Below are 40,982 nucleotides of genomic sequence, written 5' to 3' on the forward strand. Positions count from 1 at the left end.
TCCTTGGCGAGGCGGATCATGTGTTCCAGCGGCGTGTCGAGAGGACGCAGCACGTCGAGCTCCTGCTGAGCGAAGTACCCGATGTTAAGGCCCTTGCCTTCGCTGATTTCGCCCGCAATAGGCGCCAGCTCGTGCGCCACCGTTTTCACCAGCGTGGACTTGCCCTGGCCGTTGGCACCGAGAATGCCGATGCGCTGCCCGGCCAGCACGGACCGGTTGATGCCCCGCACGATGACCGTCGGCGGCGTGCCCGGCGTCGCGTCGCTTGGCGCCGGATAGCCGAAGCTTGCGTCCAGCATCGACAACAGCGGGTTCGGGACGTTGAGCGGCTCCTTGAACTCGAAGGTGAACTCCGCATCGGCAAGCACCGGGGCGATCTTTTCCATGCGTTCGAGCGCCTTGACCCGGCTCTGCGCCTGCTTCGCCTTCGAGGCCGTGGCCTTGAAACGGTCGATGAACTTCTGCAGGTGGGCGATCTTGTCTGCCTGCTTGGCCATCGAGGCCTGCTGCAGCAACATCTGCTCGGCGCGCATCTCTTCGAACTTGCTGTAGTTGCCGCCATAACGCACGAGCTTGGCGTTGTCGACGTGCACCGTCACCTGCGTCACCGCGTCGAGGAATTCGCGATCGTGGCTGATCACGACCATGGTTCCCTGGTAGCGCTTGAGCCACGCTTCCAGCCAGACCAGTGCGTCGAGGTCGAGGTGATTGGTCGGTTCGTCGAGCAACAGCAAGTCGGACGGGCACATGAGCGCGCGCGCCAGTTGCAGTCGCATGCGCCAGCCGCCGGAGAAACTGTTGACCGGCTGGCTAAGCTGCGCAGCGCTGAAGCCCAAGCCCTGGATCAGCGCTTCGGCCCGTGCGGGGGCATCGTGTGCGCCAGCATCGTGCAGCTCCATGTAGGCGTGCGCCATGCGCATGCCATCGTCGCTCGCCTCGGCGGCCGCCACTTCGGCCTGCGCGGCCAGTAGCACAGTGTCACCGTCGACTACGAAGTCCGTCGCACTCTGCTCGGTCTCCGGCATCTCCTGCGCGACCTGGCCCATCTTCCACGTAGCAGGAATCGAGAACTCGCCGCCGTCTTCGTGCAGCGTGCCGTTGAGAAGGCCGAAGAATGACGACTTGCCGGCACCATTGCGGCCGACAAGGCCAATCTTTTCGCCGGGAGTGAAGGTGACGGACGCGCTGTCGAGTACGACATTGACGCCGCGGCGCAGGGTGACATTACGGACGGAAATCATAAGGAGTTACTTCGAAGAGGACACGCATGATAGCCGACCGACGTACAGGGCGGTCTCTTTTCTGGCGGTACGAGTGAAGAGCCGCTTGCGTTTTGCGGCGCCTGCCGGCCACAAAGCAAGGTGGGCACTGGCGCAATGGGCGTTTGGGCTGCGGGCCACGAACGAACGGTCGGCGCGCGCCACAACGGTCATTTACGTGTAAAGAGCAGGGATTAATAAGTGCACGACCATCCGAGCGGTGCTAGCTATCGGGGAGAGGGTTCGATCACTGTTGCGGCTGCGGGTTGTTGAAGGGGCGCAATGTAGTCGGCGGTTCCTTCAATCCTGTGGACGTCGAGGAGGACTCGAAGCGCTGAAGGTGTCGTAGCCGGTGGTGTGTGCACATCGTTCGTGCGACGTGACAGGTCGTGCTTGCCGTACTGCTCACTCCTTGCTCTCAGGAAAGAGGCATCCGCCTTCACGGACCAGCGCTTTTACCTCCTCGCTCACTTCCATGGGGTTTCGATTCAATCGAGCGATGAACTCCTTGCAGCGTCGCACGTACGATTTCGAATCGTGCTTCGCACTCCAAATGACTATGTTGAACACGATGGGAATGAGGTCCAGCCCCTTCTCTGTCAGCTTGTAGAAGTCACGGCGCCTGTCGTCGGGGCTGGGCGCCCGCGAGAGAATTCCTTGCTCCTCAAGAAAGGCAAGGCGGGAAGCAAGGACATTGGCCGCGTTTATATACGATTCTTCCCGTATGCTGCGCACGGACTGCGTGGTCGGAATTAGCTCTACATTCAGCAATCAATCAGTATTAGAAGGCTGTCAGTAAATCCGACAAGCGGAACCCCCTCGTCGAAGTGGGCCGCAATCAGGGTGGAACCGACACCTGATTGGCCGAACAGCGGTGCGGGCGGGTGACGCCTCGTGGCCGAACCGGGCCGATCAGACAACGAAAACCCGGCTCGCGACCAACGTGCAGTAAAGTCCGAATAGGATCGGATCGCACCACGACAACAACCGCTTACGCCGAATTCAAAATGACTGCCTTACAACGCCCGGCCGGTGCCCTCCTCTTGCTGGTGGATCTTCAGAAAGCAATAGACCACCCAAGCTGGGGGCAGAGAAACAATCCGCTTGCGGAAGTTCAGATTGCACGTTTGCTTCAGCACTGGCGGAGTAACGGCTGGCCGGTATGGCACATTCGGCACGACTCCACCGAACCTGGCTCGCATTATCGACCCGGGCAGAGCGGGCATGACTTCAAGCCTGAGGCCACTCCCGTCGCCGGCGAGCCGGTGATCCCGAAATCGACCAACAATGCGTTTCTAGGTACAAATCTGGAAGCGCGGCTTCGCGCTCAAGACCATGACACGCTAGTGGTAGCGGGCGTCATCACCAATAATTCTGTAGAGGCGACGGTTCGCATGGCCGGCAACCTAGGCTTCACAACCTACCTCGTAGCCGATGGCTGCTTTACGTTTGATCGAAGGGACTGGAATGGCACCTTGAGAAGCGCGGACGACGTACACGCGATGTCGCTTGCCAATCTCGACCCGGAATACTGCACCGTGATCACTGCCGGGATGTTGCTGGATACGGACAAGTGAGTTGAATCACTGTCACATTCGTCGCATTCGAAGCGAACGAATCCGTCATCGATTGAAACCGCACACGACACGATGATGCCGTCGTTCGCGCAATCATGGTTGTAATCAAACCAGGAGACATCCGAGAACATCAGTTTCAGCCGGGCGGGAGGTTGTCCGACCTGACTGTCGTTCGCAGGGTCAATGCGGCTTGGTCGCCGAGACCACAACGCATACCTTCGTCCCTTTAGACGAACCGACCGTCACTGAACTCGACTGATGCAACACCGGATCGTGCAGATGATGCGTTTCGCTCAGGAATCCGAGAGTTGCAGACTCGGCGTCGACTTCCTTCACCGTCAGACATATGAGCCGAAACGGTCGGTCGTGAAAGACTGATTGCAGTCAGCCAATCGGCCCCGACTTCATCGCCTTGCAGGTGCGCGACCTCGTTGCGTCCCGCAAGTCCTACGTCGAAACTTTCGGTTTTGAAGCCTCGACGCACTGTCCTCCTGGAGCGATCATTTTCAAGACCGACCCCGTCCGGTTGGCGCTGCGAGCGCCCCTGCGCGCGCTTCCCGAAGCGGGGCCACTTGGTGTTGGCATGGTCCTCTGGATCGCCTGCACCGACGCTGATGCGCTGCACGACCTCGTTGCAGGGCGGGGCGGTGTGATCCCAAGCCCGCTTGCCGACGGCCCCTTCGGCCGCTTCTTTGTCGCCGGCGATCCGGATGGCTACGCGATCACCTTTCATACGGCGCGGAACTGACCGCAGTCCACGCAATTCGATGCGTCAATCCGTTTGCTGGACCGACACCCGTATTTTTTTCTCCTGCCACAAACTTTTCATTTACCAAATATAAGCTTTACGTTTTCCAGCAGCTCGACAAAAAAAGGAGACGGGGCGATGTTCAACAATAAGACGTGTGTGGGCCTGACGTTAATATTGGCGCTCAGCGCCTGCGGCGGCGATGATGCGCCCGCAAGTTCCGCCAGCACTCAGCAAGGTACCCAGCTTTTCAGCCAATCCATTGCTCCGTATACAAGTTGGGGTAACGTGCCCATCGTCGGCACGGGCTACGGCTCGGCATTGACGCCCGCCCCCAACCGGGCCGGCTATTTCTACGGCATGACAGATCGCGGTCCCAACGTCACCGCGCCCGACGGCACCAACAAGATCGAGCCGGATCTGGCATTCCAACCGGCAATCGCCCTGTTTCAACTCGTCAACGGCAAGGCTGACGTTTCCAGGGTCATCGGTCTTTCACTGGCTGACGGCACGCCAATGAATGGCCGCGTCAATCCCGAGGCAACCACTGCCGAGATCATCTACGACTTGAACGGCAACGCGCTGCCCCCAAGCGTGGCCGGGCTCGATCCCGAAGGCCTCGTGGCCATGCCCGACGGCACCTTCTGGGTCTCCGACGAGTATGGACCCTATATTGTTCACTTCGACGCGAACGGCAAGGAGATCTCCCGGCTCAACCCCTACTCCACCGCCTCGTCGGGCAACAACCTGCCGCTGCCCGGCGAACTGAAGAAACGCAAGCCGAACAAGGGCATGGAAGGTCTCACCCTCACGCCTGACGGCAAGTACCTCGTTGGCATCATGCAGTCACCATTGGACAAGAATGGCTCGGCAGCGGTCGCCTCCGGCAAGGGTGCAATCACACGCGTCGTCAAAGTCTCCCTAGCCGACCCGATAACCGACGTGCACGAATATTTGTATTCCCTGCACACCAACGGCGCAGGCAATCCCGAGGGTCAGGCCGTGAGCGAGATCACGGCGCTCACAGACGGCACGTTCATCGTTGACGAGCGGGACGGTAACTTCGAGGGCACCAGCGACGGCACGGCGAGCGGCAAGGCCAAAGCCGACAAGAACCTGTGGAAACTCGACCTGAGCCAGGCCACTGATGTCGGCCCGAAATCCCCTCTCATAGGCACCACCATCGCCGGCGGAGCGGTAATCTACAATTCGACCAATGGCCTCACGGTGGGTGGCAAGACCATCGAAGACCTTGCGGGCACGGTTGACGCGCCTGCCGCTGTGCAAGCGCTGAGCAAGGCCGGCATCACGGTCGGCACCGAGGCAATGTTCCTCAACTATGCCGCGCTCTTCACTGCCATCGATCCGAAGGGCATGTACTTTGGCCACGACAAGGTCGAGGGGGTGGCGATCGATCCGGCGGATCCGACCAAGATCTACCTGTCGAACGACTCGGACTTCGGCATCACGGACGAGCCGAGCACGGTATCAATGGCCACGGCCTCGAACCCCTTCCCGCCCAGCGAGAAGTTCCTGCCAGATGGCAAGACCCAGGACTTCGGCGAGATCGTCAAGATCGACATGACGCAAGTGCCTGCCAAGTTCAAGCAGTAAGCCGGCAAGCATCGTCTTCGCGGCCGGCCAATCAGCAATTCAGGGCTTGCTACAACCAGGAAGTCCTGAATCGAGCGATTCGTGGACTTCAACCGCGTCCCTGATGAAATCCTTGGTCAGCTCAGCATCCTGCAAGCTGCTGAGAGGCGCAGCGAGCCGATGGCAAGCGCTAGCAGGACTGTCTATTTGAAACCCGTCACCGCATGCGGCACATAGCGCTCTTCGAGCAGCTGGATTTCGTCCGTAGTCAATTTAAGCGAGACGGCCGCGACCGCATCGCTCAGATGGTGCAGCTTGGTCGCGCCAACAATTGGCGCCGTGACCGGTTTCTTCTGCAGCACCCACGCAAGCGCGACCTGCGCCCGCGGCACGCCTCGCTTCGTCGCAATCTCGCTCACCCGTTCGACGATCTGACGGTCTGCCTCTTCGGTCGCGGCATACAGGGTGCGGCCGAATTCGTCGGTCTCCGAGCGTGCGCTGCTGCTGTTCCAGTCACGCGTCAGACGGCCCCGTGCGAGCGGACTCCACGGTATCACGCCGATACCTTCGCTTTCACACAGCGGCAACATCTCGCGTTCTTCTTCCCGATACAGCAGGTTCACGTAGTTCTGCATCGTTACAAAGCGGGTCCAGCCATGGCGTTCGGAGACATGCAGCGCGTTGGAAAATTGCCACGCATACATGGTCGAGGCACCGATATAACGCGCTTTGCCAGCTTTGACGACATCGTGCAAAGCCTCCATTGTTTCTTCGATCGGCGTGGTGTCATCCCAGCGGTGGATCTGATACAGATCGACGTAGTCAGTGCCGAGGCGCCTCAGGCTCGCGTCGATTTCCGCCATGATCGCCTTGCGCGACAACCCCGCGCCGTTCGGTCCCGGACGCATCCGGCCGTGGACCTTAGTGGCGAGCACGATCTCGTCGCGGCTTGCGAAATCCTTGAGGGCGCGGCCCACGATCTCTTCGCTGGTGCCGTCCGAATAGACGTTAGCCGTATCGAAGAAGTTGATGCCGAGATCAAGCGCTTGTTTGATGAAAGGGCGTGCAGCGTCGTTGTCAAGCGACCATGGATGCGGGCCGCGGTCAGGCACACCATAGCTCATGCAGCCAAGGCACAAACGTGACACATCGAGACCTGTGCGGCCAAGTTTCACATATTCCATTGTGCAACTCCTGTCGAAAATGCCGAATGGTTCTGGCAAAAAACTCAGGTTAGCCTTTGCATTTGGCGAGGCAAATAGGGGATGCGATATGAAGCATAAACTTATACTTCAGATCTGAAGCGGCAGTTCGCGACTAGCCGATCAGATGAAGGTTTCGTGTGAGCAGCGAACACATTCGCCAGAGACGACCTCGCTCGCGCAAATGCCAGCCGGTTCCAACGCTGGCGTTAATTATCCTCTCACATCAGGGTTGGCGTTTACCGCGGCCACCGGTGGGTTTGCCAGCGGACTCATGGGAACCCGCAACCGGCTGGCTGACGGTTTTGCCGCGTGGCTTTTGCACGTTGAACGGGTTAGCGCTGGAGAGGCTAGTGTTGTCACTCCCGGTCACAGCGCGTTGAACCCGAGGCTTGCGATCGTTTCTGCCACCTTGCGGTCGCGGCTTTTTGCTGAGCACCGGCACGACGGCCGCCACAGCTTGCGGCAATTTCGGCTTTTTGGGTTTTTTGGGTTTCTTGATGATCTGTCCCGTCGCGCTGGTTTGCGGCACGCGGTGTTCGGCTTCGAAACCCGGCTCTTCTTCACGGCGCAGCGTTTGCCGGATCAGCGCTTCAATCGCGGCCAGTTGCGGCGCTTCGTCGGCGCATACAAGGGAGACTGCCATACCGCTTGCGCCCGCGCGACCGGTACGGCCGATACGGTGCACATAGTCTTGAGCCACGATCGGCAGATCGACGTTGATCACCAGCGGCAGGTCGTCGATATCCAGCCCGCGCGCAGCTACGTCGGTGGCTACCAGCATCTGTACTTCGCCCGTCTTGAAGCGTTCGAGCGCACGCAGGCGAGCGGGTTGCGGTTTATCGCCGTGGATGGTGTCGATCGAATAACCCGCTTCGTCCAGCATGGCCGCCAGGTAATCCACGCCATTGCGGGTTTTGACGAACACCAGTGCGTGCTCCCAGTTGTTCTGAGCCACAAGGTGCATGAAGAGCTCAGGCTTGTTCTTTTTATCGACCGGCACCACCCATTGCTTGATCTTGCTGGCCGTGGCATTGGGCGCGCCGACACTGATGTTGACCGGGCTGCGGAGGATGGCGGCGGCCATGGCGCGGATATCATCGGTAAAGGTAGCGGAGAACAGCAGGGTCTGGCGCCGAGCGGGCAAGGCAGCGAAGACGGCGTTGAGTTCGCGCGCAAAGCCCAGATCCAGCATGCGGTCGGCTTCATCCAGCACGAGCGTTTGAATCTGGTCAAACTGCACTGCGTTCTGGCGATTCAGATCCAGCAAACGGCCGGGCGTGGCGACAAGCACATCCACGCCTTTGCGTAACGTCATCATCTGCGGGTTGATACTCACACCGCCGTATGCGGCAAGAAATCGTAAGTCGAGGCCGTGGCCGTAATCGATAAAGCTTTGCAGCACTTGTTCAGCCAGTTCGCGCGTGGGCACCAGCACCAGAACACGCGCGCGGTTGCTGGACACCGCGGGGCCGTGTTGCACCAGTTGTTGCAACAGCGGCAACGCGAACCCCGCCGTTTTGCCAGTGCCGGTCTGTGCCGCAGCCATCACGTCCTTGCCGCTGAGCACGGCAGGAATCGCCTGGGCCTGCACTGGCGTGGGTGTCTGGTAATGGAGGTCCTTCACATTACGCAGCAAGGGATCAATCAGGCCAAGCGAGGCAAAAGACATTGGCAAATTCCGGGGTAAAGCCGCAATTCTAGCGTTATCGCCTGGTGGCGCGGCGCACGATCAAATGGTCATCACCACGGAATCTGCTCCTGATCGAAGTAGAACCGTCCTGAGATGCCCGACGGGTTGCGGGTTGCCAACCAGACAACACCGGCCGCCGCCTGTTCCACGTGGCGATACCCGGAATGCTTGTTGAAGTCGGTGGCGGTGTGGCCCGGATCGATGGCATCGACACGAATCCCAAAAGACGCAAACTCTTTTGCAAAAGCCACGGTAATTGCGTTAAGTGCCGACTTGGAACTGTTGTAACCGAGAATGTTGACCCCATAGAACTGGTTATCCGGATCTGACAGCCAGCCTAGCGAGCCAAGTCCGCTGCTCACCATGACGACGACGCCGTGGCCGGCGGCTTTTAGCAGTGGCAAAAACGTCTGGGTCACACGGACTGGACCAAACACATTGGTCTCGTACACGGCACGAATGTCGCTGATTGGCTGCTGGCTTGGCGTCGTGTGCGCCATTCCTGAAATACCGGCGTTGTTGATCAGCACATCCAGCCTTCCGTCCTCGTCTTGCACATGCGCAGCAGCAGCCAGCACACTGTCGTCATGGGTCACATCGATAGAAAGAAACCGAACGTCATGACCCTGCGCTACCAGCGATTCCGCCGCTGCTGTGCCGCGTGCGATACCGCGGCACCCGAGCCAGATCCGGTGGCCCAGATGACCTAGTTGTCGAGCCGTTTCGTAACCAATGCTCTTGTTAGCACCAGTAATCAGGATTGTTTTGCTTGTCATCTTTTGATCCTCAGGAAAGTCTGGAATCACTTTAGGTCCGTTCGCCGGGTTTTGATAACTCGCCCGGAACCGAATAGACTGATCGCCATGCCGAACAATCATGACGAATCCAGTCTGGATCTACTGTCGATTTTCCTGGCCGTACTGGAGGCCGGCGGCTTCAGGGCCGCGGCTCGCCGGCTCGGCTTGTCCTCGTCGACAGTCAGCGAAAGGATCGTGCAGCTGGAAACCCAGTTGGGTGTACCGCTGCTGATTCGCACCACACGCAGCGTCACGCCGACAGAAACGGGGCGCGCGCTCGCCGCCCGAATTTCGCCACTACTGGCAGAAACGCGCGCAGCGTTGCACGACGCTGCAAGCTCCCAGCGCGAGCTACGGGGCCTTCTCAAGATCAACGTGACGGGCGCGGTGATGGTCGACATCTTGCCGCCCATCATCGACCGGTTCCTGCAAAGACATCCTGAGGTCCGCGTGGAAATCATGGTGGACGACCGGCTCGTCGATATTGTGGCGGCCGGTTGCGATGCCGGGATTCGTTACGGCGAGCATTTGGCGCAGGACACTATCGCTGTGCCGATCGGACCCCGTCAGCAGCGAATCGCATGGGCCGCGGCACCCTCATATCTCGCAGCGCGCGGCGCCCCGCGACATCCGGACGACCTACTGGATCACGAGTGCATACGGCTGCGTTTCTCAAGTGGTGCCCTCGTCGCGTGGCAATTCGAGCGCGGCGACGAAACCGTAAGAGTCGATCCGCCTGGACGGCTCATCGTCGGCGTGGATGGCGTTTCGGCAGCAATCGGTCTCGCTTGTGGCGGACGAGGAATCATCGGCACGTTCGAAAACTGGCTGGCTCCATGCCTGCAAAGCGGCGAGTTGCAACCTGTCTTACATGATTGGTGGACTGAGTTCGAAGGTCCTCAGTTGTATTTTTCGAGCAGATTCACGTCCGCCCCGCTACGAGCGTTAATTGAACTGGTCAAGGAAGAACAGATAGCTTCCGTTAGTTCAACGCGTCGCGGCGAACATCGCAACTGAGTCATGCTGCGCATCGAGATTGCCGAGTGCCGGAACGCCTGACCGCGATTCTGGCGATCTGCCGGATGCTCATTGGCTCGACCTCCTTGGGGCAAATTGTGCAGCGCTGCTAGCGCACATGATGCCCCCGTGCAGCCTTGGAAAGCGCTGCCGTCTGGCGCGATTCATCTGCCAGCGTGTCCGTTCGGCTTCAAAACGGCACGACGAGCTTTGCCCAGATGCTCGTGCCCTCTGTACGATTGCGCGCGGCAAACTCCTTCAGGACCTTGAGGTCGACGCCGACCTTGCTGAACTGATAATGCGCTGCCGGACCTATGGCGGCCACTTGGCCGCGATACCCGTCTCCATCGACAGGCCGGCCGTGCTGGTAGTCGTCTGTTGTTTGGTTCACGTAGTACCCGTTGACGCCGAGACGCAGGTCTTTCGTCACCGCATGACTCACCGAATAATCAAAGTGAAAAATCTGCCCCGACCGGTAGTCAGTATCCGCGTTGCGCACGTTGAACGTGTACGTGATTTTTGCTGACACTTCGATCCCGTTTGCAGGCAGATAGGTGAATGCGACAATCGGGCGGACCGAGTAGTAGTTGCCGCCGATGTTCAGGCCGCGTGCCATGTCATAGCCGCCAACGGGCAGCACAATGTCAACCGCGAGCAGCGGGTGGAACGCGCCAAAGTCCCAGCCTATAGTCGAGCCTAGCGTGATGTCGCCCACGCCGTTGCGATGGTCCTTGCCAGACGCCGAACTGCTCTGTAGCGATGCAACATCGCCAATGGCAAAAGCGCCTGCCCTGCCACCCGCGAATTTCAGGTTCGACATATAGAAGAGTCGTGCCGCTAGCACCTCGGCCGAGAAGTTGAAGCCCGGGATCGAAGAATTACCATGGCTGTCATTGAACCGGCTCGCGTGATAGTAGTTGGTGTAAAGCACGCCATACCAGCCCGGCCCAGGCAACATGCCCGCAAAGAACCCCTCCGAGCCCTGCCCGATGTTGTCGCCGCCGCCTTCGGTCGCGAAAGCAAGCGTCGAGAATGCCGCGGCAAGCGTGACCAGACCGGCGAGAATGCGTTTCTTGAGCGTTGTCATGCGTGTCATTGCCAAACAGCAGTCTTCACTGAAAGATTTTTATATTCATTAGGAATACGATGTTATATAACCCCTCTACACCATGCGAGATCAACCGGGACACGCCCGCACGCTGTGGCTTCAAACCATCTTTACGTCGAGCGGAGGAAAGCGTCCGCCGGAATGCCAAGTGCTTCTTCGAAGATCATGCTGCCCCGCGTGTATCGGGTGCCGCTGTCGGGATGCTGATTGTGTTTCATTGGATACCTCCGTATGGAATTGAGGTGGATGCGCATTTAGCTGTGTTTCGTCAGCGCCTGCACCAGCGAGTTGCCAAAGAGTGTCAGGCTGACTCCTGTCAGCATGACCAGCCCTCCCGCAAGCTTGACAGTTGATACCTGACGGGTCACCACGCCGACCAGTCCGAAGTGGTCGATCGCGAGCGATGAAAGCAATTGCCCGGCAATCACCAGCGCCAGCATGTTCGCGAGACCAATCCGTGGCGCGAGCAGTACCGTGCAGAAGATGGCGGCCGCGCCAAGCAGACCGCCGCTGAAGCGCCAGATCGGTTGCGAAGGCAGGCTTGCGACGGCTGCAAGAAGCCCTCCCTTGCTCACGGCGATCGCCGCGAGTGCCACGGTGCCAATCGAAAACGACACAAGGGCCGCTGCCACCACGTTCCCGCCAAGGCCGCCTGCGAGTTGGCTGTTGACCGCCGCCTGAACCGAAATGGCCGAGCCGGCACAAAATGCAATGAGCAGAAAAATCAGGTTCATGTCATACCCGTTTCATTTGGTCTCAGGCCTGCGCGACTTTCGGTGACGCGTCCGCGAACAGGTCCGGGACGTACCCGACGCCGGCGAACAGATGCGCACGGGAAGCTTCCGTTGCCTGCTTGAGCGCAGGGAAATCCAGTCCGAGCAGTTTGCCGCCCGACTTCCGGACCCGGCCGCCCACGATCACCGTGTCCACATTGCTGCGCTCCGCAGCGTGAACGATGGTGCCAATGGCATTGTTCGACGGATACAGGTTCAGGTCGTCGGCGCGGATCAGCACGATGTCAGCCTTCTTTCCCGGGCGCAGAGATCCCGTTTTTGCGTCCAGGCCCGCCACGCGTGCACCGTTTATGGTTGCTGTCTCGAGGATGCTGCGTACCGACACTGCCGCGGGTGCCGTCTCGTCACCCTTGATACGACGATTCTGTGCATGCGCACGCTGCATGAAGTAAGCGGCGCGCATTTCGGCAAACATGTCTCCGCCGTATGAAGCCTCAACGTCGATACTGATCGCCGGCGCAATACCATGGTCGATCGCGCGCTGGTACACACACAGGCCTTCCTCCAGACCGTACTGCGCATCCGAGCGAGGACAGACGTCGACGTTCACGCCAGCCTCACGCAGGATTTCCCATTGCTCGTCGGAGAGGCCCGTGCAGTGATTGAAAATGTTGTCCGGCCCGAGAAGCCCTTCTTCCTGGAGGCCCGGCAGCAGCTTGCCCATGTCTTCGCCAAGGAACTCGGTGATGATGCGCAGGCCCACCGCCCGCGCCGCTGCCCATGTTTCGCGGTCCCACTGCGACATCATGGCCATCGTGACCAGCCGGTCGTCCGAATCGAAGCGCTCCTGTTTCAGCCGCCCGAGGTCTTGCGGCCAGTGCTGGGCCCATTCGCCTGCGAGCGGCTTGCCCGGCGCGTACACCGCGCGGATGCAGGCGTCTTCGAGTGCATCGACTGAGGCATCCGAGTGCGCCGGGCTTCGGGCGTTGTGCGAATTGTCGACCATGGTGGTGATGCCAGAGTCGATCGCGCCCAGTGCCGTAATGAGGTTGCCGACATACATGTCTTCCGGACGGTAGTGCGTCGCGAACGAGAAGTGCGTCGATCGCAGATAGTCCATCAGGGTCGGCGAGTTCGGGTCGATACGGCGCAACTGACCTTCCCACGCATGGCGATGCGAGTCGACAAAACCAGGCATGACAATCATGTCGGTGGCGTCGATGATTTCAGCCCCGTCGGCGTCGATCGAGGGTGCAATCGCGGCAATTCGGTCGCCTTCGATGAGGAGGTCACCGCGCGTGAGATCGCCCACTTCCTTGTCCATGCTGACGATCGAACCGCCCTTGATAAGGATCCGTTGCCGGGCGTCGACCGGTTCGAGCGGCCTAGTGATAGAGCGAAGGTGTTCCCAGGTGGCCGGTGGGTAATTATCGAGTGACATTGTTCGGTTCCAGCGAATGATTGGGAAAGTTGCCCGTCGCAGGACGGGCGAGGAGATTCAGCTGAGGCCCCGGCGCCACGTTTCAGGCGTTGGTGTTCGCATGCCTCATTTGCAATGGACTCGAATGTAGTTGCGCGCATCGCCCATAACAATCACCTATAATTTTCATACTCTGTGAAGCTGGAGATACATAATGAGAGGAAGCGATTTTGCCGATGTCCGGGCCTTTGTATCGGTCGCCGAACAGGGTTCGTTTGCCCGCGCTGCCGGACAATTGGCGGTGTCACCTTCTGCACTGAGTCAGACCATTCGCGGTTTTGAGGAACGGCTCGGCGTGCGGCTCTTCAATCGCACGACGCGCAGCACCAGCCTGACAGAAGCCGGCGCCCGGCTGCTCGCGCGCATGCAGCCACTTCTCGCCGAATTTGATGCGGCACTCGAAGATGCGGCCGAGAACCAGGAGAAACCGTCGGGTACGCTGCGCGTATGCGCGCCGCAAATGGCGATCATTCACCTGCTGCAGCCCATGCTCGGTGTGTTTCAGCAGCGGTATCCCGACGTCGTGCTTGACCTGACGAGCGACGAGAGCCTTGGGGATATCGTTGCGCGCGGCTTTGACGCGGGTATCCGCCTTGGAGAGCACGTCGACCAGGACATGGTTGCGGTACGCGTGGGTCCCGACTTGCGCCAGATTGCGGTTGCTTCCCCTGAGTATCTGGAAAAGCATGGTGTGCCGCACACGCCTCACGATCTGCACGATCATCGGTGCATCAACTGGCGCCGCGCCGGGCAGACCAGTGTCTACGACTGGGAATTTGCCAAGGACGGACAGTGGTTCGATGTGTCCGTCAAAGGCACTTTGATTGTCAACGACTGTGCGGTTGCGCTTCAGGCAGCAACGGACGGACTGGGCATCACGGTGTGGACGGAAGACTGGATGGGACCTCAATTGAGGTCAGGGCGTCTCGTACCCTTGCTGCAAGAGTGGTCTCCGTTTTTCCCGGGGTTCTACCTCTATCACCCGAGCCGCACTCGCATGCCCGCAGCACTGCGCGCATTCATCGACGTGGTCAAAGGCGTCTCGATGGGTACAGGCGCCACACGCTCGCAACTTCCCGAGATGCTCGCACCCGGACTGCCGTCCGACGGCCAACGAGTCGAAGCGGCCTGATTGCTTGATTCGAAAATCGTCGACTGATTCGATTACGGGACCGCCCGGCTCCATTCGCATTGGGAACCTGTAGACGAAGCGGACGCACTTTTCTGTTTGTTCAGGCGAACGGCAGTCAAGCCGGCAAACAGTCCGTCAGTGAATTCGTTACCCAGATGAAGTGCGTTGGTCTAAGCACCGATCATGCTCAGCAGCTGTTCCAGCAATTCGACTCATCTGCGGACGGAGTCGTGTCCATGGACGAGTGTGCATTTGGGGACGTCATGAAACCGAATGTGAGAGACGCAATTCCTGTCGGATCTCATTCGCCGCGCGGCGCTCGCCGAGGGCTAACGCGCAGCAGCGAAATTCAATCGTTCCAAAAATAGAACAATGCTCGTCGATATTGCCCGCTACCCGAGCCTCGCACACACGGGTAGCATGCGTCGGTTGATCAACGTTCTCGTCCAACGTGTGCTTGATCTGGATCTCGCCACGGACGCTGCAAGGAGCCATCGAATGCCCAGCCGTACGCTGAAAGCGATCCATCGCGCGCATCGCGATGATATCGCCGACCTGACCACCCGCCGTCCTCTGCCGGGGCCGGCACTGCCGCATCTGAATCCCTTCCTCTTCCTGAATCACCACGGCCCGCAGAAGTACGCACCGCACAATGGCGGATTGCCGTTTGGGCCACATCCGCATCGCGGATTCGAGACGGTGACTTTCGTGCTCGACGGTAGCCTTGCGCATTCGGATACCGGTGGACACGAGAGTGTCATCGACGCCGGCGGCGTCCAGTGGATGACCGCTGGCAGTGGCCTTATCCATGCGGAACTCTCGCCGCGTTCGTTCAAGGAGCATGGTGGCCAGCTTGAAATCCTGCAGCTATGGCTGAACCTGCCGGCGCGCCTCAAGATGACGTTGCCTCGCTACGTCGGCTTGCAGGAGAACGATATCCCCGTGGTGAGCACGCCTGACGGTGCAGCGCAGGTCCAGTTGATTTCGGGTGAATGGCAAGGCGTGCAAGGACCTGTCGAATCGCTCACGAGCACCTTCATGGGCGTCATCCGCATGTCGGCTGGCGGCCGGGTCAGATTCGAGAATGTAGGGAGTCGCCAGATCTTTCTTTACGCGGTTCGCGGCAAGGTTGCGATCGGAGGGCAACAGGTTTCGGCGTTCAACCTGGCTGAACTGCACGACGACGGTGACACGCTCGAGATCACTGCCGCGGACGAATCTATCCTGCTTTTTGGTCATGCGGAAGCGATCGATGAACCCATCGCAGCTCGCGGTCCGTTCGTCATGAACACGCAGGAAGAACTGAATCAGGCTGTAGTCGATTTCCACGCGGGCAAGTTCAACGTACCCGCCGCATAGCTGATGACCGATTACGACTGACCCGCCACCCGGTTTCGGCCGGCCGCTTTCGCCGCATAAAGGGACTTGTCGGCGGCGGCGAGCAGGTCGTGCATCGACGCCAACGCGTGCGATAAAGACGCGCAACCAAGACTGACGGTCACCATCTGCTCGCCCACGGCGGTATCGATCCGGCTGGCTTCGATGTTGGCCCGGATGCCTTCCGCGATCAGCGCCGCAGCATCCGCCGGCGTACCGCGCAGCATCAGGCAAAATTCCTCGCCTCCGAGTCGCGCAATCACATCGATAGAGCGAAGCGAACGCCTCGCCTCCGCGACAATCCTTTCGAGGACCTTATCGCCTGCCTGGTGCCCTGCGGTGTCGTTGATTTTCTTGAAGTGATCCGCATCGATCATCACGAACGAAAGCGGTTTGCCCAAGCGCTTCGACCGCGCAACTTCCTTCTCTGCGACCTTGAAAAAATGGGCGCGATTCATCGCTCCGGTCAGATGATCGGTCGTCAAAAGACGCGTGAGTTCGTCGCTGCTTATTTTCCTTTCCGATACGTCGCGCAGGACAACCGAATAACCGGCGAATTCGCCGTCGTCCTCGCGAAGTACCGCAACGAGGATCTGAGCCGCGTAACGCCGGCCATCCTTGCCTTGGCACCAGCATTCCTGCACGTGCCAGCCTTCCTCGCGCGTGAGAGCAATGTGCTCCGGACTACGATAGGCGTCGATGTCGTCAGACGCGTAAAAGCGATCTAGTGAATGGCCGACAACGTCGGTCTCGGCATAGCCCGTCATTTGCTCGATGGACGGGTTCCAGGAGTCCACGTGTCCGTTGGCGTCGAGGGTAAAAAACGCGAAGTCGTTCACGCTCGTAAAGATACCCGCAAGCCACGACTCATTCTGCCTTGCCCGGCGCTCCGCTTCGACCTGACGCGAGATATCGGTCAGCGTCGTCATCAAGGTGCTTTCGTTTATCTTCAGGATGTTGCAGGACAGGACGGTTGATCGCTCGCGATCGGGCGTCACCACGATCCGATGCCCCTCGCACACCGGGCCACGCTCCCCATTGAAGCTCGACACCAGATTACGAAGCTCTGGCGCCACGTGGCTCAGGCTTTCAAATATGTTGGTGACGCCGAGCAGCCCTGCGAGCGGCATCAGCAATTGGACCGATAAGGGGTTGAGCATGTCGACTTCACCAGTCAGCGAGCTGCGAATGATGCCGATTGGCGACAAGTACATGAACGACAGCAACGCTTCGTGTTCTTCCTCGAGCGAGCCGGCCGCTGCAGCCGGCGTCATGTTGCTGCCTTGCGCTCGACCAGCAGGAAGCGAGTCGAGCCGTGAGCGGATTGAAGCAGCCTCAGGCGAACAGGCGTGGGTCTCATGCGCAATGTGAGGACGTAGGGAACGATCACGTCGAGCTCAGGCTCGTCCTGAAACCGCTGGGCGATCATGAAGTTGTTCATACAAGGCGCGACTTCCTCGAAGACATGCTTGCCGATGACCCGCGCCGGGCTCAGGCCCGCGCTTGCGGCTTCCACGGCGTTGTACGAACTGACGACGTAATCCGCGCCAAACCCAATGAGGCCAAAGGAATACCCGTCCAGCTTTTGACTGTCAGCGGTGCTCAAGTCTTCGAATAGAACCGTATCGAATTGCTTGTCTACCTTGTCGTTGTCGCTGATCATTTGTTGCGTTCTCCGTCCATGGCAATCAGAATCTTCAAGGCGTATTTACGGCAGCAACGGCCGTACCTTTAGCGGGGGAATGCCATGGACCAGTGCAATAATCCCTGTCTGCGGTCGCCAGAACGCATGCGCGGTGAATGCTTCACGGTGTCAGGCGCAAAACCAACGTACGAATATGAAAAACCGAGCGGACAGATCAATGCTGCGTGAGGAGACAGCGGGGTCCGGATTCCGGCCCGTCGCCGTGCATGTCGGCGCGCCAGGCATCGAGCAAATCGGTGATGCCTGGTATTTGGAGCCACTCGACCCGCTGCGTCCCTACCCCGAACGACTGACCGACTGCCTGGTCGGCGGCGCGCTGCGGCATCCTGAGCGATGGCTTGCTGCCAGTCGCAACATCACCGGATCGTGGACGGGCATTTCATATGCGTTGATGCTCGAGCGTGCTCGTTCGATCGGTCAAGGTCTGCTGGACCTGAAACTGCCCTCCGGCCGCCCCATTGTGATCCTGTCGGGCAACAGCCTCGAACATTTGCAACTCATGCTCGGTGCAATGTTCGCGGGCATCCCGGTTGCGCCGCTTTCACCCGCCTGGGCGCTGCCGCTCAATGGGTTCGTCAGATTGCAGAACGCGATCGGCTTCCTCGATCCTGCCATGGTGTTTGCGGACGATTACTCACTGTACGCCGAAGCGATCGAGGCGGCCGTGCATCCCGATGTACTTGTTGTCAGCCGCGAACAGACCGGCCGGTCTTTGTCCTTCGACACGTTGTGCGAGGTGGATCCGACCATAATCGATACGGTTCACGGCAGTATCGGCCCGGACACCATTGCGAAGATCCTCTTTACCTCCGGCTCGACGAACTTGCCGAAGCCCGTGCCGACCACGCATCGCATGCTTTGCAGTAACCAGCAGATGCTGCTGCAGACCTTTCCTCAATTCGCAATCGAGCCGCCCGTGCTGGTGGACTGGCTGCCGTGGCACCATACCTATGGCGGAAGTCACAACGTGGGCATCGCGCTGTATAACGGCGGAACGCTGTATATCGACGAAGGAAAGCCGATAGCGGAGCGTTTCGGGCAGACGCTGCGCAACCTTCGCGACATCGCGCCAACTGCCTATTTCAATGTGCCCAAGGGATGGGAAGACCTGGTCGCGGCGCTCGAGGTGGATGCAGGCTTGGGCCATCACTTTTTCTCGCGGCTCAAGCTAATGTTCTTCGCGGGCGCTGGACTATCCAGGACAGTCCGCGATCGCATGGACGAGGTGAGCAAGCGGTACTGCGGCGAACGTGTGCGCGTGGTATCGGGACTCGGGATGACCGAAACCTCGCCGGCATGCCTGTTTACCATTGGCGACGTACAGCAGGAGCGGTATATCGGCCTGCCTGCGCCGGGATGCAAGGTAAAGCTCGCACCTGTCCACGGAAAGCTGGAGCTTCGATATCGCGGCCCGCACGTCATGCATCAGTACATGACGGGCCCCGCGAATTCGCTGGCAGGCGCTTTCGATGAAGAAGGCTTCTTCTGCAGCGGCGACGCGGCCGTTTTTTACGACCCGGTTCGTCCCGAACTCGGACTGCTGTTCGACGGACGCATAGCCGACGATTTCAAGCTGAATACCGGGGTCTTCGTCAATGCAACAGCGCTACGCGAGCGGGCGGTGGCTCTCGGTGCGCCCTATGTCCGTGACGCGATACCCGCCGGCATGGGCCATAGCGAGGTGGGTCTGCTCGTTTTTCCGGACGTCGTCGCCTGCGCAACACTTGGGGAAACTTTCGAATCGGGCATTCATTCGTCGTCGCAGGTGCGCGCCTACTTCGCGGACCTGCTGCAAACGCTGAACAAAGGGTCCACCGGCAGCGCCAGCCGCATCGCTTGGCTTCACTTGCTGGAAACCGCTCCCTGCGCGGAAGCAGGAGAATTGACCGACAAAGGAACCATCAGCATGCGCGCGGTCTTGGCGCATCGTTCTGCTTTGGTGGAGACGCTCTTTGCGGAAGCACTCGACGGCGTGCGCACGCTAAGGGCAGATCAGACGCACATGAAGTGAGCGCACGTGCTAATGCGTGAACGAATTTTCGCTGAGTTCCGGAATCGTTTTGATCGCAGGCTTGGCAAAGAGATATCCCTGCATCAGCGTGACGCCATGCGCTTCGAAAAAATCGCGCTCGCCATGGGACTCAATGCCCTCCGCGATAACCTTGACGCCCAGATCGCGGCAAATGGCCACTACCCCGCGAACAATATGTTGCCGCACAACGTCGACGTCGATGCCGCGAACCAGTTCCATATCCAGCTTGATGAGGTCGGGCTGGAAATCTGCCAGAAGCGTCAGTCCGGAGTATCCGGCGCCAAAGTCATCGATCGCCGTTTGAAAACCGAAGCGCTTGTAGGCTTTGAAGATGTCGACCAGATGAGGCCGGCTGACGATATTCTCGCCTTCCACGGTCTCGAAGATGATCCGGTCTATGGGAAAGCCGTACTTCTCCGCTGCCGCGAGCGTGCTTTGAATACACGCTTCGGGACGGTAGACCGCGTTGGGCATGAAATTTATCGATAAAAACGAGTCGAGGCTTAGCGCGGCAGCCTGGGCGATAGCCGTGGTTCGGCATAATTGATCGAATGCGTACCTGTTGCCTTCGTCAATTTTGGAAAGCACGGAGTGCGCGCCCTCACCGTTGGGACCCCGCACGAGCGCCTCACATGCGTAGGTCGTTTCGGACGCGGTATCGACAATCGGTTGAAACGCAAAAGCCAACTCAATGCCTGCACTCGCGTCGGATCGGCATCCGGTACAACTGACCTTTTCACTGTGGATAGGAAACGAACCAGCACCTAGAGTCGGGGGCATGACATGAACCTTTTACTTCGAAATTTCTGAAATCCGAACGAGTGGAAGAAGCTCGAATCATCTCTAACGGCCGCATCGGTGCGAAACTTTAAGGGGTTCCTGCGAAATACGTGTATCGGTGGCTAGCAGACTCATTCGATGGCATAGCGTTTGCAAGAGATACCGATACCCAGAAATCGTGCTCACCGGCGAGAATCACCATGAATTTGCAATCCTTCAGGCTGTCACCCCGTATTACCACAATGATAAAGCTGGACCACACCCACGTCCTGGCGGCTTTTCACCGATACCGCACCGATGCGCCTCACTGGCGCAAAACAGCGATCGTCAACACCATCTGCGCAGCGCTCGAAATTCACGCGCAACTCGAAGAAGAAATCTTCTACCCCGCGCTTCGCGCTGCAAAACCGACCGCTATTGCAATCGATAAAAGCGTTCCCGAGCACAACGCGATGCGCGAACACATCGCCAAGTTGCGCGCGATGGACCCAATGACGCCCGGGTACGACGACACGGTCATGGAGCTGATGCGGGAAGTGATTCATCACGTAGCCGACGAGGAAACCATCCTGCTTCCCATGGCAGAGGACATTCTTGCCTCCGAGCTTCGCCGTCTCGGCGCGCGAATGAACACGCGCCGGCTGCAACTGGTGGCAGGCCGCCCCGCCGAGATTGCGGTCAACAGCGCGGGCGCTTTCCCAATCCTCGCGCTCTCCCTGGCGAGCCTGACTCTGCTCGCGGTGCTGGCAGGTTCCCGTAATATCGCGCAAGCGCCAGGAGGCGTTCGATGAAAACGGCATTTGTTTTCGATCTCGATGGAACGCTGATTGACAGCGTTTATCAACACGTCATCGCATGGAGCGAAGCGTTGACCAGCGAAGGCTTTAATCTGCCAATCTCGCGGATTCATCGGAAGATTGGCATGAGCAGCGAATTGTTTGCAAAGCAATTATTCAAGGAGCTGGGAGGCGACGTCACGGCCGAAAGTATCGCACGCGTGAAAGAACGCCAAGCCGAGGTATTTGGCAAACAGGAGTCGCAAATCCAACCCTTGCCAGGCGCCCGCGCGCTTTTAGATGCGTTGAGCCAGGCAAACATTCCTTGGGCGATCGCCACCAGTGGCAGCCCCGATGCGGCAGCATCCAGCCTCGAGAAGCTAGGCATCGACCCCGAAAAAGCGACGGTTCTGACCGGCGACGAAGTCAGCCAGGGAAAGCCTGAGCCGGACGTCTTCTTGGCCGCGGCCGAGCGTTTGGGCGTGCCTATCGAGCGCGTCTATGTAGTCGGCGACAGCACATGGGACCTGCTTGGCGCGCGGCGTTGTCACGCACTGGGCCTTGGCTTGAAATCGGGCGGAGTGGGAGAGGAAGAATTGCAACGAGCAGGCGCGATCCGCGTATATGAAGACCCTGCCGATTTGCTGGACCATCTGGACGAGCTGGCGACGCATCCGGAATAACGTCACGCGATCAACCAGAGAGGTCCCGTTTGAATCGCTACACATTTCGCGGCAGATCATATTGGGCTTAGGGCGCTCTCAGGGCGGCCTCTTTTTTCCGTTTGCGAGCTTAACGAGTGCGCTGAACGGGAAAAACTTGCCGATCGCGAGATGCGGACCTTCGTGGCACGCCGAATGCAAGGCGGCAGTTGCAGTTATATAAAACGGAAATTTCTCGCCACGATGGCGGCAATGGCCTCGCGACTGTCGGCGAGGATAAGGCCGACGTCGCGGTCTTCCTGGCGCTGATTTCGGCTTGGGACAAGCAGCAATTTAACAACGCAACCAGGTATCAAGCGGTTCGATATGCGGTTTGCAATTGACCATCGGAGATGGAAATGGACAGAGATAAGGTCGAGGGTGTAAAGGAGCAGCTCAAAGGAGTTGCTGATTTCACGGTAGGCAAGCTCACTGGCAACGAAGATCTCGAACTCAAAGGACAAGTCGAGATCACGAACGGCTCAAATAAAAAAGATCTGGCGGACTTCAAAGACAACGTAAGCAAAGGCGCTGTCGATCCGGACAATCCGTCAAATGACTAAAACAAAACGCGTTGCGACCTGCAGCGACTTTTTGCCATCAAGCCGGAATGCCCCCGTCAAGCTTGAAGCATGACGGGCATTTCATCACATCAACAACGCTGCACCTTTCAGTTCGATCGCCGGAGGAATCCCATGCGACAAGCTGGAATAAAACCCAAGTTATTGTTTTCCCGCAACGACGCCGTCAGTACCGCACGTCAAGCCAGGAGCCATGACGACTTTGCAATCTATGCCACTTATCGATTGATGCATGGCCGCTTCGTGGGTTCGCTCAAGGTTGTCAGGAAGAACGATAGCCGCCTCCTTTTTCCTTTTGAAGGCGCCCCCACAATTGGTCCCTTCGACGACAAGGAGCAAGCGCTTCGCGCAGCGACGGCGCTCGGCATGCAGATCGTTGAAGCTGACATCGCAAATCCGGAGACGTAAGTTCCGCTGCACCGCGATCTGACTGCCATCTGCCATGTCTCGCCCGATCACGAAACCTCTGCGCTTGCACGACGGCTGTTCGACGGCGTTGCCTCGTCGTACTTGCGCCAGATACGTCGCATGTGCCGTGCAGACCCGAAACCAGCACGCTCGGCCACCGCCTCCATGTCGAGCGAAGATTGGGCGATCAATTCGCGTGCGAGCGCTACACGCAGGCCGTGAATGTAGTCTACAGGGCTCATTCCGGCATATTCATGGAATAGACGCGCCAAGTGCCGCGTGCTACTGCAAGCAATGCTCGCCATCTGCGCTACATTCCAGTCGCGCGCCGGGTCGCCCGCAATTGCATCTTGTACCCGATGCAGCGCAGGATGCAGATGGTTGCGGCCGGTGATCCATGGCGACAACTGAGGATCGGTGCCGGTACGGCGCATGTAGACCACCATGTCACGCGCGACTGCGCACGCTGCGCGCGGGCCTGCGAGTTCAGCGAGCATTTGGAGCATCAGGTCGATCCCGGCCGTGATGCCGGCACTGGTGCTGATCAAACCGTCCGATACATAAAGCCGGTTCTCCAGAACTTTCGCAGTGGGTGCAATGGCTTGCAACGCGTCACACAACGCATGATGAGTGGTGCACTGCCGCCCATTCAGCAGTCCCGCACGCGCGGCAATCAAAGCCCCCGAACACACGCACATCACGCGGTTCTTGATGGGCGCGACGACGTGGGTCAGCCAGTCCGTGACCGCGTCGGACGCCGCGTCGAATTTTCGCCGCCTGATGGTATCGATGGACGAACTCACTCCGACGATCACAACGATCGCGTCTGCGGGAAGCGATTCGGGCAACGGCTTGATACCCTCAAGCGTCAAGCCGATCGAAGTTTGCACGCAAGCAACCGGGCCGACGTAGCTCAGTTGGAAGCGGCGGAAGGGGCCACCCGCTTCCTCTGCATTGAGTTGCGATGCGAGCCTCAACACTTCCGCAGGACCCGCGAGATCGAGCATCAGCACATTGGGCAGCAGCACGAACAACACCGGAATTGTGCGGTCCTCCGCGTGACCGGTACGAGTTCTCAGCTTCATTGGACCGCTTTCCTTTCGTTGCGACAACTTCTGCATCGGTCGTACCGGTTTCAGTGATTCACATCGTGTATGCAATGAGCGCTCGCGTCTTCGAAACTACGCGACCAAGGGTCGAGGCAACGCCTCGAGTGCTTCTCCAACAGTCGCAATACGAGCGAAGCGTCCCTCGAGCACGAGTTCAGTGCGCTCGCGGATGTCTTGTGGAGTGTACGTCCGCCCGCTACGAGGATGGGTCATTGCAAAGGTCAGCGTCGCTTCGCTAACGAAGTCGACTTTAAAGCCGCTGTCGGATGCGTGGCGCGAGGTCGTTTCGCAGCATTGCTCCGTTCTGATCCCGCTGACGATCAATCGTCCGATTCCCTGTGCGATCAGCCAGGACGCGAGCGCAGTGCCCGCAAGCGCGCTGTGGCGATGCTTGTGGAATGTCGCGGCGGGTGAGATCGACAGCTCCTCCAGCGTCCTGACATGGCCGGACGCAAGTGAAAACGCCCCCTGCTCCTCGACATGGAATATACGGACCACCGGTACGCCGTGCGCAACGCAGCCGTCAATCAACGCCTGCTGCCGGTCGATGTATGAAGACAGGTCCGTTTCGGACCAATAGAGAGTATGTCGGAATGATTCCTGTGCATCGATGACGATGAGTGCAGTGGTGATCATGGGCTTTCGTTCTACCTCTTGGTTCGTTGCAGGATGACTCTCATGCTAAAACGAAGGAGGCGTTCACGCGAGGCCTGAAGCAGACGAGTACAGGACGTTTTCGGACAGTCCCGATGCTGTCAGCCGAACTTCGGGTCTGTAAATGCGGAGCCTCTCGCGAGCGGTTCGAAGCGTGCCGTGGACGGTAGCGAATCTTCCGCCGGACGATACTCCGATCTGGACCTTCTAAAGGGGAACGTCCTGAATGAGTGCGGAACGCACTGCACGGATCCGGCGATCGACAAAATAACCGCCGCCTTCCGTGTATCGAAGATAAAGCCGGCTGCATTGCGTGCACTGCCATACGGTGCAGCGGTTGTAGGGAAAATATCGCGGTGCGATAGGTGCTTCTGATGACCAGTAATCGACGCCTTGGGGCAGGTATTCCTGATAGCTCGGCTCAGGGTCGCCGGCTACGCAAAGCGTGCCCGCTTCCTGAAGCCGATCCTCGTCGAGGGAAACCGGCTGCGAGTTCCAGCCGTCAAGCGGCGTTCGCGTGCAATTGCATGGCGCTGCGGCTTGCGACTCCGCGGCCAATGCGATCGTTAGAAGAGCTGGAGCGTCGAGATAGTCTGACATGTGCGTTTGGCATGCGTGCGTGAAGAAGGTCGCACGATGATACAAGAACGCCTGTGCGCATCACTTGTGGAACGCTTCAAAACAAAATCTTTACTGACAGGCGTCCGCTGCCGTTAACATCATCAGGCACTCCCGCAACCGCAAAGCCACAAAATCAAAAACCGCCGCCAAATGACCGACCAAGACAGTCCCGACAGCAAGCAAGACAATCCAGGCAACCTGAAGGCCGCCTTCCTGTCGCACGGCGCGTCCCCGGCTGCGCCCAGCCGCGTTTTCGGAGACGACGACAGCGCCGTCTACCGGACCTTGCTCGAATCCACCAAAGCGATCCCGTGGAAAATCCACTGGGCCACCATGGAATTTGCCTACATCGGCCCGCAGATCGAAGGACTGTTAGGCTGGCCGCCGTCGAGCTGGAAAAACGTCAACGACTGGGCGGAACGCATGCATCCAGACGATCGCGAATCGGTCGTGGACTTCTGCGTCGCGCAATCGAAGGCCGGCTCCGATCATGAAGCCGATTACCGGGCGCTTACACGCGACGGCGGTTATGTCTGGCTGCGCGACGTCGTGCACGTGGTGCGCAATGTGAATGGCGAAGTCGATTCCCTCGTCGGCTTCATGTTTGATATCAGCGAACGCAAACGCAACGAAGAAAAGCTCGCGCAATTGCAAAAAGAACTGGAAAGACTGTCATTCCACGACAGCCTCACCGACACGGGCAATCGCCGCATGTTCGACGGCGTCATGGAGCGCGAATGGGCTGCGGCGAAGGCTTCGGGCACGCCGCTTTCGCTGATCATGGCCGATATCGATTTCTTCAAGTCATACAACGACTACTACGGGCATCTGCAAGGCGACGAATGCCTCAAGCTCGTCGCACGCGTACTGGGCGAAGCGGCCGGCCCGGACGCTTTCCTTGCGCGATTCGGCGGCGAGGAATTCATCCTGGTCCTAGCCAATATGCCCGCCGAAAACGCCGTGAGGATCGCCGAACGCTGCCGCGCGCTGATCTCGGACGAGGCGATTGCGCACGTGCGCTCACCCCATAACCAGCGTGTGACAGCGAGCTTTGGTGTGGGCACGATCGTCCCGACTGACCGAATGGATGCAACGGCGTTCATCAATCTTGTCGATGCCCAGTTGTACCAGGCGAAAGACAATGGCCGCAACCGGATTGCCGCGGTGGATCACGCGGGTATCGGCGGCGAAGCGTTCAAGTCGCACTCGCGATAACGCTCGATAACCCGCGACAACGCCAGTCTCTGCTTCACTCAGGCGTCGCGTTGCACGGAACCGGCACCGCCGACGCCGTCTCCTTGCGCGCGCCAATGCTCAACAGCGCCACGAGCCCCAGCAGCGAAAGCGAGCCGCCGAGCAAGAAGTCGGCGGGAATGCCGGCGCGATCGACCACCGTTCCGCCGACCAGCGACCCCGCCGCAATCGCGAGCTGAATGATGCTGACAAAGAGCGCCGAACCTGCTTCCGGTTGATCTGGCGTCGCGCGCTGGATCCAGACGCTGAAGCAAAGCGGAAGCGCGCCGAACGCGATACCCCATGCCAGAACGATCGCGCTTACGCCCAGTTGCCAATGCTGAAATACGGGCATCAGCAACAACGCGGCCGCCAGGATGAAGATCATGGTCGCCGTCGTCATCTTGAGGTTCCTGACCACGGTCGCCGATGCCGCAAAGTTCGACACGAATCCGATCACACCGAAGCCGAGCAATAACCAGGTGATCGTCGATATGTCGAGATGCGCATCGCCAAGCAAAAATGGTGTGACGTATGTAAAGGACGCAAAGTGGCCGGCGAAAACAAGGGCCACCATCAGCAGGCTCTTCCTCGAATGCGATTGCTTAAGCAATTTCGTGAGATCGCTGAAGCGCAGTGCTGTCGATGACGGCAGCGACGGCACCATCAGCAACTGCGCAATGAGGGCCACGGCGACGAGGCCACCGGTTGCCATGAACGATACCCGCCACGACGCAAGCCCCGCAATGAACGTCCCCAGCGGCACGCCAATGACGGTCGCGCAGGTGACGCCGGTGAGTATCGTTGCCATTGCCCTGGCTGCATCGCGGGGTTCGACGAGCCGCCTTGCAGCGGATGTCGCCAGCGTCCAGAAACCGCCCAGCGCGGCGCCGAGCAACGCGCGCCCCAACAGCATCACGCCAAAGTTGGAAGCGAATGCGGATAACAGGTTCGATGCCAGCAACATCGCCGTCAGCAGTAGAAAAACATGCCGTCGATCCATGCGCCCGGCTCCGAGCATCAGCCCGGGCGCCGATATCGCTGCGATGATGCCGGGCGTCGTCACCATCAGGCCCGCGGTACCGGGCAAGACGCCCAGTTCGCGCGATACATAAGGTAGAAGTCCCACCGGCAGGAACTCGGTCGTGACAAATGCAAATGCGCCGAGCGTCACCGCCGCCACCGATAACCACTGGCGCAGCGAGGAAGGAGTGTCGCTTTCGGGCAGGACGTCGCCGATAGAGGATGTGTTTTCCGTCAACATGATTTGGCTTGGAAGAGCGTACAGAAGATGGGTTCGTCAAGCGGTATGCGCATCGCCAACGAAAGCTTGCTGCAACATAACATCGCATTAAACGGCTCGCTGAAACCATCCCCTGCTGACCGTGTGGGTAAGACTTTGCTTGCTTGCGAATGGCCGTGAGACACCTGTTCAATGGCGTACTTCAGAGCGAAAAAAAACCGGAGTCGGCCAGTTTGTCTCCCGAGGATCGAGGACAAGGACGGCACAAGCCTGGATGGCGGCACGAGTTTTGGCTCTACGTTCCGGCAAACACGACCGTGTGACGAGATTCGAGAATGACCGCGCAATGCGCGCATTGAAGGGACGTTGCAGTGCTCTTGCGTCTATACGACCCGGTAGCGCTCAATCGCGCTCATCTGCCCTGATCGCACGATGCAAGGCGGGACGCCAGCCAAACCGGAACAGCGCTTCGACCAGCACGAACAAAGGCCCGATCATCAGGCCGATGACATCGTCCACGAAAGCCGGCTTGCGATGCTCATACGCCATATGTCCCACGAACTGCAGCACCCATCCAGTCAGGAAGAGCCCTGCCCCCGTGACCAGCCAGACAACCGTGGACTGTGCGGCGAGCCATTGCCCGACGGCCAGGCACAGCACGGAAACGATCGCCATGATGATGCCAAGCTGGACATCGAGGACAAGATAGTAGAGCGTCGCCGCGAGGAACAAGGCGCACGCCGGCGAAAGCGCAAACGGCAGCTCGGCGGTCATCCACACGGGCCGGCTGAGAAGCACCGCGAGCGCAAGTACGATCATGGGAATGCCTACGAAATGCGTGGCGACGTTACGACGGTCGCGATGATAGGCCGCGTATTGAGTGAGTTGCTCCGTCAGCGTTTTCAAGGGCGTCTCCCGGTTGAACGGCGTTTCATGGCCACGCGCGCTAAACGATCCGCTGCATATACAAAGGCAGGTCGGGTTCGGGCAGCACCGCTAGCACCTTGAGCCGCTGCAAGGTCCGCTTCTGCGCCGCATGCAGGTGCAGCAGGAGCGCCCGCGCGGCGGTATCGATATCTGCGTCTCGCAGCGCGAATAAAACCGCGCGATGCTCGATCAGCGTAGCAAGTTCCGGATGGAGATTGAACGCGTTGAAAAACGCATGATTCACCGTGAGCGGCATCAGCGCCCGGTCGATAGTGACCAGCAGCTTCTTGTTGGGCGCATGCTGCAAAAAGTCCACGTGCAAGGTGGTTTCGAGTTGCTGAAGGCCATCGGCATCGATCGAATCAGGATCGAGGATCGCCCGTTCAATTTCATCACACGCAGCGTCGATCGTCTCGCGTGAAAGCTTCGCATAGCCGGCGCGCAACGCCGCGGGTTCGAGCAATACACGCAGCTCGTAATCCTGAGACACCGCCCGCGCGGTCAGCGGGCCGGCAAGCCAGTGAGAGTACGCGGATTTCTCCACGAGACCAAAATCGCGCAGCCGGCTCAGTGCTTCGCGTACGGCGCCACGGCTGACGCCGAACACCTCGGCAGCAAGGCTTTCATCGATCCGATAATGCCCGAATGCAACCGCAATCGAAACGGCCGCTTCCAGCGCGTGATAGATCCGCTCGCTGTTGGACGGCAGTTCGAGCGGCGCCTGTGCCTCCTCGAAACCGAGCGCGGCTTCCGAAAGCGGTGCCCGGACGGGATCGGGGATGCGGCCATCGGGATGCGCAACGAGGTAACCGCGCCCTTCAAAGGTATGCAGCAAACCTCCGGCGTGCAGCATCTCGAACGCCTTGCGCACAGGCACGCGGCTCGTGCCGAAAATACGCGCGACAGGTCCTTCGAGGAGCACGAGCCCGGGCGCGATACGGCCAAGCGCAATCGCGCTCTTCAACTGGTCGTGGATCAGCCGGTAGCGCAGCCGCGTGTCGGTGTCGCCCGATGTTTCCTGCGCAGGATCGGACGCAGACCCAGACGCAGACCCTGCCATCGAGTCTGGCGCGCGGATGTCGGATTTTTCAGTGCGGCCCGGCTGCTTGAGCGCGCCGCGTGCGCTTCTTGTCATCGTTGGATCATGGTTGCTGCCGGCGTTGTTCCATCAGGCGCGCATGAAATCGTTCCAGCGTCGCACCAGGTAATTATGCTCGTCCATCACGGAATCCCACACGGCGATACGGCCCATGCGCGCCATGTAATTGCCGCCGTCGCGCTGCTGGCCGGCGGCCACCAGATGCCGGCTGACCGGCCCGGGAAGTTCGGCCGCCGCGGGCTTGCCATCGTACCAGTAAGCCCATTCTGCGTCGTCAAGATGCTCGCGTGAACGTTCGGGGTTCGAGATGTAGAAACCTTGCCGCGCCATGGTCGCGCCGGCCCAGCCGTCGAGCCACCAGTTGAGGTACTCATAAGCGGCGTCCAGCACCCGGCCGCGCGCGAGACGCGAAAGCGCCATGCCGCCGAACCACGCACGATACCCCTCCTGCGGACTCGCCAGCCGGAAGCGCAGCCCCGCGCGCTCGAGTTCCACGGTCGCCGGCGACCAGATACTCTGGATCGCGACCTTGTTCGCAATCATCAGTTGCGCGGCCTCGGCGAAGGTGGACCAGAAGCCCGCGAAATGCCCGCGCTGCTTGAAACCGATCAGCGTATCGATCAACGCGTCGATCTCCTCGATGCTCAGGTTGCCGATATCGGCGAACTTCATCAGCCCTGCAGCTTCAACGGCCAGGGCGGCATCGATGGCGCCGATCGCCGCGTCCGCCTGCAGCGCGACCCGGCCGCTCAGTTCGGGCGCGAGCAGCCACGCCCAGCTTTCCGGCGTGCCTTGCAGCGCGGGCGGCAATGCGTCTTCCAGATAAACGAAACTGTCGGCGTTATGCGTGAGCGGCAACATGCTGATGCGCTCCGTGGGCGTGCGCGCGAGCGAGTTATCGGGCTGCACGTAAAGGCGGTCGACGGGCACGCTGCCCGCGTTGGTACACGCGTGATTGGCGAGCTGGCCAGTTCGCGGCAGGGAATTGATCTCGTCCCAGCGGCGGATACGCGAGACATCGATGGGCTGCAGCGCACGCGCCGGCCACAGGCAGTCGATGCTGTGAAACCACTGGTCGTAGACCTCGTAGCGATCGGGATGCATGACGCCCGCGCGCTGGACCGCAAAACCATCGTCGACGATAAACCGCAACTTGATGCCAAGCTCCTGCTCGGCCTGCTTGCGGATATGTTCCTGCAACGTGACGGTAGTGCCGAGCACGCGCAATTCGACTTTCCCCGGATGAATCGCGGCCGAGGCGGGAGAACTGGACTTGGGCGACGCTGGCTTCGCTTTCAATGAACGGCTTCTTCCAGATGGTGTTGGAACCGCGCATACGACGCTTCTATTGCGTCGCGGCCGAGACCTTCGGTGATGAACACGAGCCGGGAACAGCGCCGCGGACCCTCGCCCGCCGGCGGCCATGCATCCAGGTGCAGCACGGGATGAACGAGATGCTGCACCGCATGCAGCACGGCCGGACGGTCCGAGTCTGCAATGCAGAGCAGCCCCTTCACACGCAAAATCTTATCACCGTGACGGTTGAGAAGCATCGTGAACCAGAGGGTGAAGACCTGCCAGTCGAGAGGTATATCGACCTGCATGCAGAAGGATTGAATGGTCGATGCCTGCTCGCCGCGATGCGCAAGCGCTCCGCCTTTCGCAGCAGCGCGACGCTGGACGCCGCCAATCCGCCTGATCAGATCAATGGAACTCGCCGATGCAAACAGCATGTCAAGGAGCGCCCGCCCGTCATGGCCATCCACGCCTTGTGCGGTCGCTGCATCGCCGCGGATCAGCACGTCCGCGGCCGGATTGAGCGCCGTGAGCATGCGGGCCAGTTCCGTGAGCCGGAGTTCATCGACGAGATCCGGTTTGCTGATGAGCAAACGGTCGGCCGCCGTCACTTGCGCGAGCCATTCAGGATACCGTGCGTGCTGCTCGTGCGCGTTCACTGCATCGACCACGGTGATCGTCGCGTTGAGCGCATAGTGGCTGCGGATCACCGGATCGGCGAGCAAGGTTGCGATGATCGGCGCAGGCGTCGCCAGTCCCGTTGTCTCCAGCACCACGCGAGAGAACGGCGGCACGTCGCCACGCGCGCGCTGTGAAAAAAGCGTGGCGAGCGCGTCTTTCAACTCGCCGCGAATGGAGCAGCAGACGCAACCGTTATCGAGCAGGACGGTGCGTGCATCGACTTCACCTATCAGCAGATGGTCCAGGCCGACATCGCCGAACTCGTTGACGAGGACCGCCGTGTCACGCGCGGCGTCGCCTTGCAGGACATCGGCGAGCAAGGTCGATTTTCCGCTGCCGAGAAAGCCCGTCACGAGCGTGAGCGGCAGGATGTCGTAAGCGAGGCTCATGGGGCGGCCTTATCGTTACCGATGTCGGTGAAGAGCGTCAGTGGATCGAGCGGCTGCCCGAGCATGCGCTCGGCGACTCGCCACACTTGCGAGAAATCACTGACCAGTTCGCTCGCGCCCGTGGGCGACGACAACAGGAACGACTGCCCGTGAAAGTCATCGAGTTTCAGCCGCAACGGCACCAGCACGCGATTGGCGAGCGCGGCCTGGATAAGGCGCTGGCGCCGCGGGTTCGCGCCTGCCGCCGGCGCGGTCGTGTTCGACCAATGGTTACCGCCGCCAAGCAGTCCGCACATGCCGCACATGCTTTTTCCTCCTGAAGATCAGGGATGCATCACGGCATGACATCGCCGGAATTCGGTCCAAGCGTCTGGCCCGCGAAAATATTGCCGCCGGGATCGGACGCCAGCAGCAAAGCCGTCGGCGCAACCTCATCAGCAAGACCGAAACGGCGCAACGGCAATTCCGCGGACTTGGCTTTTTTCCACGCTTCGCTAATGCCATCCACGAGCGGCGTCTCGATCGGTCCCGGCGCGATTGCGTTGACGAGCACGTTGTCGGGCGCCACTTCCAGCGCGAGCGATATCGTAAAGCCGATCACGCCCGCCTTCGCCGCCGAGTAATGGCACAGCTCCGCGCCGCCCTTGATGCCGAGCTGCGACGCAATGTTGATCACGCGGCCCCAGCGTTGCGCGGTCATGAACGGCAGCGCGCGCCGCGTACACAAGAATACGCTGCGCAAGTCGACGCGCATCATGTCGTCCCACATCTCGGTCGTGAGGTCCGTGCAGCGCGCCTGGGTGAGCATGCCGGCGTTGTTCACGAGGATATCGATGCCGCCGAACGCTTCAATACATGTATCGATAATGCGGTTCGCCTCCGCTTCAACGCCCACGTCGGCCTGCACCGTTTCCACGGTTGCACCGGCCGCGCGACATAGATCGGCCTGAATGGCAAGGCGTGCCGCGTCGCGATCGGCAAGCAGCAAACGCGCCCCCGCCGATGCATACAGCTTTGCAATCGCCGCGCCAATGCCGCTCGCCGCGCCCGTGACGACCGCGCGGCGGCCATCGAGTGAAAACAAAGTGGTCATTCGAATTCTCCCTAGCCCGGCCAGCGCACGGTGAGGCCGCCGTCGGCGATGATCGACTGGCCCGTGATATAGGACGCGTCATCGCTTGTCAGGAAGCGGATCAGCGCCGCGATCTCGGAGGGCCGCCCGACACGTTTTAACGGAATCGTGCGCGCCGCCTCGCGCAGGCCATCGGGACCGAGCGAGTTGACGGCATCGAGCGATTGGGGCGTTTCGACCAGCCCGGGAATCACGGCGTTGCAGCGCACACCGCGCGGAGCCAGCTCCATTGCGACCGCCCGGCACAGACCCGGCACGCCTGCTTTCGCAGCAGAATAATGCGCATGTTGTTCCCAACCGTACACACCCCCGGCAATGGATGAAACCGCGACCATCGAACCATGATCCTCGATATGACGCGCCGCCGCGCGGAAGGTCCGCATCACGCCGCTCAGGTCGACGTCGAGCATCTCGAACCACTGGTTGTCGCTCATCTCGGTGAGCGCCGCCTGGCGCAGCAAGCCCGCGTTGGCGACCGCCTAGTCAAGCCTGCCGAAACGCTCTACGGCGAGCGTGGCGAAGGCCTCGACTTCGTCAGCCGACGTCACGTTGACCGGCTGCATCACGCACTCGCCGCCCGCCTCGCGCACCGCTTGTTCCGTCTGCGAAGGATCGTGCGGATCGCCGGGAAAATAACCGCCGACAACTGCCACGCCAGCCTTTGCGTAAGCGACGGCAAGCGCGTGGCCAATCCCGCTTGCCGCACCGGTCACGATCGCGACCCGCCGCACTCCTTTGTTCTGTACCCCTTGTTCCGCGCTCATTTGACTTCCTCGGGATTGACGTGTTTTGCAAAGAAGATCAGCACGCCGGACAGGAAGCACGGCACGGCGCCGAACCAGATCGCAGCGTGCATCCAGTCGCCGCCGTGGTTGAGCATCGCGGTGACGCCGACGCCCGCGAGAATCGCGCCGATTGGACCCATGGCGTGGACGATCGAGCTGCCCGTGCCGCGAATGGACGTCGGATAACTTTCTCCGATAAAAAACAGCGCCGCCGAATACGGCCCGATCAGGAAGAAGAGCCCGAGGCTATACAACGCGACCACCACGCCTGTGCTGCTTGGCCCGAGCAGCATGCCGGCGAATGCGAGCCCGCCGAGCATCCAGCCGATTGCGAGCGTATTGCGGCGGCCGATCTTGTCGCCGATCCAGCCGTGGCTCAGATACCCGCAGTAGCCGATCACGTTCGACAGCACGAGGATCAAGAGCGAGTTCTCGAACGACACGTTGTGCACGCGCGTGAGCACGGTGGTGCCGAGCACGCTGAAGACCTGGATGGCGGACCAGTTCAGCAGGATCCCGCCGCCCAGCACGAGCGTCGCGCGCAGCGACGTACCGCGAAACGCTTCACGCAGCCCGGCGCGGCTGTGCTGCTCGTAGTCCACGCTATGTTCGCCGGCGAGCGCCCGTGCGCCGTGGTCATCGCCTGATTCGCGCAAAGTCTTGATGCGCTTGTGCAGCAGGAACTGCGGGCTCTCCTTGAGGCGGCGCGTCATGAAGAAGATCACGATGGCAGGAAACGTCGCGAAGATGAAGCAGCCCTGCCAGCCGATGCGCGGCAACAGCACGGCCGTCAGTCCCGACGCAATCAGTGCGCCGATCGGCCAGCCGCCTTGCACGAGGCTATAAATAAAGCCCTTGTTGCGGTTCAGGCGCGGATCGTTGGCGGCCGAATACAGCTCGTTGAGGTAAGTCGCGTTCACGGTTTCCTCGGCGTAGCCCAGGCCCGATAGCGAGCGGATCAGCACGAGCGGCCATTGTCCGAGCGCTCCGCCGACAACCGTCAGGCCAGAACACAGGGCCGCGCCCGCCACCGTCCAGAGCAGTCCCGCCTTACGCCCGGCACGGTCGAGCACCGGTCCGATCGCAAACGCGATCACTGCCGTGCCGATGGCAACCAGCGTCGCGATCTCAGCTTGCATCGCGGCATCCCAGCCATAGTGCTTGCCGATCTCCGGCAACAGCGTGCCAAACAAGATGAAGTCGTAGACAGCGAACACCCAGGCGAAAAACGCGACGATGGTGGCGCGTTTGACATCGACCGGCAGGATCTTTTCCAGCTTGAATCCGGACGCAGCGAGCGGATTTTCTTTCATCATGGCTCTCTTCGAAGAGTGGGTGCAGCGGATTATTTGCCGCGCGGGAAGCGGGCCAGGAAGTCGTCGGCGATTTCGTCGCAGGTGCAGAACCGCACCCCTTCGTGACCACGGAAGTATTCGATCAGCCGCTCGAGCATCAGGAGCACTTGCGGGCGGCCGGAAACGTCGGGGTGAATGGTGATCGGGAACACGGCATAGTCGTCATGCTCGCGATACACCCAGTCGAACTGATCACGCCACATCTGCTCGATGTCACGCGGGTTCACGAAGCCGTGGCTGTTGGGCGACTTCTTGATGAACATCATTGGCGGCAGGTCATCGAGATACCAGTTCGCCGGAATCTCGACCAGATCGGTTTCCTGACCGCGTACGAGCGGCTTCATCCACGCGCTCGGATGCTTGCTGTAGTCGATCTTGGTCCACGTATCGCCCACGCGCACGTAGTACGGGTGGAAGTCGTTGTGCATCAGGCTGTGGTCGTACTTGATGCCCTTCTTGACCAGCAACTCGTTCGATACCGGGCTGAACTCCCACCACGGCGCCACGTATCCGGTCGGGCGACGGCCGGACAACTGCGTCACCAGTTCAATGCTGCGATCGAGCACGGCCTCTTCCTGTTCCGGTGTCATCGCGATCGGGTTCTCGTGGCTGTAGCCGTGAATGCCGATCTCGTGTCCGGCGTCCGCGACGGCTTTCATCTGCTCCGGGAATGTTTCGATGGAATGACCTGGAATGAACCACGTTGTCCTGATCTTTTCGCGCTCGAAGAGCTTGAGCAGGCGCATCGATCCGACTTCGCCCGCGAACAGGCCCCGGGAAATATCGTCGGGTGAATCCTCGCCGCTGTATGAACCGAGCCATCCGGCAACAGCGTCCACGTCAATACCAAATGCCACCAGGATTTCCTTGGCCATCGTCTTGCTCCTTCGTTTGAATGGGGTGCGGTGTAACGCAAGTGCTATGGCGGTAACGACGGGCGACAGCGCATCGCCCGGGACTAAATGTACGTCGTCAACAACATTCATTTTTATTAGATGAGCACAAAAACACGCCGGATAGAGGGAGTTTACCCTTGTCTGCTTTTGATTTCGCCAACGTTCCGCGCTCAACGAAAGCTGCGCGGTCTGCACAAACGCTGTAAGAAACGGATAATGCGTCTCGTAATGGCTTATTCAGATTCGTTCACATGGTATTCATCACTTCCCTTCGTGCAGGCATGACTTCGGAGTTCAAATTTGAATCCTTATCTTTTCCATTTCTCGACAGACGCCTATTCCGAGGACCAGCGGTTCGACGTATGGCGGGACGAAGTCAATGCGATATTCGACGTAGGCATCGAAAAACCGGCTTCCCAGCGTTTTAACTACAATTTGTCGACCGGTTACGTCGGTTCGCTGTTAATGGGATGCGGCACGTGGGCAGGTGAGGATGATCCGGTTGCGTATAGCGTCAAACGTCCATCGCAAATGATTCGACGGGATGGACTGGATCACTTCTACCTTTGTCTCGGCATTACACATTCATTGTCGGGATATGCCGCCCGGGCGACGATCAATGCAGAGCCGTCGAAGATTTATATCCTCGATCTCGCGCGGGAACTCGATTCGGAGATCATTGCCGGCGACACGATCATATTGACGATCGCACGCGATCTTCTTGATCCGCGCATCAAGTCGGCGAACCTGCACGGAACCGTACTGGAAGGCGCGCTCAGCACGCTGCTCGGCGATCACATGCATGCGCTGCGCAGGCAGTTGCCCAACCTGGCGCCAGCGGAAATGCCTTATGTGGAACAAGCGACGCTCGCCATGGTTTCGGCCGCCCTTGCGCCATGTATCGCAACATTGGCCGACGCGGAAAACGAGATCAATCAAACTGTCTTTAACCGGGTGCGCCGGTTTATCGATGCAAACCTAAAATCGGCCGATCTCACACCCTCATTGATTTGCCGCGATGTCGGCATTTCCCGCGCACAGCTTTATCGGTTGTTTAGTCGTGAATCGGGCGTTGTTTCGTACATTCAACAACGTCGGCTCGACAAAATCCGCCAGATACTCGAAAGCCCGGCTGGTGCGGGTTATCGGATTTCCACCCTTGCTTTCGGATACGGCTTTAAAAGTGAATCGCACTTCAGCCGGACATTTCGCCAGGCATTCGGCTATTCGCCCCGTGAGGCGCGCGACCGGGGATCTTCGTTTGAGAAATCAGCTTCTAGTCCCACCGATACAGCCCAATACGCTGGCTCTTTAAAAGAGGTACTCGGAAAGCTTGATTGATTCGCCGCTTTTGAGACGCTCAGGCAGGTTTTGGAGACTGTGAGGCAAATTGGATCGCCGCCTCGCTGTTACCATTTTCTCGCCTTATTCGTCAGGCTTTATTCGTCAGGCTAAAGTGTTTCAATAAACAAAGCGCATCGGGGATCAAGATGAAGTCTCGCTGGCTGGCGCTGTGCGCCGCCCTGGCGCTGGCAGCCTGCGCCCAAAATCCGTCACACAGCAATCAAGTCCGGATTTGCGACGACCAGGGTTGCAGCAACCGCTCAAAAAGTCAGGTGTCGTTCGAGGCATCAGGAAACGGCAATGACGCGGACACCGATGGCCGCATCACCGCGCTTGAGTCGGCGGCGCAAAAAGAGCCTCGCGCGGCCTACGACCTGGGGCTTCGGTATTTCCGCGGCGACGGTGTGCGTCAGGATAGTTATCAAGCGCTCGTGTGGATGCGAAAGGCCGCTGAAAGCGGCGATCTCGAAGCGCAAAAAGCGCTGGGAAATTTCTATTTGTTCGCCCTCGAAGAGATGGGATCAGATCCCCGCGAGGCCGAGAAATGGCTGCTGATTGCATCGGGGCGAGGCGATGCTGAGTCGCGCAAACTTCTTGAGCAAGCGAGAGCTGCAAAGAAGTCAGAGGAGACCTACTACAAATGGCAAACCGAATGGCGAGCAGTCTATTACGGCTATTGGTCTTCGGGCTATCCGTACTACGGTCGCTGGCAGCAGCGTAGCTGGTACGGATACTAAGCATTCCTTTTTAGACGGCTGGTTGCGGCTTCTCGCGAAGCCGGGCGAGTCGCATGCCGATCACTCACAACGCAGCTAATAAAATGACTCTCAGTTCAGAATTTCCCGGCGTGAAGAAAGTACTTGCGGTCCTCCTGACGGTATCGCTAAGCGCTTGCGGCGGCATGGTATCCACGGGCGGTCAGAGCGCGGGTGTCTCGGGCGCAGCGGGTGGCGCGACGAGCGCCGGCGCCGATGAAACGCTCGAACGTTGCACTGCGCCCCTCGGCACGATCGCGGTCGATGACGGCCGCAACGCCGACTGGTTCGGCGCGTTCGGCAGCGCCACGCAAGTGACGTCGATCGACCCGTTGCTGCGGCTCGCGGTACAGCAGTCGAACTGCTTTGTGATCACGTCCATCGGCAACCAGAAATCCGATGCGCGCATTTCGCGCATCACGTCGCTGCAGCGCAACTCGGGGGAATATCGGGCCGGGTCGAAACAGCAGAAAGGACAGCGCGTTGCAGCGGACTACTACATGGAACCGCAGATCGTCATCAACGACTCGGCCATTGGCGGCGTCACCGGCGTGCTCGGTGGCCTGGTCGGGAACGCTGCGATTGCCAGGCTGGCCGGCGGCATGCAGAGCCGCGCGTCCGTCGTGACCCTGACGCTGTTCGACGTACGCTCGGCGGTCCAGATTTCGGCCGCCGAAGGTAACGCGACGGCGACCAACTATGGCGCGGCGTTGTCGGGACTGGGCGGCGCTGCGGGCGGTCTGGGCGGCTTTTCGAAGACGCCGGAAGGCAAGGCGACGGTGGCGGCGTTTATCGATGCCTACAACAAGATGGTCGTCGCCCTGCGCAGCTACAAGGCGCAGGACGTTCAAGGTGGACTGGGCCGCGGTGGTCAATTGAAGGTCAACTGAAGATCAACTGAATTGCCGGAGACGGCCATGCCGGCATGCCTGAGAGGAGCGTTGTGATGAAAAGCCGTATCAAACGGTGGTTGAAGCTTGCGAGCGTCATTGTGTTCCCTGCAGTGGCGCTCGCAACCTCCCTTCCCGCCCGCGCACTCACGCCCGCGGATCAGAAAGAGGTTCAAAACTTCACGCTCACTGACGACTTCCTCAAGCGCTTCGAAGCAGCCGCCGCTGAAGGCGGCGCGCGGGCCGAAGAAAATGATCCGAAAAAGGCCGCGGCAATGCTGTCGTCGATCGATGCAATGAGCGCGTCGATTGCAAAGACGCCCGCGAGCAAGGCCGCGCTCGAGAGACACGGCCTGACGCCGCGTCAGGCCGCTGTCGGCGCGATCGTCCTGATGCGCGTGCAGATGACAGACGAAATGCTCGCCGATCCAAAGCAGGCGAAATACGTCGATAAAGCCAAGATCCCCAGCGCCGCGAACATGGCGTTCTACCACGAGCACAAGGCCGAAATCGTAAAGGCATTTCAGCGTGGTAAGGATGACTGATCATATTTTCCGATACTGCGCTCCCTTGCGCAGCATGGTCTGAACCTGCGCAACGCCCTTAGACCATTTCCTCCACCAGCAGGTGTTCCAGGATGGCCTTCATGAGGCCAGGGAACCGGCTTTCCAGTTCATCGAGCCGCAACGTATTCTGGTGAACCGTGCCAGCCACGCGCGTCTGCACGAGACCCGCGTCGCGCAAGATCCTGAAGTGATGCGACATGCTCGACTTCGGGCGGCCGCCGTCCAGTTCGCCGCACGTGGCCTCGGTGACGCGCGCCAGATGCCGCACGATGTCCAGACGCACCGGGTCACTGAGAGCATTGAAAATCCGCTCGAGGGCGAAGTCCTTGGGGGCGGGATGGTTATAGTTGCGCATAAAGCAAATGGTAAAGGATTCTGCGATACTCCGGTTATTCGATTTTTATCGAACTATCGAAACAGCGCATTTTTTGGAGCCTCGCAGATGCCGACATTGTTTGAGCCGTTCAAGCTGAAAGACGTTTCCCTTCGCAACCGAATCGCCGTTCCGCCAATGTGCCAGTACATGGCCGACGACGGGCTGATCAACGACTGGCATCGCGTGCATCTGGCTGCGCTTGCGCGTGGGGGCGCCGGGCTCGTGATCGTGGAAGCGACGGCGGTGTCGCCGGAAGGCCGCATTACGCCGGGCTGCACGGGACTTTGGAACGACGAACAGGCGCAAGCTTTCGTGCCGGTGGTGGCGTCCATTAAGGCGGCAGGCGCCGTGCCCGGCATCCAGATCGGTCACGCGGGCCGCAAGGCGAGCGCCAACCGTCCGTGGGAAGGCGACGACCATATCGCGGAAAGCGATCCACGCGGCTGGGCGACCATCGCGCCGTCGGCGGTTGCGTTTGGCGGCGGCTTGTCCAAGGTGCCGACAGCCATGACGCTCGACGATATTGCGCGCGTGCGCCAGGATTTCGTGGCCGCTGCAAAGCGCGCTCGTGATGCAGGCTTTGAGTGGCTGGAACTGCACTTCGCGCACGGCTATCTGGGCCAGAGTTTCTTCTCGACGCATTCGAACCAGCGCGATGACACTTACGGCGGCAGCCTTGAAAACCGCAGCCGCTTCCTGCTGGAAACGCTTGCCGCGGTGCGCGAAGTGTGGCCCGAGCATCTGCCGCTGACGGCGCGTTTCGGCGTGATCGAATACGACGGACGTGATGAAAAGACGCTTGCAGAGTCCATCGAACTGGCCCGCAATTTCAAGCGTGGTGGTCTGGATTTGCTCAGCGTCAGCGTCGGGTTCTCGACGCCGACCGCGAACATTCCGTGGGCGCCGGCGTTCCTTGCGCCTGTCGCCGAGC

At 59.9% G+C, this 40,982-nt stretch carries 41 protein-coding genes and 1 pseudogene; 17 read left to right on the forward strand and 25 right to left on the reverse strand.

What is annotated here, in order from left to right; all coding sequences use genetic code 11:
- On the reverse strand, positions 1-1,241 hold a 1,241-nt coding region (locus ACFFAR_RS00005), incomplete at its 3' end, for an ATP-binding cassette domain-containing protein (protein WP_174362416.1).
- Between the two features lie 423 nt (positions 1,242-1,664).
- Positions 1,665-2,012, reverse strand: a complete 348-nt coding sequence (locus ACFFAR_RS00010) for a winged helix-turn-helix transcriptional regulator (RefSeq protein WP_375507371.1) — start codon at positions 2,010-2,012, stop codon at positions 1,665-1,667.
- A 254-nt stretch (positions 2,013-2,266) separates the two neighbouring features.
- Between ACFFAR_RS00010 and ACFFAR_RS00015 the strand changes: the two genes are divergently transcribed.
- From ACFFAR_RS00015 to ACFFAR_RS00025, 3 genes are all read left to right on the forward strand, one after another.
- The gene (locus tag ACFFAR_RS00015) at positions 2,267-2,836 is read left to right on the forward strand and encodes a cysteine hydrolase family protein (protein WP_062001931.1); all 570 of its coding nucleotides are present in this window, start codon (positions 2,267-2,269) and stop codon (positions 2,834-2,836) included.
- Positions 2,837-3,248: 412 nt separating this feature from the next.
- On the forward strand, positions 3,249-3,584 hold the full coding sequence (locus ACFFAR_RS00020) for a VOC family protein (protein ID WP_375507360.1): 336 nt from the start codon (positions 3,249-3,251) through the stop codon (positions 3,582-3,584).
- A 138-nt stretch (positions 3,585-3,722) separates the two neighbouring features.
- Positions 3,723-5,198: an esterase-like activity of phytase family protein gene (locus ACFFAR_RS00025; protein ID WP_174362414.1), complete on the forward strand. Its 1,476-nt coding sequence runs from the start codon at positions 3,723-3,725 to the stop codon at positions 5,196-5,198.
- Positions 5,199-5,380: 182 nt separating this feature from the next.
- On the opposite strand, the gene ACFFAR_RS00030 is transcribed toward ACFFAR_RS00025, so the two are convergent.
- From ACFFAR_RS00030 to ACFFAR_RS00040, 3 genes are all read right to left on the reverse strand, one after another.
- On the reverse strand, positions 5,381-6,361 hold the full coding sequence (locus tag ACFFAR_RS00030) for an aldo/keto reductase (RefSeq protein ID WP_174362413.1): 981 nt from the start codon (positions 6,359-6,361) through the stop codon (positions 5,381-5,383).
- A 244-nt stretch (positions 6,362-6,605) separates the two neighbouring features.
- Complete coding sequence (locus tag ACFFAR_RS00035) at positions 6,606-8,051, reverse strand: DEAD/DEAH box helicase (RefSeq protein ID WP_375507361.1); 1,446 nt, start codon at positions 8,049-8,051, stop codon at positions 6,606-6,608.
- Positions 8,052-8,122: 71 nt separating this feature from the next.
- Positions 8,123-8,848 (reverse strand): SDR family NAD(P)-dependent oxidoreductase, encoded by a 726-nt coding sequence (locus tag ACFFAR_RS00040; RefSeq protein ID WP_174362411.1) that lies wholly within the window; start codon positions 8,846-8,848, stop codon positions 8,123-8,125.
- A gap of 3 nt (positions 8,849-8,851) precedes the next feature.
- On the opposite strand from ACFFAR_RS00040, the gene ACFFAR_RS00045 reads away from it, so the two are divergent.
- Complete coding sequence (locus ACFFAR_RS00045; protein WP_375507362.1) at positions 8,852-9,886, forward strand: LysR family transcriptional regulator; 1,035 nt, start codon at positions 8,852-8,854, stop codon at positions 9,884-9,886.
- Between the two features lie 190 nt (positions 9,887-10,076).
- On the opposite strand, the gene ACFFAR_RS00050 is transcribed toward ACFFAR_RS00045, so the two are convergent.
- The 3 genes from ACFFAR_RS00050 to ACFFAR_RS00060 all read right to left on the reverse strand — a co-directional run bounded on the left by ACFFAR_RS00050 (position 10,077) and on the right by ACFFAR_RS00060 (position 13,169).
- Positions 10,077-10,982 carry a transporter gene (locus ACFFAR_RS00050; RefSeq protein ID WP_375507363.1) on the reverse strand — a complete coding sequence of 302 codons (906 nt, stop codon included), beginning with the start codon at positions 10,980-10,982 and terminating at the stop codon, positions 10,077-10,079.
- A gap of 266 nt (positions 10,983-11,248) precedes the next feature.
- A complete protein-coding gene (locus tag ACFFAR_RS00055; protein ID WP_086382642.1) occupies positions 11,249-11,728 on the reverse strand; it encodes a DMT family transporter in 480 nt (159 codons plus the stop codon).
- Positions 11,729-11,750: 22 nt separating this feature from the next.
- Positions 11,751-13,169 carry an amidohydrolase family protein gene (locus ACFFAR_RS00060; protein WP_174362410.1) on the reverse strand — a complete coding sequence of 473 codons (1,419 nt, stop codon included), beginning with the start codon at positions 13,167-13,169 and terminating at the stop codon, positions 11,751-11,753.
- Positions 13,170-13,362: 193 nt separating this feature from the next.
- Between ACFFAR_RS00060 and ACFFAR_RS00065 the strand changes: the two genes are divergently transcribed.
- Complete coding sequence (locus tag ACFFAR_RS00065) at positions 13,363-14,340, forward strand: LysR substrate-binding domain-containing protein (protein ID WP_174362409.1); 978 nt, start codon at positions 13,363-13,365, stop codon at positions 14,338-14,340.
- A gap of 498 nt (positions 14,341-14,838) precedes the next feature.
- Positions 14,839-15,699, forward strand: a complete 861-nt coding sequence (locus ACFFAR_RS00070) for a pirin family protein (protein WP_174362408.1) — start codon at positions 14,839-14,841, stop codon at positions 15,697-15,699.
- Between the two features lie 11 nt (positions 15,700-15,710).
- Here the strand turns inward: ACFFAR_RS00070 and ACFFAR_RS00075 are convergent, their stop codons facing one another.
- A complete protein-coding gene (locus ACFFAR_RS00075) occupies positions 15,711-16,991 on the reverse strand; it encodes a diguanylate cyclase (RefSeq protein ID WP_375507364.1) in 1,281 nt (426 codons plus the stop codon).
- On the reverse strand, positions 16,988-17,380 hold the full coding sequence (locus ACFFAR_RS00080) for a hypothetical protein (RefSeq protein WP_062001940.1): 393 nt from the start codon (positions 17,378-17,380) through the stop codon (positions 16,988-16,990). The genes ACFFAR_RS00075 and ACFFAR_RS00080 overlap by 4 nt, the downstream gene beginning before the upstream one ends.
- A gap of 199 nt (positions 17,381-17,579) precedes the next feature.
- Here ACFFAR_RS00080 and ACFFAR_RS00085 point away from each other — a divergent pair, with 199 nt between their 5' ends.
- The gene (locus ACFFAR_RS00085) at positions 17,580-19,433 is read left to right on the forward strand and encodes a feruloyl-CoA synthase (RefSeq protein WP_375507365.1); all 1,854 of its coding nucleotides are present in this window, start codon (positions 17,580-17,582) and stop codon (positions 19,431-19,433) included.
- A gap of 9 nt (positions 19,434-19,442) precedes the next feature.
- Here the strand turns inward: ACFFAR_RS00085 and ACFFAR_RS00090 are convergent, their stop codons facing one another.
- Positions 19,443-20,234 carry an EAL domain-containing protein gene (locus tag ACFFAR_RS00090; protein WP_174362284.1) on the reverse strand — a complete coding sequence of 264 codons (792 nt, stop codon included), beginning with the start codon at positions 20,232-20,234 and terminating at the stop codon, positions 19,443-19,445.
- A gap of 242 nt (positions 20,235-20,476) precedes the next feature.
- Between ACFFAR_RS00090 and ACFFAR_RS00095 the strand changes: the two genes are divergently transcribed.
- From ACFFAR_RS00095 to ACFFAR_RS00110, 4 genes are all read left to right on the forward strand, one after another.
- Entirely contained in the window at positions 20,477-21,025 is a 549-nt protein-coding gene (locus tag ACFFAR_RS00095; protein WP_375507366.1) for a hemerythrin domain-containing protein, read from the forward strand.
- A complete protein-coding gene (locus ACFFAR_RS00100) occupies positions 21,022-21,693 on the forward strand; it encodes an HAD-IA family hydrolase (protein ID WP_174362282.1) in 672 nt (223 codons plus the stop codon). Before ACFFAR_RS00095 ends, ACFFAR_RS00100 begins: the two co-directional genes overlap by 4 nt.
- Positions 21,694-22,070: 377 nt before the next feature.
- Entirely contained in the window at positions 22,071-22,274 is a 204-nt protein-coding gene (locus tag ACFFAR_RS00105; protein WP_075357610.1) for a CsbD family protein, read from the forward strand.
- Positions 22,275-22,406: 132 nt separating this feature from the next.
- The gene (locus tag ACFFAR_RS00110; protein WP_375507367.1) at positions 22,407-22,700 is read left to right on the forward strand and encodes a DUF6723 family protein; all 294 of its coding nucleotides are present in this window, start codon (positions 22,407-22,409) and stop codon (positions 22,698-22,700) included.
- Positions 22,701-22,747: 47 nt separating this feature from the next.
- Here the strand turns inward: ACFFAR_RS00110 and ACFFAR_RS00115 are convergent, their stop codons facing one another.
- From ACFFAR_RS00115 to ACFFAR_RS00125, 3 genes are all read right to left on the reverse strand, one after another.
- Positions 22,748-23,785, reverse strand: coding sequence for a helix-turn-helix domain-containing protein (locus ACFFAR_RS00115; protein WP_174362281.1), 1,038 nt, complete (start codon positions 23,783-23,785; stop codon positions 22,748-22,750).
- 96 nt (positions 23,786-23,881) lie between these two features.
- On the reverse strand, positions 23,882-24,445 hold the full coding sequence (locus ACFFAR_RS00120; RefSeq protein ID WP_174362280.1) for an isochorismatase family protein: 564 nt from the start codon (positions 24,443-24,445) through the stop codon (positions 23,882-23,884).
- 225 nt (positions 24,446-24,670) lie between these two features.
- Positions 24,671-25,063, reverse strand: a complete 393-nt coding sequence (locus tag ACFFAR_RS00125) for a hypothetical protein (RefSeq protein ID WP_174362279.1) — start codon at positions 25,061-25,063, stop codon at positions 24,671-24,673.
- Between the two features lie 171 nt (positions 25,064-25,234).
- On the opposite strand from ACFFAR_RS00125, the gene ACFFAR_RS00130 reads away from it, so the two are divergent.
- On the forward strand, positions 25,235-26,299 hold the full coding sequence (locus tag ACFFAR_RS00130) for a diguanylate cyclase domain-containing protein (RefSeq protein WP_375507368.1): 1,065 nt from the start codon (positions 25,235-25,237) through the stop codon (positions 26,297-26,299).
- Between the two features lie 34 nt (positions 26,300-26,333).
- On the opposite strand, the gene ACFFAR_RS00135 is transcribed toward ACFFAR_RS00130, so the two are convergent.
- The 10 genes and pseudogenes from ACFFAR_RS00135 to ACFFAR_RS00180 all read right to left on the reverse strand — a co-directional run bounded on the left by ACFFAR_RS00135 (position 26,334) and on the right by ACFFAR_RS00180 (position 36,099).
- On the reverse strand, positions 26,334-27,581 hold the full coding sequence (locus ACFFAR_RS00135; RefSeq protein WP_174362277.1) for an MFS transporter: 1,248 nt from the start codon (positions 27,579-27,581) through the stop codon (positions 26,334-26,336).
- 381 nt (positions 27,582-27,962) lie between these two features.
- A complete protein-coding gene (locus ACFFAR_RS00140) occupies positions 27,963-28,466 on the reverse strand; it encodes an Mpo1-like protein (RefSeq protein ID WP_174362276.1) in 504 nt (167 codons plus the stop codon).
- Between the two features lie 40 nt (positions 28,467-28,506).
- On the reverse strand, positions 28,507-29,622 hold the full coding sequence (locus tag ACFFAR_RS00145) for a GntR family transcriptional regulator (protein WP_174362275.1): 1,116 nt from the start codon (positions 29,620-29,622) through the stop codon (positions 28,507-28,509).
- Between the two features lie 33 nt (positions 29,623-29,655).
- Positions 29,656-30,834, reverse strand: coding sequence for a PotD/PotF family extracellular solute-binding protein (locus ACFFAR_RS00150; protein ID WP_375507372.1), 1,179 nt, complete (start codon positions 30,832-30,834; stop codon positions 29,656-29,658).
- A gap of 47 nt (positions 30,835-30,881) precedes the next feature.
- Entirely contained in the window at positions 30,882-31,952 is a 1,071-nt protein-coding gene (locus ACFFAR_RS00155) for a GTP-binding protein (protein ID WP_174362274.1), read from the reverse strand.
- Positions 31,949-32,257: a hypothetical protein gene (locus tag ACFFAR_RS00160; RefSeq protein ID WP_174362273.1), complete on the reverse strand. Its 309-nt coding sequence runs from the start codon at positions 32,255-32,257 to the stop codon at positions 31,949-31,951. The genes ACFFAR_RS00155 and ACFFAR_RS00160 overlap by 4 nt, the downstream gene beginning before the upstream one ends.
- A gap of 29 nt (positions 32,258-32,286) precedes the next feature.
- On the reverse strand, positions 32,287-33,045 hold the full coding sequence (locus tag ACFFAR_RS00165) for an SDR family NAD(P)-dependent oxidoreductase (RefSeq protein WP_174362272.1): 759 nt from the start codon (positions 33,043-33,045) through the stop codon (positions 32,287-32,289).
- An 11-nt stretch (positions 33,046-33,056) separates the two neighbouring features.
- Positions 33,057-33,848: pseudogene (locus tag ACFFAR_RS00170) on the reverse strand (SDR family NAD(P)-dependent oxidoreductase).
- Positions 33,845-35,185 carry an MFS transporter gene (locus ACFFAR_RS00175; protein ID WP_075357617.1) on the reverse strand — a complete coding sequence of 447 codons (1,341 nt, stop codon included), beginning with the start codon at positions 35,183-35,185 and terminating at the stop codon, positions 33,845-33,847. Before ACFFAR_RS00175 ends, ACFFAR_RS00170 begins: the two are co-directional and overlap by 4 nt.
- Positions 35,186-35,214: 29 nt before the next feature.
- A complete protein-coding gene (locus tag ACFFAR_RS00180; protein WP_062001952.1) occupies positions 35,215-36,099 on the reverse strand; it encodes a polysaccharide deacetylase in 885 nt (294 codons plus the stop codon).
- Between the two features lie 321 nt (positions 36,100-36,420).
- On the opposite strand from ACFFAR_RS00180, the gene ACFFAR_RS00185 reads away from it, so the two are divergent.
- The 4 genes from ACFFAR_RS00185 (at position 36,421) to ACFFAR_RS00200 (ending at position 39,654) form a co-directional block, all read left to right on the forward strand.
- The gene (locus ACFFAR_RS00185; protein ID WP_174362271.1) at positions 36,421-37,461 is read left to right on the forward strand and encodes a helix-turn-helix domain-containing protein; all 1,041 of its coding nucleotides are present in this window, start codon (positions 36,421-36,423) and stop codon (positions 37,459-37,461) included.
- A 149-nt stretch (positions 37,462-37,610) separates the two neighbouring features.
- Complete coding sequence (locus tag ACFFAR_RS00190) at positions 37,611-38,201, forward strand: SEL1-like repeat protein (RefSeq protein ID WP_174365489.1); 591 nt, start codon at positions 37,611-37,613, stop codon at positions 38,199-38,201.
- Positions 38,202-38,365: 164 nt separating this feature from the next.
- Positions 38,366-39,109, forward strand: a complete 744-nt coding sequence (locus ACFFAR_RS00195) for a hypothetical protein (RefSeq protein ID WP_375507373.1) — start codon at positions 38,366-38,368, stop codon at positions 39,107-39,109.
- A gap of 56 nt (positions 39,110-39,165) precedes the next feature.
- Positions 39,166-39,654 carry a hypothetical protein gene (locus ACFFAR_RS00200; RefSeq protein WP_174365487.1) on the forward strand — a complete coding sequence of 163 codons (489 nt, stop codon included), beginning with the start codon at positions 39,166-39,168 and terminating at the stop codon, positions 39,652-39,654.
- 58 nt (positions 39,655-39,712) lie between these two features.
- On the opposite strand, the gene ACFFAR_RS00205 is transcribed toward ACFFAR_RS00200, so the two are convergent.
- A complete protein-coding gene (locus ACFFAR_RS00205) occupies positions 39,713-40,030 on the reverse strand; it encodes an ArsR/SmtB family transcription factor (RefSeq protein WP_375507369.1) in 318 nt (105 codons plus the stop codon).
- Positions 40,031-40,117: 87 nt separating this feature from the next.
- On the opposite strand from ACFFAR_RS00205, the gene ACFFAR_RS00210 reads away from it, so the two are divergent.
- The coding region (locus ACFFAR_RS00210) for an NADH:flavin oxidoreductase/NADH oxidase (protein WP_375507370.1) at positions 40,118-40,982 on the forward strand (865 nt) is incomplete at its 3' end.

It is taken from the genome of uncultured Caballeronia sp., assembly GCF_964243625.1.
GTDB lineage: Bacteria > Pseudomonadota > Gammaproteobacteria > Burkholderiales > Burkholderiaceae > Caballeronia.

Excerpts from the sequence above, each read along its gene's own strand:
- ACFFAR_RS00015 (WP_062001931.1), top strand. The coding sequence starts at position 2,267 with ATGACTGCCTTACAACGCCCGGCCGGTGCCCTCCTCTTGCTGGTGGAT.
- ACFFAR_RS00025 (WP_174362414.1), top strand. The coding sequence starts at position 3,723 with ATGTTCAACAATAAGACGTGTGTGGGCCTGACGTTAATATTGGCGCTC.
- ACFFAR_RS00030 (WP_174362413.1), bottom strand. The coding sequence starts at position 6,361 with ATGGAATATGTGAAACTTGGCCGCACAGGTCTCGATGTGTCACGTTTG.
- ACFFAR_RS00035 (WP_375507361.1), bottom strand. The coding sequence starts at position 8,051 with ATGTCTTTTGCCTCGCTTGGCCTGATTGATCCCTTGCTGCGTAATGTG.
- ACFFAR_RS00040 (WP_174362411.1), bottom strand. The coding sequence starts at position 8,848 with ATGACAAGCAAAACAATCCTGATTACTGGTGCTAACAAGAGCATTGGT.
- ACFFAR_RS00050 (WP_375507363.1), bottom strand. The coding sequence starts at position 10,982 with ATGACACGCATGACAACGCTCAAGAAACGCATTCTCGCCGGTCTGGTC.
- ACFFAR_RS00055 (WP_086382642.1), bottom strand. The coding sequence starts at position 11,728 with ATGAACCTGATTTTTCTGCTCATTGCATTTTGTGCCGGCTCGGCCATT.
- ACFFAR_RS00060 (WP_174362410.1), bottom strand. The coding sequence starts at position 13,169 with ATGTCACTCGATAATTACCCACCGGCCACCTGGGAACACCTTCGCTCT.
- ACFFAR_RS00065 (WP_174362409.1), top strand. The coding sequence starts at position 13,363 with ATGAGAGGAAGCGATTTTGCCGATGTCCGGGCCTTTGTATCGGTCGCC.
- ACFFAR_RS00070 (WP_174362408.1), top strand. The coding sequence starts at position 14,839 with ATGCCCAGCCGTACGCTGAAAGCGATCCATCGCGCGCATCGCGATGAT.
- ACFFAR_RS00075 (WP_375507364.1), bottom strand. The coding sequence starts at position 16,991 with ATGACGCCGGCTGCAGCGGCCGGCTCGCTCGAGGAAGAACACGAAGCG.
- ACFFAR_RS00080 (WP_062001940.1), bottom strand. The coding sequence starts at position 17,380 with ATGATCAGCGACAACGACAAGGTAGACAAGCAATTCGATACGGTTCTA.
- ACFFAR_RS00085 (WP_375507365.1), top strand. The coding sequence starts at position 17,580 with ATGCTGCGTGAGGAGACAGCGGGGTCCGGATTCCGGCCCGTCGCCGTG.
- ACFFAR_RS00090 (WP_174362284.1), bottom strand. The coding sequence starts at position 20,234 with ATGCCCCCGACTCTAGGTGCTGGTTCGTTTCCTATCCACAGTGAAAAG.
- ACFFAR_RS00095 (WP_375507366.1), top strand. The coding sequence starts at position 20,477 with ATGATAAAGCTGGACCACACCCACGTCCTGGCGGCTTTTCACCGATAC.
- ACFFAR_RS00100 (WP_174362282.1), top strand. The coding sequence starts at position 21,022 with ATGAAAACGGCATTTGTTTTCGATCTCGATGGAACGCTGATTGACAGC.
- ACFFAR_RS00105 (WP_075357610.1), top strand. The coding sequence starts at position 22,071 with ATGGACAGAGATAAGGTCGAGGGTGTAAAGGAGCAGCTCAAAGGAGTT.
- ACFFAR_RS00110 (WP_375507367.1), top strand. The coding sequence starts at position 22,407 with ATGCGACAAGCTGGAATAAAACCCAAGTTATTGTTTTCCCGCAACGAC.
- ACFFAR_RS00115 (WP_174362281.1), bottom strand. The coding sequence starts at position 23,785 with ATGAAGCTGAGAACTCGTACCGGTCACGCGGAGGACCGCACAATTCCG.
- ACFFAR_RS00120 (WP_174362280.1), bottom strand. The coding sequence starts at position 24,445 with ATGATCACCACTGCACTCATCGTCATCGATGCACAGGAATCATTCCGA.
- ACFFAR_RS00125 (WP_174362279.1), bottom strand. The coding sequence starts at position 25,063 with ATGTCAGACTATCTCGACGCTCCAGCTCTTCTAACGATCGCATTGGCC.
- ACFFAR_RS00130 (WP_375507368.1), top strand. The coding sequence starts at position 25,235 with ATGACCGACCAAGACAGTCCCGACAGCAAGCAAGACAATCCAGGCAAC.
- ACFFAR_RS00135 (WP_174362277.1), bottom strand. The coding sequence starts at position 27,581 with ATGTTGACGGAAAACACATCCTCTATCGGCGACGTCCTGCCCGAAAGC.
- ACFFAR_RS00145 (WP_174362275.1), bottom strand. The coding sequence starts at position 29,622 with ATGACAAGAAGCGCACGCGGCGCGCTCAAGCAGCCGGGCCGCACTGAA.
- ACFFAR_RS00155 (WP_174362274.1), bottom strand. The coding sequence starts at position 31,952 with ATGAGCCTCGCTTACGACATCCTGCCGCTCACGCTCGTGACGGGCTTT.
- ACFFAR_RS00160 (WP_174362273.1), bottom strand. The coding sequence starts at position 32,257 with ATGTGCGGCATGTGCGGACTGCTTGGCGGCGGTAACCATTGGTCGAAC.
- ACFFAR_RS00165 (WP_174362272.1), bottom strand. The coding sequence starts at position 33,045 with ATGACCACTTTGTTTTCACTCGATGGCCGCCGCGCGGTCGTCACGGGC.
- ACFFAR_RS00175 (WP_075357617.1), bottom strand. The coding sequence starts at position 35,185 with ATGATGAAAGAAAATCCGCTCGCTGCGTCCGGATTCAAGCTGGAAAAG.
- ACFFAR_RS00180 (WP_062001952.1), bottom strand. The coding sequence starts at position 36,099 with ATGGCCAAGGAAATCCTGGTGGCATTTGGTATTGACGTGGACGCTGTT.
- ACFFAR_RS00190 (WP_174365489.1), top strand. The coding sequence starts at position 37,611 with ATGAAGTCTCGCTGGCTGGCGCTGTGCGCCGCCCTGGCGCTGGCAGCC.
- ACFFAR_RS00195 (WP_375507373.1), top strand. The coding sequence starts at position 38,366 with ATGGTATCCACGGGCGGTCAGAGCGCGGGTGTCTCGGGCGCAGCGGGT.
- ACFFAR_RS00200 (WP_174365487.1), top strand. The coding sequence starts at position 39,166 with ATGAAAAGCCGTATCAAACGGTGGTTGAAGCTTGCGAGCGTCATTGTG.
- ACFFAR_RS00205 (WP_375507369.1), bottom strand. The coding sequence starts at position 40,030 with ATGCGCAACTATAACCATCCCGCCCCCAAGGACTTCGCCCTCGAGCGG.